The following is a 55,083-nucleotide window of genomic DNA, read 5'->3' as shown; positions in this document are numbered from 1 at the left end:
CGACCCAGAACTTGTCGCGGAAATGGTGAAACGAACGGATGCGGAATTTGGTAAAATTGATGCGTTAATTAACAATGCGGCTGGGAATTTTATTTGTCCAGCGGAAAAGCTGTCGATTAACGGTTGGAATAGCGTCATTAACATCGTCTTAAACGGAACGTTTTATTGCAGCCGCGAAGTCGGGAACTATTGGATTCAAAAAGGGCAAAAAGGTTCCATTATTAACATGGTCGCTACATATGCGTGGAACGCAGGAGCGGGTGTCATTCATTCGGCTTGCGCGAAAGCAGGTGTATTAGCGATGACGAGAACGCTGGCGGTCGAATGGGGCAAAAAGTACGGGTTTCGCGTGAACGCCATCGCCCCTGGCCCGATTGAACGAACCGGAGGGGCAGAGAAACTTTGGGAATCGGAAGAAGCAGCAAAGCGGACGTTGGCTAGTGTTCCGCTTGGCCGGCTCGGCACACCGGAAGAAATTGCGGCGCTCGCCTCGTTTTTACTTTCGGATGACGCCGCTTATATTAATGGTGAATGCATTACGATGGATGGCGGGCAATGGCTCAACCAACATCCGTTTTAGTAAGAAAAGCGAAGAACGATCCTTGGCTCAAGCCAAGAAAACATCCGACGGACGCACAAGCTTTCGACGAAGACGTGCGTGCACGTCGAACGGCGAAAGCAAAAGCGGAGGCGACTGATTAGCTCTCGAAGCGGAATGCGCGGTTTCAGTTATACGAAACCGCGCATTTTCTTATATGCCACCAATTTTTTGTTTATAAAGAAGGAGAATCGTATGGTATAATATGCAAAATGACGAGTGCAAAAAGAGGTGAGTACCGTGGATGCGTTAGATATTATAGCCAATTTACAACATGTCATTCCGTATTACCAAGCGATTTTCAGCGCCGATGAACATCGGGTGATCGGGTATGAAGTATTAGGAAGATATGAGTCAGGAGAGCATGTGGATAGCTTAGGACCGTTTTTTCATGACGAAACGATTCCGGAAGAATTTCGCCTAGAAGTAGATGAAACGGTAACGAAAAAAGCGCTCGATCATTTTCTTTCCAACGGCGACTCTAGGTTATTGATTTTCCTCAATCGCGATGCGAATTTATTAATGATCGATCGCGCCGAGTCTTTTTTAACCCTTTTATTTCAATACGAAGAGAAAGGATTGTCGCTTGACCGTATCGTGTTAGAAATTAATGAGCAGCATTTTAAAGGGGACTTCGATCAGCTGAGCCATTTGTTAACGTATATTCGTACATACGGCATTCGCGTTGCACTTGATAATATTGGGGAACATAGCAGCAACCTTGAACGAATTAGCTTACTGGCTCCTGATATTTTAAAAATCGATTTGCGTGAATTGCGGAAAACGTCAGCAAGCTATTCGTATCAAGACGTCCTTTATTCCATTTCGTTATTGGCGCGAAAAATTGGCGCGACGCTCTTGTACGAAGACATTGAAGCGTCTTTTCAGCTGCAATACGCGTGGCGAAACGGTGGCCGTTATTACCAAGGGTATTATTTAGCGGAGCCGAAACCGGAATTATTGCCTGCTGATTTTTTGAAAGAACGTTTGCGTGAAGAGTGCCATCGGTTTATTCAACAAGAAAAGAAAAAGCTGCAAACATTGTATAATATTTCGGAGCAATTTCAGCAGCGTATAACGGCATTATTAGCGAAATACAAAAAATCGGCTGATTTTAACGAATTGATTGTTGCGATCGCCACCGAATTAGGAGATGCTTGTTTTCGTATGTATGTGTGCGATGAAGACGGGTTTCAACGGTCAGCCAACATTTTTAAACGAAATGATACGTGGGAATTGCAGCCGGAGTATTACATGAAAAACTGGAGCTGGCGGCCTTATTTTTTAGAAAACATTATTCGTATGCGTTCGCGGAAGCGGGGCATTCTCTCTGATTTATACGCCGATATTGAAACGGGGGAAACGATTCGCACGTATTCGTATCCGATTGATGAGTGCCATTATTTGTTCATCGACTTATCTTACAGCTACTTATTTGAACACGACGCTCATTACTAATGAATAAAACGGAGCGTTTGTGGGAAAGTAAGCGTGAGGTGAAAAGACGATGGCACAACTTTCATTTATTTTGTCGATACTTGTACTGCTCATTGCGGTGATTGGCTTTATTTATACAATTGCGCTCGGCAGGCGGCAAAAATTGCAAGGGGAGTACGATGCTTCGGTGAACGAAAAAATTCAAGAGCATCCATATGCTCGCAACCCTGTTCTTTTAGCATACTTGCTCGCAGGATTGCTGGCGGCGGGATCGATTATTTATTTGGCGATCAATACGCAATGGTAACGTGCGTGATGGGCGGTCCTATGAAAGGGCTGCTCTTTTTGTTATAATGTGGTCGAGGGACAATAGCCAGATGGCAGTATAAACCGTTCGTTTTCGGAAAGAAAGGGGAAAAATGGATGTCTCAATTATTAGGAATTATTCAACGTTTAATGCAACTTCGCGAGCAAGAACCGAATGGGAGCGAAGCGCCGCAGCGCAATTTTGAAATCAACGGCGAAAAAAGATGCAGCGTGACGTATTTAGCGAAAACGGATACGTACATGTTGGAAGTGTATGAGAAAGGGAAAAAACCGAAGACGTATCAGTTCGATAACATTGATATGATTGCGATTGAAATTTTTGAATTGCTCGATGAGAAAAGTGAGGCGATTGGATGAAAAAACCGGTGGTTGTTTGTCCCGCCTGCCAGTTTATGTTGCGCAACATTTGTACAAGCAAAAGGTAAAAAGTCTTCCGTTGGTGAAGGCTTTTTATTTTTGGACTGTTTTCTTGCTCCGTTGAATATATAACTAGTGGATAGTTGTTAAGGAGGAGTGTCGATGAGAAAACGATGGGCAGAGCAGTTGTCTACAGATGAGCAGCAATTGTTATTGGAGGTGCTGTTCAGCCAGCAATACGCGCTTGAAATTATTAGCTCGGAACTTGCCGATATGGAAAGCGGGCAAAAGCAAACCGATGAAGCGCGCTATCAACATTTAGTAAAACTGTACGAGCGACTCCGGGAAGAACTATCGCTTTAAGGGCGGTAGTTATTTTTTTTGTAACGATGTTATGTATGGTAAACTAAAGAAGATGGGAAGTTTTTAATAGAAAGGCGGAAAGCGGGCATGATTAGTTTCGATAGTAAAGAATTTTTCCATCAGACGGTAGCGCAATTTTTAATTCCTTCGGACAAAGTGGCGCACGTACAAATCGGTAATTTTTTAGACCACGCGTTGCTCGTATTAACAAGGACAGGATATTCCGCAATCCCAGTGCTTGATACATCGTACAAACTTCATGGTCTAATTAGCATGACCGCCATTATGGATGCGATTTTAGGGTTGGAACGAATTGAGTTTGAACGGCTGGAAACGATGAAAGTCGAACAAGTAATGAACAAAGACATTCCAAGGTTAATGTTGAATGACCATGTTATCAAAGGCATTGAGTTAGTCGTTAACCACCCGTTTGTTTGCGTAGAAAATGATAACGGCTATTTTGAAGGGATTTTTACAAGGCGGGAAGTATTAAAGCGGTTGAACCGGCAGCTACGTCGGCTAAACGCGAAAGGATGAATTTATACTTGTCAGCGTGAACTTTGTTTTGTTAAAGTAAAAAAATAAGAGCAAAAAAGGAGGATACGATGATGAAAATGATGGATGCTAACGAAATTATTGCTTTTATTCAAAATAGCAAAAAAGCAACACCGGTCAAACTATACATAAAAGGGAGCCTTGACGGCATTGATTTTGGCGCCAATGCAAAAACATTTATTACAGGAAATACTGGTGTCGTATTTGGCGAATGGCAGGAAATTAAAGAAGCGTTGGAAGCGAACAAAGACCGTATTGAAGATTACGTTGTCGAAAACGACCGCCGCAATTCCGCTATTCCGCTTCTAGATTTAAAAGGAATTAAAGCACGGATCGAGCCAGGCGCCATCATTCGCGATCAAGTCGAAATTGGTGACAACGCAGTCATTATGATGGGGGCAGTCATTAATATCGGGGCTGTCATCGGCGAAGGAACGATGATTGATATGAACGCTGTGCTCGGCGGACGAGCGACTGTAGGTAAAAATTGCCATGTCGGAGCAGGCGCAGTGTTAGCGGGCGTTATTGAGCCGCCTTCTGCGAAACCGGTGATCGTAGAAGATGATGTTGTGATCGGAGCGAACGCGGTCATTTTAGAAGGCGTGACCGTCGGAAAAGGGGCCGTCGTTGCGGCAGGTGCGGTAGTTATTGAAGACGTTCCGCCTTATACGGTTGTGGCTGGTGTACCAGCTCGCGTCATTAAACAAATTGATGAAAAAACAAAAGCAAAAACAGAAATTAAACAAGAACTTCGACAATTATAAGCGTGGAGAAATTCCACGCTTTTTTGTAAAGGAGAGGGAAAATGAGCCAGTTTGTTGCGATTCGCCGTGATTTGCATAAAATTCCAGAACTAGGCTTCCAAGAGTTTAAAACGCAGCAATATTTATTAGACTATATCGCGACATTACCGCAGGAGAGACTTGAAATCAAAACATGGCGGACAGGCATTTTTGTTAAAGTCAACGGCCTTCAACCGACGAAAATGATCGCTTATCGCACGGATATCGATGGACTTCCGATTACTGAGGAAACAGAGCTGCCATATCGTTCCGAGCATGAAGGGAAAATGCACGCATGCGGCCACGATTTTCATATGAGCATTGCGCTTGGCGTGCTGACGCATTTTGTTCATCATCCGATTCGCGACGATTTACTTTTCATTTTTCAGCCAGCAGAAGAAGGGCCGGGGGGAGCATTGCCGATGCTAGAAAGCGAGGCCATGAAGCAATGGTTGCCTAATATGATCATTGCGTTGCACATCGCCCCTGAATATCCGGTCGGTACGATTGCGACGAAACCAGGGCTGCTCTTTGCGAATACATCGGAACTGTTTATTGATTTAAAAGGAAAAGGCGGCCATGCGGCATTTCCGCATTTGGCTAATGATATGGTCGTTGCGGCTTGCACGCTTGTGACGCAGCTGCAATCGATTGTTGCTCGCAACGTCGATCCGCTTGATAGCGCCGTCATCACGATCGGGAAAATTTCTGGGGGAACGGTCCAAAATGTCATTGCCGAACGCGCGCGTTTAGAAGGAACGATTCGCACGTTATCGGTTGAATCGATGCAAAAAGTAAAAGAGCGAATTGAAGCGATCGTAAAAGGGATCGAAATCGCTTATCAGTGCGAAGCGACGATTGACTACGGCTCCATGTATCATCAAGTCGATAACGATGAAGTGCTGACAACCGAATTCATTGAATTTGCGGAGCAACTTCCTAATATAAAAGTCGTTCGCTGCAAAGAAGCGATGACGGGGGAAGATTTTGGCTATATGCTTGCAAAAATTCCTGGGTTTATGTTTTGGCTCGGCGTTGATTCACCGTACGGCTTGCACCATGCGAAATTGACGCCGGACGAGCGCGCGATCGACAAAGCGATTTCGTTGTTGACAGCGTATCTTTCATGGAAAGGAAACAATTAACTTTGTATATTTCCACCTCTATTCAGACACATTATGTAACGGAGGAGGTGGATGGTGGTGGCAAAAATTGGTGTAGAACCATCATTAACGAATGTACAAATGGCATTAAAAGAAAGAGGACACGAAGTCGTTCCGCTTCGGCAAGAAAGCGATGCGAAAGGGTGTGACTGCTGCGTGGTGACCGGGCAAGACGTAAACGTTATGGGCATTCAAAACGCTGTCACCGCAGGCGCCGTGATCGAAGCGAGCGGATTAACGGCGGAAGAAATTTGCCAAAAAGTCGAAGAAAAAGTGCGCTAACCAAGAAAAGCGAAGGCGACTTGGTTGATATTCAGCAAAGAAGGTCTAACTGACGTTGATTCATTTTTGGTCCGTAAGCTGCCATCTTTGCAAAGAAGCGATGCCGCAAGTGAATGAGTTTCGCGATCGCTATCAACATGAATTGAACGTCGTCGCTGTGCATATGCCGCGTTCCGAGAAAGATTTAGATATCGAACTTGTGAAACAAACAGCGGAGGAACATGGGATCACGCAACCAATTTTAATCGATAACGAACATAAAATTACAGAAGCGTTCGAGAACCAATATGTTCCTGCGTACTATGTGTTTGACGCGGAAGGGAAACTTCGCCATTTCCAAGCAGGAGGAAGTGGCATGAAAATGCTCGAAAAACGCGTTACCCGTGTGTTGGAAGAAAATCAAAAAACGGAATAACGAGCAAAAGGAACTACGCCGTCTGGCTAGTTCTTTTTTGTTATAAGGAGTTGTACAATAAAATTTAATGGAAAATCATCACTTTTCTTGTTTGCGTTTTTAAAGAGGACGTATTACATTTGAAAGTATAGCAAACCTAATATTGGGGGAATTCATGTGAAAAAGAAGCAGTTTGCGGTTATTGGGCTCGGTCGTTTCGGCGGCAGCATTTGCCGCACATTAAGCGAGCAAGGCATGGAAGTGTTGGCAATTGACATTGATGAGGATCGCGTCAATGAATATGCGTCGATCGCTTCCCATGCCGTGGTAGGGGATTCAACCGATGAAGCCGTATTGAAAAGTTTAGGAATCCGCAATTTTGACCATGTGATTGTGGCGATTGGTGACAACATTCAAGCAAGTATTTTAACGACATTAATTTTAAAAGAACTTGGGGTGCAAAACATTACCGTAAAAGCGACAAACGATTACCATGAAAAAGTGTTAAAGAAAATCGGCGCCGACCAAGTCGTTCACCCAGAACGGGATATGGGAGAGCGGATTGCTCATAGCATTATTTCTAATAACGTTCTCGACTATTTAGAACTGTCGGATGTACATAGTATTGTAGAAATTGCCGCAAGCGACCGTTTGGACGGGCATTCGTTGTTAGAGCTCGATATTCGCGCTCGCTATGGCATTAACATCGTGGCGATTAAACGTGGCAATCAAGTCATTGTGTCGCCGCTTGCTTCGGAAATTATTCGCAAAGGCGATGTGCTCATTGTCATCGGCGCGGATGAAGATATCGACCGCTTCGAAGCGAAAGTCGTGAGCAACGAATAAGGAAAGCACTCAGATCTGAGGAGGCCACACAAGCCTTAGCCGCTTAAGAAAAAGACGGAGAGCATTAGCTGGCGCTTGGAACTAGACAGCAGCTCCATTTTATAGTAAAAAAACCGCTCATAACAGAGCGGTTTTTTTAAATTTCCATGATAATTGGCAAAATCATCGGTTTTCGTTTTGTTTTTTCATATAAAAACGGTGCGAGGGTGTCGGTAATTTCGTTTTTAATTTCGGACCATTGGTTCGTTTTGCGTTCAAGCACTTTTTCGAGATGTTTCGTAATGAGCGCTTGTGCGTCGTTAATTAAATCGCCGGATTCGCGCATATACACAAATCCACGGGAAATAATATCTGGACCGGCGGCGATTTTAAACTCTTTCATGTTAATGCTGACAACGACAATGACAAGCCCTTCTTCCGAAAGAATGCGGCGGTCGCGTAAGACGATATTGCCGATATCGCCGATGCCGCTGCCGTCAATATAGACAGAACCTGATGGCACTTTTCCAACGATGCCTGCTTCGTCTTCGCTTAATCCAAGCACTTCTCCGTTGTCCATAATAAAGCAGTTTTCTTCCGGCACGCCACAATCGACCGCGAGTTTGGCGTGCATTTTTTGCATCCGGTATTCTCCGTGAATCGGCATGAAATATTTCGGTTTCATCAGGCGGATCATCAATTTTTGTTCTTCTTGTCCGCCGTGGCCGGAGGTGTGGATGTCGCTTAACGGTCCGTGAATGACTTCTGCTCCCGCACGATACAGCATATTGATCGTTCGATTGACGCTCACCGTATTCCCTGGGATTGGAGAAGAAGAGAAGACGACCGTATCACCAGGGATGATTTGAATTTGGCGGTGTGTACCGTTGGCGATGCGCGATAGAGCGGCCATCGGTTCCCCTTGGCTTCCTGTGCATAAAATCGTAATGCGGTTGGCTGGAAGACGATTAATTTGTCCGGCGTCAATAAACGTATCTTTCGGACATTTAATATAGCCGAGCTGCTGTCCAATCTCAATCGCTGCTTCCATGCTGCGGCCGAATACGGCAATTTTGCGGTTGTTTAAAACCGCTGCTTCTGTCACTTGTTGCAAACGATGGATATTGGAAGCGAACGTTGCGAAAATGATCCGTCCTTGCACTTTCCGGAAAATATCATGAATGCTTTCGCCGACGCGGCGCTCCGACATCGTAAAATGCGGGATTTCGCTATTTGTGCTGTCGGACAATAGACATAACACGCCTTCTTTTCCGATCTCGGCCATTTTTGTTAAATTAGCCGGCTCACCGACAGGGGTAAAGTCAAATTTAAAATCCCCTGTATGTACGATTTGCCCCGCAGGAGTTTTCACGACGATGCCATAGCTGTCCGGTATGCTGTGGGTCGTCCGGAAAAACGTGACCGCTGTCTTTTGAAAGCGAATAGTATCGTCTTCTTTAATTTCGATCAATTTCGTTTGGCTTAACAGTCCGTGCTCTTCTAATTTGTTGCGAATGAGTCCTAAGGCAAGTTTACCTCCGTAAATCGGAACGTTCACTTGGCGAAGCAAATACGGAATGCCACCAATATGGTCTTCATGCCCGTGAGTAATAAATACCCCTTTTACTTTCTCCGCGTTTTTCACTAAATAGCTGTAATCTGGAATGACATAATCAATACCGAGCAATTCATCTTCTGGAAACTTAATACCAGCATCAATTACAATAATTTCATCTTGAAATTGTACGCCATATGTATTTTTTCCAATCTCGCCTAATCCGCCGAGAGCAAATACGCCAACTTGGTTTTCTTTTAAAAATTTCATCGTTTAAATCTCCAATACCGAAAAATTTGGGCTTTGTTTTTCATATTCTAAATGAGCACCTTTAAGCAGTTGAATGTACTCAATGTTGAGGTTCCGATCTTTTAATTTTTGGCGTACGTCGCGCTCTGATTCCGCTTCAATATACAACGTCCTCGTTTTTTCCCTCACAGGCACTTCATTCGGATTCTCCTGATAAAACACTTTAAAAATCATTGCAAAATCTCTCCTTACTGACCGATAATTTCCTTAACTTTTTTATTATATATAAAATGAAGATGTTTTTCATGTTTTTTATTTTCGGTATTTTATCCGTCCTTTGTTTGCGGGCGTTATCATCTTTGACGAAATGAGGCAGTTTCATTCATGGCATCGTTTTAAAAGAAAGCCCTTCTTCTTACAGAAGGGCTTATGACGCTAGGCGATGGATTTCTTTCGGAGCAAATCTTTCCATTGTTGGAGCAATTTTTTCTTGAGCTTTTTCAACATCTCACACCACTCCCTACTTCTTATTGTACTCATTTCTTGGAGAAAGTAAATGTCCTTGTCTTTAGTATATGAATATGAAGGCGTGTTTTTCATGGAGAAAGTTGGAACCTCGTTTTATTTGACACCGCTTATTTTTTCCATTAACGTAGTGATGAAACAAAGATTTTTATTGTATAGGTGAGAAATGATGGGAAAAAAAATTGTGTTTTTTGATATCGACGGAACGTTACTTGACGAAAAAAAAGAACTGCCGCGATCGACAGTCCAAGCGGTGCAGGCGTTAAGAGAAGTTGGTGTGTATGTCGCGATCGCCACTGGAAGAGCACCGTTTATGTTTGCAGATTTACGAAAGAAATTGGAGATTGATTCGTTTGTCAGTTTTAATGGTCAATATGTTGTGTTTGAAGGAAGTGTCATTTATAAAAACCCTTTGCAGCGCCATAAGCTGCATGAATTGAAGGAATCTGCCCACGAAAACGGGCATCCGCTTGTTTTTATGGACGCGGAAAACATGCGGGCGAGTGTGGAAAATCACCCATACATTCATGAAAGCATGGGCAGTTTAAAATTTTCTCATCCTCCGTTGGATGCCGCTTATTACGAAAACCGTGATATTTATCAGGCGCTATTGTTTTGCAAGCCGGAAGAAGAATATGCGTATGTGCAGGCCTATCCGGAGTTTCATTTTGTCCGCTGGCATAGTGTATCGACGGATGTGTTGCCGTTTGGCGGCTCAAAGGCGGAAGGCATTCGCAAACTAATTGAGCGAATCGGCATTCCAAAAGAAGACGTATACGCGTTTGGCGACGGACTGAACGATATGGAGATGTTACAGTTTGTTGGCACGGGAGTAGCGATGGGCAATGCAAAAGAAGAAGTAAAAAAGGTAGCGGACCTTGTAACGAAGCGGGTCGACGAAGAAGGAATTTTATACGGACTACAGCAGTTGGAGTTAATTAAATAAAGAAGGGCCGAGGTGCCCTTCTTTTTGCTCAGCGTTCGATAGGGATTGCATTTTCTGGAACTTTAAACGGGTTTTCTTGATCGATATGGTCGTAAAACATAATGCCGTTTAAATGGTCGATTTCATGTTGGAAAACAACGGCTAGCAATCCTTTTAAACGCAAAGTAACCGTTTCCCCTTCTAACGTCGTACCGGTCACCGTAATGCGGGCATAGCGCGGGACGTAGCCAGGGACGTCGCGGTCAACGGATAAGCATCCTTCCCCGCTTGTTAAATAGCACATTTGCACCGAATGGCTTGTAATTTTCGGATTAAATAACGCATAGCTATACAATGTCCCTTTTTCATCTTGCACGTGAACGGCAATCATTCGTTTCGATACATTAATTTGCGGCGCAGCTAATCCGATGCCTGGGCGTAGTCCGTATTTGGCTGCTAAATCAGGATCTTGGCTCATTTTTACATATTCTAATAAGCTTTGTAAAATCGCTTGATCTTCTTCGGACGCTGGAAGAGAGACCGGTTCCGCTATTTGCCTCAATGTTGGATGCCCTTCTTTAATAATATCTTTCATCGTAATCATCGCTGTTCACTCCTTTATAAATGTAAGTTTATCAAACATTTCCTTTTGACGTAAACAAAATAGCGAAAAGAAAGAAGGGAACAATTATTGAAAGCAACGAAATGTATACTATCCATGCTCATCGTTATTTTACTACAAGCTTGCAATATGTGGGCATCTGAAAAAGAAATGGTCAACCTATTTGAGCAAGTAGCGAAATATCAACGATGCGTATCAAAAAATGTTCGATGCTAACGAGCAATTTAACGAATATACAAAGCAGTACAATCAAGAAAAGAAACAATTACACGATGAACTTCAATAGCTGTCGACACGACAGCTTTTTACATAAAATTGGATGATATGATATAGTACAGAATATAATACAGATTTAGATATATACTATAACAGATCTTTTTTATTTAAAAAACATACCAATAGTGTAATTTAGTAAGATCAAAGTAATTGACGTCTGAAATAAGAAGGTGTAAACTAAAAAATACAAGTGAGTATTGTATTAATTTTTATTGAATAATCATTAATACAGTTTTGGTGTTTTTTATTTATTTCCACTAATTATAGCAAGGTCGATGAACGTTGTCTGTTTATCGCGAAATTTGGGCACATTAAGGCTAGAGGAAAACTGGTGAAATTACATTTTATTTTTTATAGAAGAAAGGTAGAGGTGAAAGGAATGGGTGCAAAAACATCCGTATTTAATGTAAAAGAACAACTAGAAAAAGTTGCTGAGCAGTTTCCGACATTTCAAATTTTAAATGAAGAAGGCGAAATCGTAAATGAAGCAGCGATGCCGAATTTAAGCGATGAGCAGTTAAAAGAATTAATGCGCCGCATGGTGTATACGCGCGTGCTCGACCAACGCTCCATTTCGTTAAACCGCCAAGGCCGTTTAGGGTTTTATGCGCCGACAGCAGGACAAGAAGCAAGCCAGCTAGCAAGCCAGTTTGCCCTTGAAAAAGAAGATTTCATTTTGCCGGGATATCGTGATGTTCCGCAAATGATTTGGCACGGGCTTCCGCTTTATCAAGCGTTTTTGTTCTCGCGCGGCCATTTCCATGGAAACCAAATTCCTGAAGGTGTGAACGTATTGCCGCCGCAAATTATTATTGGGGCGCAAATCATTCAAGCAGCCGGGGTTGCGTTAGGTATGAAAAAACGCGGCAAAAAAGCAGTCGCGATCACGTACACTGGTGACGGCGGTGCGTCACAAGGCGATTTTTATGAAGGAATTAACTTTGCCGGTGCGTTTAAAGCGCCAGCGATTTTCGTTGTGCAAAACAACCGTTTTGCGATTTCGACGCCGGTCGAAAAGCAATCCGCAGCGAAAACAATTGCCCAAAAAGCAGTAGCAGCAGGAATCCCTGGCATTCAAGTAGACGGTATGGATCCGTTAGCTGTATACGTCGCGGTGCGTGAAGCGCGCGAGCGAGCGATTAATGGCGAAGGGCCGACGCTCATTGAAACGTTATGCTTCCGCTATGGTCCGCATACGATGGCGGGAGACGACCCAACTCGTTATCGCACGAAAGAATTGGAAAACGAATGGGAGAAAAAAGATCCACTCGTCCGCTTCCGCAAATTCTTAGAGAAAAAAGGATTATGGAGCGAGGAAGAAGAAAATCGCGTCATCGAGCAAGCGAAAGAAGACATTAAAGAAGCGATTAAGAAAGCCGATGAAACACCAAAACAAAAAGTGACGGATTTAATGAGCATCATGTACGAAGAGATGCCGTTCAACTTAAAAGAACAATATGAAATTTATAAAGAGAAGGAGTCGAAATAAGCATGGCGCAAATGACAATGATTCAAGCGATCACGGATGCGTTGCGCATCGAAATGAAAAACGATCCAAACGTGTTAGTGTTCGGGGAAGACGTTGGAGTAAACGGTGGCGTATTCCGTGCAACGGAAGGGTTACAAGCGGAATTTGGCGAAGAGCGCGTATTTGACACACCGCTTGCGGAGTCAGGGATCGGCGGTTTGGCGATCGGTCTAGCGCTACAAGGGTTCCGTCCAGTTCCGGAAATTCAATTTTTCGGGTTCGTGTATGAAGTAATGGATTCGATCTCCGGACAAATGGCGCGCATGCGTTATCGCTCAGGTGGGCGTTTCCACGCACCGATTACGATTCGTTCGCCATTTGGTGGCGGTGTTCATACGCCGGAATTGCATGCGGATAGCTTAGAAGGACTTGTTGCGCAACAGCCTGGTTTAAAAGTAGTCATTCCTTCCACGCCGTACGATGCAAAAGGATTGCTCATTTCGGCGATTCGTGACAACGATCCGGTCATCTTTTTAGAGCACATGAAATTGTATCGTTCATTCCGTCAAGAAGTGCCGGAAGGGGAATATACGATTCCGATCGGCAAAGCCGACATTAAGCGCGAAGGAAAAGACGTTTCAATTATTACGTATGGTGCGATGGTACACGAGTCGTTAAAAGCGGCATCGGAGCTTGAAAAAGAAGGCATTTCGGCAGAAGTTGTGGATTTACGCACTGTTCAGCCGCTCGACGTTGAAACGATTATTGCGTCTGTTGAAAAAACAGGCCGCGCCATTGTTGTACAAGAAGCGCAAAAGCAAGCAGGTATTGCGGCAAACGTCGTAGCAGAAATTAATGAACGAGCGATTCTCAGCCTTGAAGCACCAGTGTTGCGCGTAGCTGCACCAGATACCGTTTATCCGTTCTCGCAAGCAGAACCAGTTTGGTTACCGAACTTTAAAGATGTGATCGAAGCAGCGAAAAAAGTCATGAGTTTCTAAAAAAGGGGAAGGAGGAAGGGATCTTCCTCCTCCATAGCATTCGTGAAAAATAGGAGGTCGACAAACAGTGGCGTTTGAATTTAAACTACCAGATATCGGTGAAGGAATTCACGAAGGTGAAATTGTCAAGTGGTTCATAAAGCCTGGGGATGAAGTAAACGAAGATGACGTGCTATGCGAAGTGCAAAACGATAAAGCAGTCGTCGAAATCCCTTCTCCTGTCAAAGGGAAAGTGTTAGAAATTTTAGTAAATGAAGGAACGGTTGCAACCGTCGGACAAACGCTCGTGACATTTGATGCCCCTGGATATGAAAACTTAAAATTCAAAGGGCAAGATCACGATGAACCGAAAGCAGAAGAAAGAAAAGAAGAAGCTTCGCAAACACAGCAACCAGCAGCACCGGCAACGGAAGTAGATCCGAACCGCCGCGTGATTGCGATGCCTTCCGTGCGCAAATATGCACGTGAAAAAGGGGTAGATATTCGCCTCGTGCAAGGAACAGGAAAAAATGGACGTGTGTTAAAGAGCGATATTGATGCATACTTAGCAGGCGGTACAGGAGCGGCAGCGCCAGCAGAACCAGCTGCACAAGTGGAACAACGGGTGGAAGAAAAAGCAGCGCCGAAAGCGGAAGCGAAACCTGCTGCTGCGCCAGTTGTGCTTGAAGGCGAATTCCCAGAAACGCGCGAGAAAATGAGCGGTATCCGCCGTGCGATCGCAAAAGCGATGGTCAACTCGAAACATACTGCACCGCACGTTACGTTGATGGACGAAGTAGACGTGACAAAGCTTGTCGCGCATCGGAAAAAGTTCAAAGAGGTGGCAGCACAAAAAGGCATCAAACTTACGTTCTTGCCATATGTCGTCAAAGCGTTGACGTCGGCATTACGTGAATTCCCGGCATTAAATACGTCGATTGACGATGCAAGGGAAGAAATCATTCATAAACATTATTACAACATCGGCATTGCAGCGGACACAGACAAAGGGTTGCTCGTTCCGGTCGTGAAACATGCTGATCGGAAGTCCATTTTTACGCTTGCGAAAGAAATTAATGAGCTTGCGACAAAAGCGCGCGAAGGCAAACTTCTCCCGCAAGAAATGAAAGGTGCATCGTGCACGATCACGAATATCGGTTCTGCGGGCGGACAATGGTTCACGCCGGTCATTAACCATCCGGAAGTAGCGATTCTTGGCATTGGTCGCATTTCGGAAAAGCCGGTTGTGCGTGACGGTGAAATCGTGATTGCGCCGGTATTAGCGTTATCGTTAAGCTTTGACCATCGCATGATCGACGGAGCAACGGCACAAAATGCCTTGAACCATATTAAGCGTTTATTAAACGATCCTGAATTATTATTAATGGAGGCGTAAAACAATGGTAGTCGGCGATTTTGCAATTGAAACGGAAACACTTGTCGTTGGTGCCGGTCCTGGCGGATATGTTGCCGCGATCCGCGCCGCCCAATTAGGCCAAAAAGTAACAATTGTGGAAAAAGGCAATCTTGGCGGCGTTTGTTTAAACGTTGGCTGCATCCCATCGAAAGCGTTAATTTCGGCGGGGCATCGCTATGAAGTGGCAACACATTCTGAAGAGATGGGCATTAAAGCAGAAAACGTGACGGTTGATTTTGCCAAAGTGCAAGAGTGGAAAGCGAGCGTCGTGAAAAAATTAACAGGCGGCGTAGAAGGACTGTTAAAAGGAAATAAAGTCGAGATCGTCCGCGGGGAAGCGTATTTTGTCGATGCGAATACGGTGCGTGTCATGACGGAAAATAGCGCGCAAACGTACAAATTCAAAAACGCAATTATCGCGACTGGTTCTCGCCCGATTGAACTGCCAGCGTTTAAGTTCTCGAAACGCGTACTTGATTCCACAGGTGCGTTAAACTTGCCGGAAATTCCGAAATCGATGGTAGTCATCGGCGGCGGCTATATCGGTACAGAACTTGGCACTGCATATGCAAACTTTGGTACAAAAGTAACGATTCTTGAAGGTGCTGACGAAATTCTTTCTGGCTTTGAAAAGCAGATGACGGCAGTTGTGAAGCGCCGCTTAAAGAACAAAGGCGTCGACGTATTTACAAACGCGATCGCCAAAGGTGTTGAAGAGCGTGAAGATGGTGTAACGGTTACATTTGAAGTGAAAGGCGAGACAAAAACCGTTGATGCTGACTATGTGCTTGTGACAGTCGGTCGCCGTCCAAACACAGATGAACTAGGACTCGAACAAGTGGGCATTAAAATGACGGAGCGTGGATTAATCGAAATCGACAAACAATGCCGTACGAGCGTACCGAATATTTATGCGATTGGTGATATTGTTGCTGGTCCGCCTCTAGCACATAAAGCGTCTTACGAAGGAAAAATCGCTGCGGAAGCGATTGCCGGCCATCCGTCAGAAATTGATTATTTGGCGATTCCTGCTGTTGTCTTCTCTGATCCAGAATGCGCTTCTGTCGGCTATTTCGAAAAACAAGCCAAAGACGAAGGCATTGAAGTAATAACAGCGAAATTCCCGTTTGCAGCAAACGGTCGCGCATTAGCGTTGAACGATGCCGAAGGCTTTATGAAGCTCGTCGTGCGTAAAGATGATGGTGTCATCATTGGTGCACAAATTGTTGGTCCGAACGCGTCAGATATGATTGCAGAGCTTGGCCTTGCGATTGAAGCAGGCATGACGGCGGAAGATATTGCGATGACGATCCATGCGCACCCGACTTTAGGGGAGATTGCGATGGAAACAGCCGAGGTCATTCTCGGCAGCCCGATTCATATTATTAAATAAAGAAACAAAAGGATGTCCCGGTGTGGGATGTCCTTTTTTTATGACTATTTTATCTAGAGAGTTCATATCGTTATGGTAAAAGGAAAAAAGGGGATCGTCCGATGAAAGAGTATGTCGTTTTTTTGCTGCAAATGATGATTTGGAGTAGTTTTTCGCTCGTCGAATGGCTGTCTGGTCGCGATCGCCCGCTATTTCGCGGGATGTTGCTTTGCATGTTTTTATATTTGGCGTTTTTGCTTGCGCGGAAAGTAGGTATGCGAACGAAAAAAGCGCTGTGGACGACATGCTTTACAGCCATCATTTATTTTAGTTGCCAACATTTCGTGTGGGAATTTATATAAAAAACGATAGCTTTGGGCTATCGTTTATAATAATACATGACTCTGCCATTAAATAAATGCAATTCTCCTTCTAATTGTTTCGCGAGAAATTTGCAAAATTCGTTCGCTTTCCCTTTGTCTCCGTGCGTAGCGCTGTTTGGGAGCGTCACTTGAATAAATGGTGTTTCTTCTTCTTGACCGACACCAATAATAATCGAATGGTAACGGTCGGTCGTTCCTTTCAAATAAAACCATTGTTCGTTTCCGTCTGCTTCTACGATTTGATAAGGAAACGAGGCGTTTTCAAATCCCCACCCGAGCTGCTCGCCTGTTTTTTTCATCATTGCCTGATATGTGTGAAACAGCTCTTTTACGTCTTCAAGTGTAATCGTTTTCTTTTTCGATGCCGGTACAAGCTTTATGTATGCATGCGTAGACATGGTCTATCACCCCCGGATTTATTGTAACATTATTGAAAAATTTTTTCTATTGATTATAAAAGATATTTGAATTATAATAAAATTCAGTATATTTAAAGGAGGGGTGTTTATGAATTTGTTTGAAAAGTTGTATGATGAGTATGAAAAAGTAAAAGTGCGGTTCGTTGGCTTTACGACAAAGGATACGCGGTACGATTTTGGAATCGTGTATACGAACATGTTTTTTGGTAAACCTCTGGTGATTTGTATGCAAACAGGCCGCTCGACCCTCCTCGATCCAAAAGATGTTGAAAACCACGAGTATTTGCAGCGAATTTTCCGAATTGATACAGCCGAGCAGGCGGCGGATTTAGCCGAATTTTTCTCTGATGTCATCCCGGCAACAGCATTGCATCCAGAATACGATTATTAATATACGACAAAAGGCGGGCATTATGCCCGCTTTTTGTCATGCTCTAAAATAAATGTGACATACAAATTAGATGTTGACAAACAAAATATGATATATTATTATGAAATTAGCCAATCATTAAATCATCATAAAGGGGTTATGGGGATGGGCACAATCGTTTGTCAAACATGCAATTCAACGATCGGGCATTTTGAGGACGAAAAAGTAACGACGCTTTACGGAAAATGCACAGAATGTGGCTATGAAGAAGTAGACGAACAAGAGTAAAACGGTGTAGAAACAATGGGGGAAAGGTTTAAATAAATGAAAGCGCATGCAGAACGGGAGAGGCATGTGCTTTTTTTGTTTACATTTAAAAAAGAAGGGTACCTATGCGGACACCCTTCTTTTTCGCTTACCTAATCGGCTTATGTTCTTTAATAACGCGTAGTGTTTGTAGCGTATCGTCCTCTGGTCCTTGCACCGGCAACCCAACTTCGAGATTTTTCTTAATGTAGGCTAAGTTTTCGTCCGTAATAATTTCGCCAGGAATGAAAATCGGGATCCCCGGTGGGTAGACCATGACAAATTCGGCGATGATTCGTCCGGCGGATTGTTCAAACGGCACGACTTCTGTTTCCGAATAAAACGCATCGCGCGGCGTTAACGCAAGCGCCGGAATGTCTGGCAGTAACACTTTCGGTTTTACACCTGCATCCGCTTGATGGCGATATTGTTCCGATAAATGGCGCAGCGCCTTCACTAGTACGTCCGTTTCCTTTTCTGTATCGCCTGGTGTAATAATACATAAAATATTGTATAAATCGGACAGCTCGACTTCGATATGGTACATTTCCCGCAACCATTTTTCGACGTCATACCCCGTTAAGCCAAGTTCCTTTACGGAAATGATCAGTTTCGTCGGATCGTAATTGTACGTTGCTTTCGTTCCTAAAATTTCTTTACCAACACAATACAAATGCGGAATTTCATTAATTTTTTCGCGCGTTGCTTCCGCCAGCTGAATCGCTTTTTCAGCGAGCGCTCGGCCTTCTGTCGCTAACCGCTTGCGGGCGACATCGAGGGAAGCGAGCAACAAATACGACGTCGATGTCGTCGTTAACATGCTTAAAATCGCTTGGACGCGCTTGGCAGAAACGAGTCCTTCGCGCACGTTCAAAATCGAACTTTGTGTCATCGACCCGCCGAGCTTATGAACGCTCGTTGCTGCCATATCTGCTCCTGCTTGCATCGCAGAAAGCGGCAGTTTTTCATGAAAGTGAATATGCACGCCGTGCGCTTCGTCGACAAGAACAGGCACACCATGCGCATGGGCGATTTCGACAATTTTTTTCAAATCGCCGGCAATGCCAAAATACGTCGGATTAATGACGAGCACCCCTTTGGCGTCAGGATGCTGCGTTAACGCTTTATCCACTGCTTCCGGCGTAATGCCATGCGAAATGCCAAGCTCTTTATCCACTTCTGGATGAATAAAAATCGGGGTCGCGCCGGAAAACACGATGGCGGACATGACCGATTTATGCACGTTGCGCGGCACGATAATTTTATCGCCAGGACCAGCGACGGACATGACCATTGTCATGATTGCCCCGCTCGTTCCTTGTACGGAAAAAAACGTATAATCGGCGCCAAACGCTTCAGCCGCTAGCTCTTGCGCGCGTTTAATCATCCCTTTTGGCTGATGCAAATCATCCAAAGGACCGATGTTAATTAAATCGATGGCTAATGCATTTTCACCGATGAATTCACGAAATTGCGGATCCATTCCCGCCCCTTTTTTATGGCCAGGAATGTGAAACTGAATCGGATCTCTTTTCATATGTTCTAGCAGTCCGGTAAATAACGGTGTCTCAAACTGTGACAATGCTCCCTCACACCTCTTTTTGCATAAAAATAAAACAAATGCATTATAGCACTTATTTCACCGTTTGCAAAGAATCATTTTTGCATCATTTCTTCCCATATGGTGAAGGCGTTGCGCACCAACGCGTAGCGGTTATAGCGACATATAAAAAAGTTGGCCAATCAACACGCAGGAAATGAGGCAAGCATTCTCGAAACATATTATACTTATACATAGGAGGTGGAATAAATGGAATGGAAAACGAGAGTGACAGAGTTATTGGCGATTGAATACCCGATCATTCAAGGAGGGCTTGCGTATTTAGCGTACGCGGATTTGGCAGCGGCCGTTTCCAACGCTGGTGGATTAGGACAAATTACCGCGATGTCGTTGCCAACACCGGAGGCATTGCGCGAGGAAATTCGAAAAGTAAGGGAAAAAACCGACCGACCATTCGGCGTGAACTTTGCGATCGGACAGCACGGCCGACCGTTTTCGCATATGCTTGAAGTGGCGATCGAAGAGGAAGTGCCAGTCGTATCGGTTACGGGAGGAAACCCTGCCCCGTTTTTTGATCAATTAAAAGGTGTGGACGTAAAGAAACTAGTACTTGTCGCAGCCGTCCGCCAAGCGGTGAAAGCCGAAGAGCTAGGGGCTGATGCGGTAATGGTCGTAGGTCAAGAAGGAGGCGGCCATTTAGGAAAATACGATATTGGGACGTTTGTGCTTATTCCGAAAGTCGTGGATTCCGTGTCGATCCCGGTCATTGCTTCTGGTGGCATCGGAGACGGAAGAGGGTTAATGGCAGCGCTGGCGCTTGGAGCGGAAGGAATTGAAATGGGAACGCGGTTTATTGCGACGCAAGAATGCGTTCACGCCCATCCGCTATATAAGGAGTTGCTTGTGAAAGGCTCTGAAAACGATACAGTTGTCATTAAGCGAAGTTTAGGAGCGCCGGGAAGGGCGATTGCGAACGAGTGGACCGAAAAAATTTTACAAATCGAACAACAAGGCGGAACGTATGAGCAGCTAAAAGAATACATAAGTGGGGAAGCGAACCGCCGGTTTATTTACGATGGAGAAACGAAAGAAGGGTTTGCTTGGGCCGGACAAGTGATGGGATTGATCCATGATGTGCCGACGGTTGCGGAATTATTCGCTCGCATGATTCGTGAAGCGGAACAAATTCGCCATCGCTGGGCAAACTAACAGCGGAGGTGAACATGTTGAGTTATTCGTACCCGTTTTCTTATGATTGGACAACGCAAGAAATTATCGATGTCATTAAATTTTTTGAAGCGGTCGAAACCGTCTATGAACAAGGAATGGAACGGGAACAGTTAATGAGCATATATCGCCGTTTTAAAGAAATTGTTCCGAGCAAAAGCGAAGAGAAAAAATGGTGTGATGAGTTTGAAAAAACGAGCGGCTATTCTTCTTACCGCGTCATGAAAAAAGCGAAAGAGTCAAAAAGTGGCGACTGGATTCACATGACCGAAAAAAATTAGACGAATACACAAATTTGTTGCATAGCCCCCTTTCCTTACATAATATATATAAACAATCACTATCAGAAAATTTTGTGATTTCAAAGGCAACGACAAGAAGGAAAGGGGTGCTTATATTGATGAAAAAAACAGTCAATTCGGTAAAACGAACGGATGGAGAAAAACGGATGGCGGTCCTTAAGCTTGAATTGGATTATGAGTTAGCAACCCTTTACGAAGCGATGATGGAAAATGATGAAGAGAAGAAAAAAGAATGCAAACGAAAGTTGGAAAAATTACGTCAAGAACTTATGCGTCTTCAACTATAAAGACAGATCGATGGCGAACCATGGTTATACGGTTCGTTTTTTCTTGCAGAATGTGCCAACTTGCACTATTCTAATGTATATTCGTACATAAAAATTTATGATGATTTTTTTCGATAGGAGTTGGAAAAAATGAATTGGGAACACATCGATGAATGTGCCCGAAAATGGCTGAAGGAAGCCGGTGTCCGCATTCGTGAAACGTTTGAGCAACAATTGACGGTACAAATGAAATCGAATCGAAAAGATTTAGTAACAAATGTGGACAAAGAAACGGAGCAGTTTTTTATTGAACGGATTAAAGAAACGTTTCCGGAGCATCGCGTGCTTGGCGAAGAAGGGTTTGGCGATGATGTAGGAGCGTTAGATGGTGTCGTCTGGATCATCGACCCGATTGACGGAACAATGAATTTTATCCATCAACAGCGAAATTTTGCTATTTCCATTGGTGTTTTTCACGACGGGATCGGTCAGCTTGGCTATATTTACGATGTTGTGCACGATGAATTATATTATGCCCAAAAAGGGAAAGGAGCGTTTTTAAATGGCCGGCCGCTTCCGCGTCTGCAGCCGGTAGAGATTTCGGAAGCGATTATTTCGCTGAATACGACGTGGGTGATTGAAAATGCACGCATCGATCCGTCTGTATTAGCACCGCTTGTCAAAGCAGTGCGTGGGACGCGGTCATACGGTTCTGCTGCGTTAGAAATGGCGTATGTCGCAACCGGAAGATTGGATGCGTACATCACGATGCGGTTGTCACCGTGGGATTTTGCGGGCGGACTTGTGATTGTCGAAGAAGTTGGCGGGATCGTGACGAATGTATACGGAGAACCGCTCCAACTTCTTGGCCAAAACTCTGTATTGGTGGCCAAACCAGGGCTCCATGAACAAATTGTAACGAAGTATATTCGCAAATAAAATCGGGACAAGCGTTTTGTTGTCCCGATTATAATGTGCCTTTTTCGCGCATCCGCTTTTTAGTGGCAAACCCGATTCCCATAACGATAACAAAGACAACAATGGAAATAACAACGCCGATCGTGCTTTGTTCCGCAATAAAAATGCCGATCGCCATAATTGACGAGGCAGCTAAAATCGCAAACAATAAAAAGACCGGTTGAAACGGTTTCATGAAAATCCCCTTTCTTGCCTTTCGTTCCCTTCTTTTTAAGTCTACACGAAAACATTCCGCTTTTCTATCCTCTTTATGATATAATAAACGAGCAATTTACACATAGGAGTGAACAAAGTGAAACGGCGAGAAGATCTTCGAAATATTGCAATTATCGCCCATGTCGATCATGGAAAAACAACGTTAGTAGATCAGCTATTGCGCCAATCCGGCACGTTCCGCGCGAACGAGCAGGTGCAAGAACGGGCGCTTGACCGCAATGACTTGGAAAGAGAACGTGGAATTACGATTTTAGCGAAAAATACAGCCATTCATTATAAAAATGCGCGCATCAACATTTTAGACACGCCGGGACATGCCGATTTTGGCGGGGAAGTAGAGCGAATTATGCGCATGGTCGACGGCGTGTTGCTCGTCGTCGATGCTTACGAAGGCTGCATGCCGCAGACGCGCTTTGTTTTGAAAAAAGCGTTAGAGCAACATTTGACGCCGATTGTCGTCGTCAATAAAATTGACCGCGAATTTGCTCGTCCGGAAGAAGTCGTCGATGAAGTGATTGATTTGTTTATTGAATTAGGAGCGTCGGAAGAACAACTAGAGTTTCCAGTCGTTTACGCTTCCGCGTTAAACGGAACTGCGAGCTTGGACCCACATACGCAAGAAAGCGATATGACGGTGCTGTTTGAAACGATTATGGCACATATTCCCGCTCCTGTCGACAATCGAGTCGAGCCGCTTCAATTTCAAGTGGCGCTTCTCGACTATAACGACTATGTCGGCCGAATCGGGATCGGGCGTGTGTTTCGCGGCACGATCAAAGTCGGGCAGCAAGTTGCCTTAATGAAATTAGATGGATCGGTCAAGACGTTCCGCGTGACGAAGCTATTTGGCTTTATCGGGTTAAAGCGAATCGAAATTATGGAAGCGGAAGCGGGCGATATTATTGCGGTTTCTGGAATGGAAGATATTAACGTTGGCGAAACGGTATGCCCGATTGAGCATCAAGAAGCGTTGCCAGCATTGCGTATTGATGAACCGACGTTAAAAATGACGTTTTTAGTCAATAATAGCCCATTTGCTGGGCGGGAAGGAAAGTATGTTACTGCCCGCAAAATCGAAGAGCGTCTTCATACGCAGCTCGAAACGGATGTGAGCTTGCGCGTCGAGCCGACTGATTCGCCTGATGCATGGATCGTTTCCGGCCGCGGTGAATTGCATTTATCGATTTTAATTGAAAATATGCGGCGCGAAGGGTTTGAACTACAAGTATCGAAACCGGAAGTCATTATGAAAGAAATCGATGGTGTGCTTTGTGAGCCGATCGAGCGCGTGCAAATCGACATTCCGGAAGAATATACCGGCGCGATTATGGAATCGCTCGGCGTGCGCAAAGGAGAAATGGTCGATATGATTCATCAGGAAAATGGACAAGTCCGCCTCATTTTCATGGTGCCAGCGCGCGGATTAATTGGTTACCGTACAGAATTTATGTCATTGACGCGTGGATACGGAATTTTAAACCATTCATTCGACCATTATGCCCCGGCGCAAAAGGGACTTGTTGGTGGACGGCGCCAAGGTGTGCTCATTTCAATGGAAACAGGAAAAGCGACGGCTTACGGCATTATGCAAGTCGAGGACCGCGGCACGATCTTTGTCGAGCCAGGAACGGAAGTGTATGAAGGAATGATTGTCGGTGAGCATACGCGCGAAAACGATTTAGTCGTTAACATTTGCAAAGTGAAACATGCGACGAATATTCGTTCCGCCACGAAAGAACAGACGGTGACGATGAAGAAGCCGCGGCTAATGACGCTCGAGGAAGCGCTTGAATATTTGAACGACGATGAGTATTGTGAAGTAACACCGCAGTCGATTCGCTTGCGCAAGAAAATTTTAGACAAAAATGAGCGCGAGAAGCTAGCGAAGAAAAAGAAAGCGGCCGAGCAGGCAAAATAAAGGGGGCAGGAACAATGAGTGTGATGGAGCGGCTTTCCTTTTTTGCGTCGCTATATGGAGTGCATACGAATCCGAAGCAAGGAATGTGGCTTCTTTATATTACAGTATTAATTTTATCCGCTATTGTGTACCGGCTTGGGTTTGCGAAAAAGTTACCGCTGTTAAAAAATGTGGTTATTTACATTTTGCTTGCCTTAGGATGCACCATTTTAACGTTTTTTGCTGTCTTTTTACCGGTTGCCGAAGGGTTAGTTGTCGCAGCGCTCATTTTAATCATTTATAAAATTCGGCTACATCAAGCGAAAAAGCAAGAAGAAAGTTCGACAAGGCGGTGACGAGATGAAGTCATTGCAAGATGCCCTTTATAATTGGCTAACGATTCAAGTCGTTGCGGATGCGCGGCCAAACGATACTGCCGCACAAGAAACCGCCGCCTTTTTCCGGACGATTTTACAAAATGATTTTCAGATTACAAAGGTTAACGTGAAAAAAGATGAAATGATGTATATCATCCATTATGAAAAGGAACAGCAATCGAAAACAGCACGCTTTCCGGTGGAACTGATTGAAGCCATGCTTGAGCAAATCGAACGCGAGCCCGAGAAATATATCAACTATCCAACCGAACAAAAGCACCGTGCATAGCGCGCGGTGCTTCTACCATTCATCGTGCGGCGTGTTGGAACGGTAAATGCGAAATTTCCCGGTCGCAAGCCGCATCTTTGTTTTTTCGGCAATGCGTTCATAGCATGATTCGCACATATACGTATGGATCGGACGGTTGCGCAACCGCTTTGCCAACAATGATTCATCATCAATTACGTTAATTTGATCGCAAAGAACACATTTCACTCTCATCGTACACCTCGTAGTTAACACCATTTGTTTTGATTATACCATTTTCCTTTGCAACTTTGGAGAAAATAGGTATGATAAAATTATCACTATCCGGGAGGTGTTTTTGATGGCTAATGAAGTAGAACAAAAACTGATCGAGCCTCTTTTCCAAGCGTTGCAAAAAGAGCGATTCGTAACGGTCGCGACGATTGACCATGAAACCGGCGGCCCGAATGTCAGCGCCATTTCATGGGTGTATGCACCGAGTGAAGACCGCCTTTATTTTGCGGTCGATAACCGCTCGCGTATTGTGCAAAACATTCAAAAAAATCCGTTTGTCGTCATCACGTTAATTGCCAACGAATCGACGTATTCGATTAGCGGCAAAGCGCACGTCAAAATCGAGAAAATGGACGGAGTTCCGCTCAAATTAGCGCTTGTAGAAATCGTGATTACGGAAGTGCGCGATGTCATGTTTTACGGAGCAAAAATTTCCGTTGAGCCGAAATACGAAAAAACGTACGATGCCCAAGCAGCGGCAAAATTAGATCATCAAGTGATGAGTGCACTAAGAAATGCGTAACGAAAAAGAGCTTAGCGGATGGCTAGGCTCTTACTCATTTAAATAGTGATTCGATTGTTTGTCTTGACGGTTATTCAGCTGTTTTTCCTCTTTTTTGTTCAGCTCCGCATTGTTTTCTTTTGTTGGCGCTGGATTTTTTGTTTGCAGTAAATCGCTTGGAATTTCCGGCATGACGCGACCGACGATATCAGCCACTTCGTTCATAAATGCCTGCACAGGTCGGCCGTTATCCACTTGGCGGACAATGTTTTGCAGTCGCGTATATAAGTCAGGATCAGCGATAATGATCGCGTTCGCTCCGTATGGATCTTTTTGCAAGCTTTCGGCGACGGAATATTTCACTGTTCCGACGCGGGAACGATCTAACTTATCGTTTACGTCAATGCCAACGATCGCATATTTCCCAACAACAAGGACAGTGGCATCTTCGACGTTAGGCACGCGGTTTGCTAAATCTGCTAAATGGTGGGCAATCTGTTGGCCTGATTTATTTTGCACATTCTCGCTTACCGTATTTTTCACTCGGACGAGAGATTCGTTAGGCGTATCTTGCCGATTTCCGATATTGCAGCCTGTTAAAATGAAAAAGAGACTAGTCGCAACAAGAGCAGAGTAACGATTCATTATTTGCACCTCGGTCTGTTTTTAACTTTATTTTGTGACCAACCTTCTATCTTTATACATTTCCTCATACTATATAACAACAATCCCGTCCAAAGAAAGCGAACATACTAAACGAAATGGGGGCGTGGGAATTTGGGAAATAAAATATACGTGCTCGATACAAACGTGCTCCTGCAAGACCCGTATTCCATTTTTTCCTTTGAAGATAACGAAGTGGTCATCCCTGCTGTCGTATTAGAAGAAGTGGATTCAAAAAAGCGGTATATGGATGAGGTTGGAAGAAATGCGCGGCAAGTGTCAAAATTGATTGACCGCCTCCGTGAAAACGGAAAACTGCATGAAAAAATTTTGCTCGATAACGGAGGCGTGCTCCGAATTGAGTTAAATCACCGCTCGTTTCAGCAACTGCAAGACATTTTTGTGGAAAAGACGAACGATAATCGCATTTTAGCGGTTGCCAAAAATTTAGCGCTTGAGGAACAGGAAAAAGAGGATGGCCGCTCAGTCATTTTAGTGAGCAAAGATGCACTCGTTCGCGTCAAAGCGGATGCGATTGGCTTGCAAGCAGAAGACTTTTTAAACGACCGCGTTGTTGATATTGAGCATATTTACACAGGATTTTTAGAGCTGTACATAAATGCGGAGCATTTAAGTCGTTTTTATGAAAAAGGGGAGCTTGTTCTTTCGGAAATTGCTAATCATCCGTTTTATCCGAATCAATTCATCATCATGAAAGATGCGCTCGGTAGCTCAGCATCTGCGGTCGGTATGGTTGATCACGCCGGGAAAAAAGTAAAAAAATTGACGTTTCACCATGAACACGTTTGGGGGATTCGCCCGCGCAACGTTCAGCAGACGATGGCGTTTGAGTTGCTGATGCGTGAAGACCTTCCGCTTGTAACGCTTATCGGCAAGGCGGGAACAGGAAAAACACTTTTGGCGCTTGCTGCGGGGCTCATGCAAACAGAAGATCTCGGGAGGTATAAAAAACTGCTGGTGGCTCGACCGATCGTGCCCGTCGGTAAAGATATCGGGTTTTTGCCAGGTGAAAAACAGGAAAAATTGCGCCCGTGGATGCAACCGATCTTCGATAACTTAGAATATTTATTTAACACGAAAAAACCAGGAGAACTCGATGCGATTTTAGCGGGGATGAGTTCCATCGAAGTAGAGGCGCTTACTTATATACGCGGTCGCAGTTTACCGGAGCAGTTTATTATTATTGACGAAGCGCAAAATTTAACGAAACACGAAGTAAAGACGATTTTAACGCGCGTCGGTGAAAAAAGTAAAATTATTTTAATGGGGGATCCTGAACAAATTGATCATCCGTATTTAGATGAATACAACAACGGGTTAACGTATGTCGTTGAAAAATTTAAAGAGCAAAAAATTTCCGGGCATGTCCGGCTCATTAAAGGTGAGCGCTCGGGATTGGCGCAGTTGGCCGCAGATTTGCTATAAAAGGCTGTCCGATGCGGACAGCCTCGTTGTCCGCGCTAGCGAACGATGAATTGGCGGACGTGCGTAATCGGATTGTGCCGGTTAGAGCCGTCGCCGAAATATACGTGAACCGGTCCGTCCTCTTTTAACGGCTTTCCATCTTTTGAAAAACAAAGAATGACATCATATGCTTGCTCAAGCGGAATAGCTACTTCTCCACTCTCGGTGACGACAACAAACGTCGTTGCTTCTGGAAGCGCTTCAGCGTTGCGCAAAAACGGCGCAAGCGGCATTGCAAAAGTTCCGGTAATAAGCTTTTCTTTGGCGAATGTTTTCTCTGTTTTCAATGTCGGTGGAAAGACGGCCCCTTCTTGAATTTCACGATCCCAGTAAGCGGAAATCTTTTGAATCTCATCTTCTTCCTGTGGTTGTTCCTCTTTTTGGCCAGAAAAATAAGTCTCCAGTTCGACTTTGCGGTCATCGAAAATCCATACGCCAGGGTCTAGCGTAATCGAAAATTTCACTTTTCCTGTAATTGGAATAATGCGATCCATAGCTGTCCTCTCCTCTCCTGTCATTTACTGTATTCAGTATAATGATAAATAAACGTTTTGTCATGTCCGATCATTTGTGACAAGTCTTTCATCTTGCAAAATTTTTCGATTCACGTTAAGATTTAAAGAAGGATTAGGGGAGAACGGAGGGATCAATGTGACCGACGAAACGATTAATTATCGTGAAAAAGCGTACGCGCTCTTAAAGACAGATGCGGATAAAATTGTTAAGCTCATTCAAGTGCAAATGGACAACTTAACGATGCCTCAGTGCCCTCTTTATGAAGAAGTGCTCGATACGCAAATGTTTGGCTTGTCTCGGGAAATCGACTTTGCGATCCGGCTAGGCCTTGTCGATGAAAAAGACGGCAAAACACTTCTTGATACGTTAGAGCGGGAGTTGTCCATACTTCACGAAGCTTCCACGAAAAAACGCGTACGATAACGATAAACGTTAACTCAAACGGTTGAAAGCAGCGCCAATCGTTTGAGTTTTTGTGTTTTTAGAAGGAAAACGAAAGCGGATTACGAAATACTATAGTACAACATCGGTAAGGAAGAGGGAAGATGGATAAACAGCTTATTCGAAACATCATGAAATCATATGACTATCCGCTCATCATTTCGGTTTGGATGCTAGCGATTTTCGGGCTAATTATGGTCTACAGCTCAAGTATGGTGTCGGCTGTGACGCGATTTGGTGTGTCGAGCGATTATTTTTATGAAAAACAAAAAATGTGGTTGATCGCGTCCGCTGTTTGCTTTTTTTTCGCAGCCATCGTTCCTTATAAAATATTGGCGGGAAAAAAAATCGTGAAAGGAATTTTTATTGCTTCTTCAGTCGTATTGCTTGCCGTCGCTTTCATCGGTCATACAGCTAACAACGCCACTAGCTGGTTTAAGTTTGGCTTTTTTAGTGTGCAGCCAGCGGAGCTTGTGAAATTCGGCTTAATTGTCTACTTAGCAGCGGCATTTGCCAATAAACAAAAACGAATGGCTCAACCTGTAAAAGGACAACTATTTCCGATTTACTATACGTTATGGATTTGTTTTTTGATTGCGATCCAACCCGATTTTGGAACAGCGATGATCGTGTTTCTTATTGCGTCGTGCATTATTTTATCATCAGGATTAAGCTTCCGATTGCTTTTCAAGCAGCTGCTATTTTTCGGAATGGTGTTTACGGTATTCGCTCCGTTTATCCTTCCTTTTATTTGGGATAAAATCTTTTCGAAAGAAAGAATTTCGCGTATTTACGGATTTTTAGATCCGTTTAAATACGTCGACGACGCTGGGTTTCAGCTAGTCAATTCGTATTTAGCCATTGGTCTCGGAGGATTAAAAGGAGTCGGGTTAGGGAAAAGTATTCAAAAATACGGCTATTTACCGGAATCTCATACGGACTTTATTATGGCGGTTATTGCGGAAGAGTTAGGGTTGTTTGGGGTGGCGTTTGTGCTATTGCTATTGGCGTTTATTGTTTTGCGCGGGCTTTATATCGCACGGAAATGCGATGATGTGTTTGGGAGTTTGCTCGCAATCGGAATTTCTTCGATGATCGGCATTCAAACGTTCATTAACGTCGGCGGGGTGACAGGGTTGATTCCGATCACTGGCGTTCCGCTTCCTCTTGTCAGTTACGGCGGTTCGGCGCTCGTCTTATTTATGACATCGCTTGGTGTATTAGTGAATATATCCATGTTTGCTAAATATGAAGCGAAATATAAACATAAAACGTACGCAGGGAAAGTAGCGAAAAAACAATCAGAAAAAGGTTTGATTTTTTAGAAAACATATTTACAAATTAGCCAAACCGTTATAGTTTTATTAGAAAGGAGGAGAGGACAAGCAAATGAATACACAAAAAATTCAGAAAGTTTTAGTAGCAAACCGTGGCGAAATTGCGATTCGTGTATTTCGCGCCTGCAACGAACTTGGTATCCGCACTGTTGCCATTTATTCGAAAGAAGATGCAGGCTCGTATCACCGTTATAAAGCGGACGAAGCGTATTTAGTCGGTGAAGGGAAAAAGCCGATTGAAGCGTACTTAGACATTGAAGGGATCATTGAAATCGCGAAGGCGCATGATGTTGATGCGATTCATCCTGGATATGGGTTTCTTTCCGAAAACATTCAGTTTGCGAAACGTTGTGTCGAAGAAGGCATTATTTTTATTGGACCGAAGGAAGAGCATTTAGATATGTTCGGCGATAAAGTGAAAGCTCGGCATCAAGCGGAGTTAGCAGGGATTCCCGTCATTCCGGGAAGCGACGGTCCGGTACATAGCTTAGAAGAAGTGATCAGGTTTGGTGAAAAATACGGCTACCCGATCATCATTAAAGCAGCATTAGGCGGTGGCGGCCGCGGCATGCGCATCGTTCGATCGAAAGCAGAAGTGAAAGAAGCGTACGAACGCGCCAAATCGGAAGCGAAAGCGGCCTTTGGAAGCGATGACGTGTACGTCGAAAAGTTGATCGAACGGCCGAAACATATCGAAGTGCAAATTTTAGGCGATTATGAAGGCAATATCGTTCATCTTTATGATCGTGATTGTTCGGTGCAGCGCCGCCATCAAAAAGTTGTGGAAATCGCTCCGAGCGTTTCGCTGTCAGACAAGCTTCGCGACGACATTTGTGAAGCGGCTGTGAAGCTTATGAAAAATGTCGGCTATGTCAATGCGGGAACGGTAGAGTTTCTCGTTTCTGGCGACGAATTTTATTTCATTGAAGTGAATCCGCGCATTCAAGTTGAGCATACGATCACCGAAATGATTACCGGTATCGATATTGTTCAATCGCAAATTTTAATTGCGGAGGGGCACTCGCTTCATAGCGAACAAGTTGGTATTCCGAAACAAGAGGATATTCGAATTAACGGGTATGCGATTCAATCGCGGGTAACGACAGAAGACCCGCTCAACAACTTCATGCCGGATACAGGAAAAATTATGGCGTATCGTTCCGGCGGTGGCTTCGGCGTGCGGTTAGATGCCGGAAACGGCTTCCAAGGCGCGGTCATTACGCCGTATTATGATTCGTTGCTTGTGAAATTGTCGACATGGGCGCTGACATTTGAACAGGCGGCACGAAAAATGTTGCGCAACTTGCGGGAATTCCGGATTCGCGGCATTAAAACGAACATTCCGTTTTTAGAAAATGTCGTACAGCATCCGAAGTTTTTATCGGGAGAGTACGATACGTCGTTTATTGACACGACGCCAGAATTGTTTGTATTCCCGAAACGGAAAGACCGCGGTACGAAAATGTTAACATATATCGGCAATGTGACGGTCAATGGTTTTCCAGGTATCGGCAAGAAAAAGAAGCCGGTGTTCGAAAAACCGCGCATTCCGAAAGTCAACCATTTGTTGCCGATCGAAAACGGCACGAAGCAAATTCTTGATGAGCGGGGGGCAGAAGGACTTGTCACGTGGATTAAAGAGCAAAACCGCGTGCTATTAACTGATACAACCTTCCGTGATGCCCATCAATCACTGTTGGCAACTCGTGTTCGGACAACGGACTTAGTGCATATTGCCGAGCCGACGGCAAGGTTGTTGCCAAATTTGTTCTCGCTCGAAATGTGGGGCGGAGCAACGTTCGATGTCGCCTACCGATTTTTGAAAGAAGATCCGTGGGATCGCCTGTTGAAATTACGTGAACGCATTCCAAACGTGCTCTTTCAAATGTTGCTGCGTTCGGCGAATGCGGTCGGTTATAAAAACTACCCGGACAACGTCATTCGTGAGTTTGTAGAAAAATCCGCATATGCGGGCATTGACGTCTTCCGTATTTTCGATAGCTTAAACTGGGTGAAAGGAATGACGATTGCGATTGATGCAGTCCGACAAACAGGAAAAATTGCGGAGGCCGCGATTTGTTATACAGGAGATATTTTAGATCCGTCCCGTCCGAAATATAATTTAGACTATTACAAAGCGTTGGCGAAAGAGTTAGAAGCCGCAGGCGCCCATATTTTAGCGATTAAAGATATGGCCGGCTTGTTAAAGCCGCAAGCAGCCTATGTGCTTATTTCGACTTTAAAAGAAACGGTTGATATTCCGATTCACCTTCATACGCATGACACGAGCGGCAACGGCATTTACATGTATGCAAAAGCGATTGAAGCTGGTGTCGATATTGTCGACGTAGCGGTCAGCTCGATGGCGGGTTTAACGTCACAGCCGAGCGCGAATACGCTTTATTATGCGCTAGAAGGGACGGAACGTGCACCGGAAGTCAATATTGATGGGCTTGAGCAGCTTGCCCGTTATTGGGAAGATGTGCGCAAATATTATCAAGAATTTGAAAGCGGCATGAACGCGCCGCATACGGAAGTGTATCGCCACGAAATGCCAGGCGGACAATATAGCAACTTGCAGCAACAAGCAAAAGCAGTAGGGCTTGGCGACCGTTGGGACGAAGTAAAAGAAATGTACCGCCGCGTCAACGATATGTTCGGTGATATTGTGAAAGTGACACCGTCTTCGAAAGTAGTCGGTGATATGGCGCTTTATATGGTACAAAATAATTTGACGGAAAAAGATATTTTTGAGCGCGGCGAAACGCTTGACTTCCCAGATTCAGTTGTCGAGTTGTTTGAAGGGTATTTAGGACAAATGCCAGGCGGTTTTCCGCAAGAGTTGCAGCGCATTATTTTAAAAGGGCGCGAGCCGATTACCGTCAGACCAGGAGAACTGTTGGAGCCTGTCGATTTTGATAAATTGAAAGAAGAATTGTTCCACAAGCTTGATCGGCAAGTTACCGATTTTGATGCGCTTGCCTATGCGCTTTATCCGAAAGTGTTTCTTGAATATACGGAAACAGTGGAAAAATTCGGCGATATTTCCGTTCTCGATACGCCGACATTCCTTTATGGCATGAGACTTGGAGAAGAAATTGAAGTCGAGATCGAAAAAGGAAAAACGCTGATTGTGAAATTAGTGGCGATCGGTCAGCCGCAAGCGGATGGCACGCGCATTGTCTACTTTGAATTAAACGGCCAGCCACGCGAAATCGTTATTCGCGATGAAAGCATTAAGGCGGCAGTGGCGGAACGAATTAAAGCCGATAAAAACAATCCGAACCATATTGCTGCCACGATGCCGGGTACGGTTGTGAAAGTGCTCGTGGAGTCAGGGGAAAAAGTCAACAAAGGCGACCACTTAATGATCACAGAAGCGATGAAAATGGAAACAACGGTACAAGCTCCGTTCTCCGGAATCGTGAAAGATATTTACGTGAAAAACGGAGATGCGATTCAGGCGGGAGATTTACTAATTGAGTTAACGAAATAAGAAAAGGCGCTAGGAACCCCTAGCGCTTTTATTGTGCACTGCTGAAAGACGTTCGGTGCTCTGATGTCGACAGTTGTTGTTCGTTTCGTTTGCTGCGGATGGCAAGAAGCAGCAAATAGCTTAATATGCCAAATAAACACGAAATGAAAAAGGCATGGGCAAGTGCAACGTATAAATTTAATTCTGTAAAGACGATCAATGCTCCGGTTGCCATTTGCAGCAAAACAAGAATAAGAGCGGTAATCCAGCCCCAATAAATGACGCGCTGGTGTTTATGGTATTTGATCGCACGAATAGTGGCTAATAAAATCCATACAATAATGAGGCCAGCTGCTAACCGATGGCCCATTTGCACCCATTCGTGAAGCTGAACAGGAAAAGGACGAGAGTTGGAACAGAGCGGCCAGCTCGGACACGCTAAGCTTGCCTGTTTATGCCGCACAAGCGCTCCCGTATAGACGACGATGTAACAATAAGCAATCACTCCGTAAATGTGTTGTTTCATTTTGGCGTCGAGGACTAATGATTCAGCGTCAAACTTTTTGTCGACTTCAAAAATTAATAACGTTAACAAAAAGACAGAAGCAAAAGAAATGAGCGAAATGCCAAAATGCAAAGCAAGCACAAAATCAGACTGTCCCCAGACGACCGCGGCTGCCCCGATCAACCCTTGAAGCACAAGAAACACGAACGAAACGGTCGCTAAAAACTTCGTTTCCCGAATGTGGCCGATCGCCCGCCATGACCAAATCGATAAAACGAGCACTAAAAAGCCGGCGAGGCCGGACACAAGCCGATGACTAAGCTCAATGACCAACTCGGGAGTGATATTGGAAGGAATGAGTTCACCGTCGCAAAGCGGCCAAGATCGCCCACATCCCATCCCTGAACCAGTCTTTGTGACGAGTGCACCGCCAATCAACACAAACAACATTGCGATCGTTGTCACTACAGCAAACCATTTTAACGTGCGTTGCAAAATTCTTCACCTACTTGTGTTGGAAAATATTTATTTTGGCAATAATCTAGTAAAGTATACGTTTATCTTACACGAAACACGCGCTAAGGGCAATTTCGACAATAAACAACATCATTCTACAACACAACGGACGTAAAAAACAAATAAACGTTTATTATCGTAAAAAATATTGAATCTTACTCGGGAGTTTGCTAGAAATATTAATGGGTACATGAAGATGGTGACAATCTAGTCATTTTTTTGACACAAATTGTTCAAAAAAAGTTCACATTTCGACAAAGAAATGTGATTTAATATATAGAGAAAGGAACTTTATGACTTATATTAACCATAAAAAATGTGTTAAAATACATTAGAATTCATTTAATGGTTGTAAACGTATTCATGTTATCTTCCGTTTCGGGTAGGAAACGGAGGAAGGAGGAAGAAAAGATGGCAAACGAAACGGCTTCGCCAATTGGCGAAAAAACGCAGAAATTGTCAGTAACGATCGTTTGGAAAGACGTTCTTTCTGTTGTAAAAATCGGCATTGTCAATTCAAACTTAATTACGACGTTCACTGGATTATGGTTAGCTTTTTATTACATGGGGGAAGGTTTTTTAGAAAATCTTCAAACCGTCTTTTTTACGCTGTTTGGCTCCGCGCTTATTATTGCTGGGGCGTGCAGCTTAAACAACTTTATTGATCGCGATATCGATCATTTGATGGAGAGAACGAAAACGCGACCGACCGTCAAAGGAACGATGGAGCCGAAACGGGTGTTATGGTTCGGTGTTTTGTTGACTGTCGTGGGGACATTGAGTTTGTTAATGACGACGGTTACAGCAGCTATTGTAGGGTTAATCGGGGTTGTCACTTATGTGTTTTTGTATACGATGTGGTCGAAGCGGAATAATACGTTAAATACAGTCATCGGTAGCATTTCCGGCGCGGTGCCGCCGGTGATCGGATGGACGGCTGTTGACCCGCATTTTCACGTTGTTCCGCTCGTGTTGTTTTTGTTGATGTTTTTATGGCAGCCGCCGCACTTTTTGGCGCTCGCCATGAAGCGATGCGAGGAATATCGCAAAGCAGGAATCCCGATGTTGCCGGTCGTTCACGGCTTTGCGATCACGAAACGACAAATTGTCGTATGGGTGGCCTGCTTGCTGCCGCTTCCGTTTTATTTATTCCCGCTTGGAGTCCCATTTCTCGTCATTGCGACGCTTTTAAATATCGGCTGGCTCGCATTAGGGCTATACGGATTTAAAATGAAAGACGATTTGAAATGGGCAAAATGGATGTTTGTGTATTCTTTAAATTATTTAACGATTTTATTTGTCACAATGGTGATTGCGGCCATTGATTAATGCGTTTATAATTCTTTCACTTCTTTAGAGAAAGAATTGATATATTTATTTAAATTGAAAGAGGGGTTTGATTAGGCTATGAAGAAATGGCTACTCAATTGGCGCTTATTTTCTCTTTTTAGTGTAATGGCGCTTCTGTTAGCTGGTTGCGGCAAGCCGTTTTTGTCCACGCTTCAGCCGGCCGGCGAAGTAGCAGATATGCAGTATTCACTCATGCTGCTTAGCACAGCCATTATGGTTCTCGTTATTATTGTCGTAACGATCATCTTCGTGTATGTTGTCGTCCGTTTCCGGCAACGTAAAGGCGAAGAAAAGAAAATTCCAAAGCAAGTGGAAGGAAGTCATAAGCTTGAAATTATTTGGACTGTCATTCCGATTTTGCTGCTGATCATTTTGGCAGTTCCGACTGTTTCAGCAACGTTTAAGCTTGCAGATGTAAAGCCAATGAATAAAGAAAAGCGCAATAAAGACATAGTTGTTGTCAACGTACGTGCCAATCTTTACTGGTGGGAATTCGAATATCCTGACTATGGCATTATTACAAGCCAAGATTTAGTCGTTCCGACAAATGAACGAGTATATTTTAACTTAAAAGCTTCTGATGTGAAGCACTCATTCTGGATTCCTGCTGTCGGTGGGAAAATGGATACGAACGTTGATAACAAAAATCAGTTTTGGCTAGAGTTTGATCAAAAGGCAACAGACAAGGCCGGCGGTATTTTCTATGGAAAATGCGCAGAGCTTTGCGGTCCGTCCCATGCGTTAATGGACTTCAAAGTAAAACCGCTTCCTAGAGAAGAGTTCGATCAATGGGTAGAAAAAATGAAAAATGCGAAACCAGTTGTAACGGACTCCGTTGCAAAGGAAGGCGAAGCGATCTTTAACAAAAGCTGTATCGGTTGCCATGCGGTTAGTCCGGTTGATAAACGTCCAGAGCAAGCTCGTACAGCACCAAACTTAGCGAACTTCGGCGATCGTACGCGCATTGCTGGAATTTTAGAACATAATGAAGAAAACTTAAAGAAATGGTTGAAAGATCCTAACAGTGTGAAGCCTGGCAACAAAATGGCAGGTACATACGGAAACTTAACAGACGCTCAAATTAACGCATTAACGAAATATTTAATGAGCTTAAAGGTAGAGTAATTTAAAGGGGATTTATATCAGAAAGGGAGGTAACATTGTGAGTACAGTAGCTCGTAAGAAGAGCCTAATATGGGACTACCTTACAACGGTCGACCATAAGAAAATCGCCATTCTTTATTTAATTGCTGGCGGCTTTTTCTTCCTCGTTGGTGGTCTTGAAGCTCTATTTATCCGGATTCAACTTGCGAAGCCGAACAACGACTTTTTAGTTGGCGGTCTATATAACCAAGTGTTGACGATGCACGGTACAACGATGATTTTCTTGGCAGCGATGCCGCTTGTGTTTGCAATGATGAACGCTGTTGTGCCGATTCAAATTGGTGCGCGTGACGTTGCATTTCCGTTTTTAAACGCGTTAGGTTTCTGGTTATTCTTTTTCGGAGGAGTATTCCTCAACTTGTCATGGTTTTTAGGGGGAGCGCCTGATGCAGGATGGACTTCTTATGCATCGTTGTCGCTCGAATCACCGGGACATGGTATTGACTTTTATGTGCTCGGTTTGCAAATTTCCGGTTTTGGTACGTTAATAGGAGGAATTAACTTCCTTGTTACGATTATTAACATGCGTGCACCTGGAATGACGTATATGCGCATGCCGATGTTCACATGGGCAACATTTGTTACATCTGCGCTCATTTTATTTGCGTTTCCTCCGCTTACGGTCGGTTTAATTTTCATGATGATGGACCGGTTATTTGGCGGAAACTTCTATAACCCTGCCGGAGGCGGAAACACGATTATTTGGGAGCATTTATTCTGGATTTTCGGTCACCCAGAAGTATATATTTTAGTGTTGCCGGCATTCGGTATTTTCTCGGAAATTTTTGCGACATTCTCGAAAAAACGTTTATTCGGATATTCTTCGATGGTGTTCGCGACAGTATTAATTGGATTTTTAGGTTTCATGGTGTGGGCGCACCATATGTTTACAGTTGGTATGGGTCCAATTGCGAATGCGATTTTTGCCGTTGCGACAATGGCGATTGCGGTTCCAACTGGTATTAAAATTTTCAACTGGCTCTTTACGATGTGGGGCGGAAACATTCGTTTCACAACACCAATGTTGTATGCGGTTGCGTTTATCCCATCGTTCGTTATGGGAGGCGTCACAGGTGTCATGAACGCAGCAGCAGCGGCGGACTACCAATATCATGATAGCTATTTCGTTGTTGCGCACTTCCACTACGTTATCGTTGGTGGGGTTGTATTCGCGCTCTTAGCAGGGGCTCATTACTGGTGGCCAAAAATGTTCGGTAAAATGTTGAACGAGACGCTTGGAAAAATTACGTTCTGGTTGTTCTTTACCGGATTCCATTTAACGTTCTTTATCCAACATTTCCTTGGTTTAATGGGAATGCCACGCCGCGTCTTTACGTATTTGCCAGGCCAAGGATTTGAAACAGGTAACTTGATCAGTACAGTTGGTGCCTTTTTCATGGCAGCTGCAACGATCGTTCTTTTAGTAAACGTTGTGATTACAACAGCAAAAGGACAAAAAGCGGAAGCGGATGCATGGGGAGATGGACGTACGCTTGAATGGGCGGTTGCTTCTCCGCCACCGGAATATAACTTTGCACAAACGCCACTTGTACGTGGATTAGATGCGTTTTGGATTGAAAAAATGGAAGGCAAAAAAGGATTGACACCAGCAGAACCGCTCGGTGATATTCACATGCCTAATTCTTCAATTTTACCGTTTGTTATTTCGCTCGGATTGTTTATTGCGGCATTCGGCTTTATGTATCGCACAGAACATTCTTGGGGCTTAGCTGTCGGAATTATCGGATTGCTAATTACGCTTGGCTCGATGTTCTTGCGCTCGGTCATCGATGACCACGGCTTCCACATTCATAAAGAAGAAGTTCTTGAAGCGGAAAAGGGGGTTAAGGCATAATGCACGTTGAAGAAAAATTGACAGCAGAAACGTTCCCTGCGTCGCCTGAAAAAGCCACCCTCGAAGGGAAAAATAAATTTTTAGGTTTCTGGTTATTCTTAGGGGGAGAGACGGTTCTCTTCGCCTCTCTCTTCGCTACGTATTTAGCGTTACGGGATAAAACGGCAGGCGGGCCTTCCGCAGAAGAATTGTTCCGGATGCCGCTCGTCTTTGTAGCAACGATGCTCCTACTAACGAGCAGCTTAACGAGTGTGTATGCGATTTACCACATGAAAAACTTTGATTTTAAGAAAATGCAGCTTTGGTTTGGGGTTACAGTGTTGTTAGGGGCTGGCTTCTTAGGCCTTGAGATTTTTGAGTTTAATGAATACGTCCGTGAAGGACACGTGTTTACAAAAAGTGCCTTTGCATCTTCGTTTTACACGCTAGTTGGTACGCACGGTGCCCACGTGGCGTTCGGTTTGCTTTGGATTGTTACACTAATGATTCGTAACGCGAAACGTGGGTTAAACTTATATAATGCACCGAAGTTTTACGTCGCAAGCTTATATTGGCACTTTATCGACGTCGTTTGGGTGTTCATTTTTACCGTTGTATATTTAATGGGAATGGTGGGGTGATCGTATGGCGAATCAGACGAATACAGGAAACCCGAATGTTGATTTAGCGTACCGCCGCAAAAAAAATGCGGAAGAAATGAAACATCAAGTGATTTCGTTTGTGTTAATGATTGCGTTGACGCTCGTCGCTTTCTTTGCGGTCGGTTATGACCAGTTTTCACATTGGTTTTCTGTTCCGTTCATTTTGCTTCTTGCCGTTGTGCAAGTTGCGTTCCAATTGTATTACTTTATGCATATGAGCCATAAAGGTCATGAACTTCCGTCGCTCTTTCTTTATGGTGGTGTGCTTGTTGCGTTTTTAACGGTTTGGGCGTTTATGACCGTTGTTTGGTGGTAATTGGACGAAAGGAAATCGGCGTATGCTGATTTCCTTTTTCGCATCATGGATGTTCTCTAATGGACAAACGCTCGGTGTATAGTATAATGAAGAAGAGAGGTGAAAACATGCTTACATCATTACAAATGTTTGGTTTTATGGCGTTATGGAGCCCGTTTTTTCTAGGAACGTTATTGCTCGTCGCACTGTTTTATTTATTGGCGGTCGGGCCGTGGCGCGAGAAATTTACGACAGAAGGGCCACCGCCGACGAAACAAAAAGCATATTTTTTCGTAGGGCTTTTCTTGCTTTATGTGATCAAAGGATCGCCGATTGATTTGCTTGGTCATTTAATGTTTAGCGTGCATATGACGCAAATGGCGATTTTATATTTAATTATTCCGCAATGTTTCATTTTAGGAATTCCGAATTGGATGTATGAAAAGCTGTTTCGCATTCGAGCGATTAAGCAGTTGTTTTCGTTGTTTACAAAGCCGCTTATTTCTCTTTTGCTATTTAACGGGTTGTTTTCGTTTTACCATGTCCCGTTTATTTTTGACGTCATTAAAACGAATATGATTTATCATGCGGTCGTTACGACTATTATTTTCATTGCCGCCTGGTTTATGTGGTGGCCGGTCGTCAACAAACTGCCGGAGTGGCAAACGCTTTCAGGTATTAAAAAAGTTGGATATATTTTTGCTAACGGCGTGTTGCTAACCCCTGCATGTACCCTTATTATTTTTGCGGATGCGCCTCTGTATAAAACATTTTCTGATCCACAAGCGTGGTTAAACGCCCTTCAGCTATGCGTGCCAAAAGGGACGTTAGCTTCTTTGCATTTAACGGGACCGGAAATGTTTTTATCGATGTCGCTCCTTCATGATCAACAACTCGGTGGCGTGTTAATGAAAATTATTCAAGAAATTGTGTATGGAACGATGTTGTTCTTTATTTTCATTGAATGGTATCAAAAAGAGAGAGAAAAGGAGCGGTTAGAAACGATTGCATCACCGCATCCTTCCGAATCATAATTATAAATAAAGCGAGGACGAAGGTATGGAATATTCATTGCCGATTTTACCAACGATTAGTACAAGCTGCATTGTTATTAGCGCCGCGCTTGTAGCGTACGGCTGGTCGCTCATTCGAAAGCGAAAAATAGAAGCCCATAAAAAAGTGATGCTATGGGCGGCCGCTTTTGCGCTGCTGTTCTTTTTAATTTACTTATCGCGAACGGTATTCATCGGGAATACAAGCTTTGGCGGTCCTGACAATGTGAAAGTATACTATACGATTTTCTTAATATTTCACATCGTTTTAGCAACGGTCGGAGCAGTGTTTGGGGTCGTCACGCTGTTAACTGCTTTCCAAAACAATTTGGTCAAACATAAAAAGCTTGGACCGATCACGAGTGTCATTTGGTTTTTTACGGCTATGACCGGCGTTGTCGTTTATTTGTTGCTTTATGTGTTTTATCGTGGTGGCGAAACAACATCAATGATCAAAGCGATTTTAGGCTTTTAACACCCGACGTTTTTGTCGGGTTTTTTCGTATCGTAAAAACGACGGAAGAATATATATAAATATGGCTCTTGTACGGGAGGCGAGAAATTGTGGCGGTCAAGTGCAGCGTACGTAACAGTCGTAACGGTCGTGATGATGTGTTTAAAGGAACGAGCAGAAATTGTGGCGGAAGAATCGAATGTCGATGTGCAGTTTGACGAACATGACCGTTGTACGATTACGATTGCCGTTGTGATGAAGTTTGGAGCAAAAGTGGTTTCTGTATGCAAAAACATCCAAGAAGAAATCGTGAATGAAATTAGCATGATGACCCCGTTCGCAGTCAAACAAGTTCATTTGATTGTAAAAAAGATCGTTTTCGAAAAAAACAACGCATGAGGGAGCCTCATGCGTTGATTTTCGCTAATCCTTCTTTTACTTGCGCTAAAATGCTTTGGCATTGGCTGACTAATGAAGATGGGAAATTTTCCCCTTCTCCATACTCGACACCGTGTGGATAGTAGTGTTTTCCAAGCAGCGGTGTGAGCAGTTTAATGACGGCGTAGCGTGTGTCTACTTCTCCTTCAATCGCGTAACCTTGCACACGAAGATAGTATACGTCGCCTTTCACTTCAAATTTCCGATCGTATGTAACCCGTTCATAATCCCATTGCCCTGCACGTACGAATCCTAAGCTTGTCATTAATTCATCTAGGCGGGACAATTCTGCCGTTTGATTTTCAATGCCCGTGTTTTCAAATTTCATTTCGTATTCCCTCCTAATAAAAAACGCTCCTTTATTAATAATATTATTAAAGTGTTCAACTTTCAATCAATACTTCGTATTTGAGCGGAGAATGAGAAAAAAATTTTACAACCTTCGTCATTTTTTTGCGATTTTGGTGAAACTAAAAGGCGAAAGGAGGAGGGAATGGTGAAGAAATGTTTATTGCCCATATGGTTGAGTGCGGTTTTGCTCGTTGTAAGCGTTCCGCATCATACGTATGGACAAGGTACGACGACGTATGTTGTTCAGCCGGGAGATAGCCTATGGAAAATCGCGGTTCGTTACCAAGTAGGGCTGTCTGAAATTATTGCGGCGAATCCGCAATTTACGAACCCGCATTTAATTTATCCGGGACAAAAAGTGTATGTTCCAGTGCTAGATAATGTGAAAGCAATCGAAAACGAAGTTGTTCGTCTGACGAATCAACAGCGTGCTAAATACGGATTACCACCGTTGCAATTGGATTGGCAACTAGCACGTGTTGCTCGGTATAAATCAGCGGATATGCGCGATAAAAACTATTTTTCCCATCAATCGCCAACGTACGGTTCTCCATTTACAATGATCAAAAATTTCGGCATTAGCTACCGTACCGCAGGAGAAAATATTGCCGCTGGCCAGCAGACACCACAAGAAGTGGTCAATGATTGGATGAACAGCCCTGGACATCGGGCGAATATCTTAAATAAGTCGTTTACTCACATTGGTGTTGGATATGCGAAAGGCGGTTCATATGGCCATTATTGGACACAAATGTTTATCGGAAAATAATAGATGAAAGGAGCCATCCTATGAAAACAGTACGAGAAGTGATGACAACCGATGTTGATTATTGCACACCGCTTGATAATGTGTTTGAAGCAGCGGTCAAAATGCGCGATTTAAATGTCGGGGCGATTCCGGTGGTCGAAGACGGACGATTGATCGGAATGATTACCGACCGCGATTTAGTCGTTCGTGGAATTGCGGAAAAACGGCCTGGTTCTAGTCAAGTGACGGAAGTGATGACAAAAGACGTGATCACCGTATCACCAAATACATCGGTACAAGAAGCAGCGCAGCGAATGGCTGAGCATCAAATTCGCCGTCTGCCGGTTGTGGAAAATGGCCGCCTTGTCGGCATCGTGTCGCTCGGGGATTTAGCTACATATCGTTACTCCGACGAAAGCGCCGGCCGCGCGTTGAGCGCCATTTCAGAACAACATTTTCTTCATTAAAAACGCAATCCCCTTTAGGGGGTTCGTTTTTTTTATGGACGAAACAAGATATAATAACAATAAGAGATTTCGTGAAAGTGGGGTTGCCTAGTGAAATGGTTTTTTCTATTTTTTCTCTTATTAATAAGCTTGCTTTATTTTTTTCCTAACCAACTTCCCACGTCAAGCCCTCCACAGCTATTAAATGAGCAGGATCATGCTAAAACAACGACCCCTGTAACAACGGGAGTTAAGTCATTGATCGGAAAAACGGAAGAAGAAATAAAAAAGCGGTTCGGACAGCCGACACGCGTCGATGCTTCTAGTTATGACTATAAATGGTGGATTTATAACGAAAATCCAACCATGTATTTACAAATCGGTATGTTCAATGGCCGATCGGTTACTGCGTTTATTGGCGGAGAACAAGTCGATGTCACTCCATTTCGCATCGGCCAGCCACTTCAAGAAGTGTATAATCTTATCTCGTTATCTTCAACGATTGAAGTAACGCTGCCTACTGGGACGTATCGGTTTGAACTGTCCGAACAAGATACTTCTATGCAGCCGATTGTCAAGATGGATGATTTATACGTGCAGCTTTATATCGATCATTTTACCGGGACAATTGCTGGAATTCGACTGATGAACGGTGAGACGCTCGTGAAGATACGCCCGTATGAATTGATGTACCGCGGTGCGTTGCTCTCTGCACAGCCGCTATCGCTCGAGCAACAAAAGCAAGTCGAGCAGGCGAATGCACGGCAAATTTTCGATATTACAAACGTTATTCGCAAGCGATATCATGTTCCGGTGCTCCATTGGCACGAAAAGGCGGCCGAAGTAGCATATGCTCATAGTAAAGAGATGAGCGATCGCCATTATTTTTCCCATGTATCACCGGAACATGGGGACTTAAAAGCGCGGTTGCTATCCGCTCGCATTCCGTTTCAATTAGCTGGCGAAAACATTGCGGCACAATACGTCGACGGCATTGCTGCAGTAGAAGGATGGCTAAATAGTAAAAGACATCGCGACACATTGTTAAACCCACAGTTTACTCACCTTGGTGTAGGTGTCGCTGATCTATATTATACGCAAGATTTTTTGAAGCCGTGGAAGTTGTCTGATAAGTAGCGAACAGAAACAACTGATTGCGCCACTGGCCATAGCAAATGATGGTATCGCCGATTTGAAAAGTTGGTTTTTGCAGTGATTCCGTCAACGGAAATTGAATGCGTGCGATGATTTTTTCCTTTCCATGCTCGAGCCATAAGTCGATCACTGAGATGAGATAATGGCCGTAATATCGTTCTGTTTTTTCTTGGACGGCGACGATCGTTCCTTTGATAACCGATTCTGCGGCAACGTTTCCGACTTGTAGCCATTCGTGATAAAATCGTTTTCGCTCTTTCCGCGTCACATAATAAAAGTAAAGAAATAATAAAGGAATGGCAATGGCAGTAACCAACGTTTATTCCTCCTTTTCCTCATTCATTGTATCAAAAAAATGGGCGCACGCCATATCCGTTTGTTCGATAGTATATGGTAGATGAACAAAGGGGAGGTAGAGGAGGAGTATGGAAAAGCATCTACATCCTTCTGTAGAGCAGTTTAAACAATTTGTGAAAAAGCATCCGAAAATCATTCAAGAAGTGCGCAAAGGAAAGAAAACATGGAAACAATTTTATGAAGATTGGTATTTATTTGGAGAAGAAGATGAAATATGGAACGAATATAAAGAAGAGAAAGAAAAGCAAGCAACGGACAGCCCTCCGTTGATAGCAAAAATTTTATCAGCGCTTAAAAACATGGATCCGAATGAAATGCAACAACACATTGCGAGCGTTCAAGAAGCGATTACAGCGATTCAAAATGTCATTGAACAGCTTCAAGGAATGAAGCAATCGCCCCCTGTTCAGCGAGAACATCATCCGTTTTCCTTTCGGAAAGATTAGAGGTCAGTTTCATGAGAAAAGAAGTGATTCACTACATCCGATCGAAAAAAATGTTGCAAAAATTTATCCGTGAACAACCGCGATGGTATCGCACACTTGCCCGCGAACCGCATAAACTTCATGAATTTGAAAGAGCGGCGCTTCATTATTACGAACAAACGATTCCGCACAAAGTAGAAAAAATCGCCAATTCATTAGAAATGGCATCTCTCATGCTTCATATGTTCCGAACGATGCGCGATTAATTTTTTTGAAACGGTAAAGACTACTCCATAAGGGAGTGATGTCTTTTGGGAAAAAAAATAATGGTTAGCGTCTTTTTGTTATGGCTATTGGCAGCGTGGACAAACGGGAAAACATCTCCACCAGTCCCCGTTGTTGCCGCGCCTGTTGCTCAAACGCTGCACGTAAAGCACGAGGTACGTGGAAAAGATATATTTGTTGAATGCGTTGTCGACCACTTTTCTTTTAAAAAGGGCGTACACGATAAAAAAGAAGGGGAAGGACATATTGACGTTTATGTAAATGGTCAAAAAGTAAATGAAGTATTTACGGCTGCTTTTGTTGTTAGAGGATTGCCGTCAGGGAAGCATATAGTGCGTCTTGAACTCGTTCATAACGATTCAACGAAGTATGGCGTAGCGCATGAGTTTGAAGTCAATATTCCGTAAGAAAGTCTGGCGTTTAAGCCAGACTTCTTTTCTTCTATACGGTTGTCATGATATGATGAAAATGGAGGTGCATGCCGTGATTGTTGCCACGCTCGAACGGCTCGAGATTTTAAATAAAGCCGAGTTGTTAGGGAAAATGATTGGAGAGTCGGAAGTGGCGGAGCATTACCGACATTGCTGGAAGAAGTTGAAACGTGATGATACCGCTCAAAAATTAATCGCGCAGTTTACAAAGGCGAAAGAGCGCTATGAGGAAGTGCAGCGTTTTGGTAAATATCATCCAGATTATCATACGATTATGAAAGAAACGCGTGAAATTAAACGGCAGCTTGATTTTCACGAAACGATAGCGGCGTTTAAAAAAGCGGAAAAAGAAATGCAACGGCTGTTAGATGAAATTAGTGTATTGATCGGCAAAGCGGTATCCGAGCAAGTAAAAGTGCCGACAGGAAATCCGTATTTTGCGTCGTTGTCCGGTTGCTCCGGAGGATGTGGTACAGGGGGAAGCTGTGGGTGTCGAACGTAATTTGGTAAAAGGGGAAAGAAAGGTATGTTTCCGAGACGTCAAGGAATGATTGTTTGGTTATATTCATTAAAGCATAGCAAACATTTGCGCAAATTCGGTAACATTCATTATGTGTCGAAACGTTTGAAGTACGTCGTGCTTTATTGCAATATGGATGAGGTCGATAATTTGATGCGAAAAATTGCCTCATTGCCGTTTGTAAAAAAAGTAGAACCTTCGTATCGTCCGTTTTTAAAAATGGATTTTGAATCGAAAGGCGAGAAAGAAAAAGAACAGAAATATTTAGGCTATTCTATGGAATAAGGCTGACTTTCGGAGCAAAGTCAGCCTTATTTTTATTGCAATGGCGGGATAAAGCGGTTCATGCGCATAATGCCGATTAAATGTTGGTAATATAAATCGATTTCAGCGAAAAATGTCGATGGTTTCACTTCCATATGAATAATTTCCATCCCTAGTTCGTTTGCCAATTGTGCAAATAGTTCAAAGCGCTTGTTCGGTTTGACGTAAGGGTTTGGAATGCCTTCACGGCAAATATATAAAGGCTGAAAATCCCCGGGATCTGTAGGGTGAAGAACAACGGCACAAGAAGTGACCGCTTGCCCGTTTTTGACTGTATGGAGAGCGAATAGTCCAGATAAGCGATGGCGGTTTGCCTTTGCCAATTCAATTAATTCGTAAATATCCGAATATCCTTCTCCTAACTCGATAAACCGTTGGATCATGTACCCCTCTCCTTTCCTGCTTCTCTCACTACTTTATCATTGTTTTGGGAAAAGATAAACAAAATTCGACGTTTTTATACAAACGATGATTATTTTTTGGTATCTTTATTGATAAGAAACGAATTGAGTGAGGGATTGCATCATGATGCGGACGGCTATTTTGATGATTGTGCTATTTTTAGGCATTAGCGGCGGCGCGATGTATATGCAATGGCAGGATTACCAACAGGAGAACAATCAAGCGAATGGTACGCCGGTAGTTCATGTAATTGATATCCAACGATCAAAAAATAAACTAGAAATTACACAAACTGTCACAGGACTCACAGCTTCATCGTATGAAATTCGCGTACCAAATGGCGTGAAACAAATCGTATATACGGTTGGCAGCAAACAAAAGCCGCTTGCATATGACCGAAACGGGAAGTCGTCCGTGCAAATGAATGGGAATAATCAGCTCGTTTTTCATTATGTGATTTCGTTGCCATCGTCAAAAACGATTTGGCTTGAACGCTGGTCGGTTGTGATTTTTTCTAAGCAATTACAACAATTTTACGTTCAGCTTACAGACTACGTAAAAAACGGAATGTGGCTGGCTGGTGCGCCGCTTGATGGAAGAATGAAAAAAGAAGCGTTCATTCTTTATTCATGGTCACAGAAGCAAGTCACTTCGTTTCCCCTCTATTTTCAGCCGGCAGAGCTACTACGAAAAGCATACGGAAATGTAGAAATATATAGGGAAAAGAAAATGAAGGAAAAAGTGACAAAATGGGCGGACGTTCCTTCTTTTACGCTTGTCTGGTCACCGTGGGGTGATCGGTATTTGTCGCCAACGTTAGCGGTTGTGCCAGAAGCAGCTTCGCTTTCATCGATTCAAGAGGCGTATATGCGCGCTTATTACGCGGCGTATTTTTTACCGAGCGGTGAAATGAATAGCTTGGTAGCAGATTTGTTGACGGCATTTATGTTGCAAAAGCAGCCGATTACTCCGCAAGCGCAAGCCGTATGGCAACAAATACAACAAAAGTTGACGAAAGACGAACAAAAAACGTTTTTTGCCTCTGTTTTAAAGCATCGTGGAGAAGTGTTGACGCCATCTATGCTTGACCAAGCTTTATCGGCTTCTCGCACCGGAGCGACTACATATTTTACAGATTGGCTAAAAAACGGACGTTCGCTATCGCTTGTTTTTACGAATGAAGGTTATGTCTATGTGAACGATGTCCCGCTGAAAGGCGCAAAAGCGGTGTTGCAAAATGAAACGATGCTTCTGCCGTTTCCGGAAGTGATGAGCCAATTAGGCTATCATGTAAGACGCTCAGGAGATGCGGTATTTATTGAAAAGGACAATAACCGTTGGCGCTTTTTCGTCAACTCTTCCATCTATATGAAGGGAAATGATCGGTTTGGTGCTCCTGCGATTATTATTTACGACATAAATGGCGCTCTTTACATGAGTCCAGATATGATTCAGCATTGGTTTCCTGTCCAAGTATGGACGACTGAACGAGATATTTACGTCAAAGCGGCTCCATAAAGAAAAGAGGAGGCAACTGCCCAGCTCTCGAAGCCAAACGCTCTTCTGACGAGAAGCGCTTTTTGCTTCGACGGAGGAAGGTTGTTTGGCACAAGAGGGCTAGGAGCCGAAGCTAGACAACAATTTGGAAAAATTTATACTTTCCTATCGAAAAAAAATCCCTGCAGATTTCTGCAGGGACCTTTGATGCTTATTTGTTCCCGCGCATCAAAAAGGAACGCATAAGCCAAAGGAAAAGGGAGAGGAGAAACCGGAGGAAGAACTTATGGGGAACGTAAGTCTTCTCCGCGGTTGGCAACAACATCCATACGGACGTTGTCATTACTCATTATGACCAACGAAGCGATTTGTATACATCCACTTGCAAAAAAATGACAAAGTGGTATTATTCAAAAGTTTATGATAGGATAAGGATGGCAAATCGTTTGAAAACGTGGTGAAAGATGATGAGAGTCATTTCAGGAAGTTGCAAAGGAAGACCGTTGCAAGCGGTTCCGGGAATGTCGACAAGGCCAACGACGGATAAAGTGAAAGAAGCGATTTTTAATATGATTGGTCCTTATTTTTCAGGAGGAATCGTGCTTGATCTATTTGGGGGAAGCGGCGGTCTTGGTATTGAAGCATTAAGCCGCGGGATGGAGCGCGCGATTTTTGTCGATCATGACATGAAAGCGGTGCAAACGATCCGAAAAAATATCGAAACATGCGGACTAACAGAACGAGCGGAAATTTACCGAAATGATGCGGAGCGCGCCTTGAAAGCAATCGTTAAGCGCCAGCTTCGGTTCCATCTTATTTTTCTTGATCCGCCTTATAAAAAACAAAAGCTACAAGCGCTTATTTCGTTCATTGACGAGCATGGTCTCCTCGAACGAACGGGCTATGTTGTGGCGGAACATTCGCATGACGTCGAGCTACCTGCACAAATCAGGAAATTAACGAAAATCAAACATGAGGTTTACGGCATTACAGCTGTTTCTATTTACGCCTGTGCTGAGAAAGGGGAATCGATTTAATGGCGAGTATTGCGGTTTGTCCGGGAAGCTTTGACCCGGTCACATATGGACATCTAGATATTATCCGCCGTGGGGCGAAAATATTTGATCGAGTATATGTGGCGGTTTTAAAAAATTCTTCGAAAAAACCGCTGTTTTCCGTCGAAGAAAGAATGGAGTTATTAAAAGAAGTAGTTAAACCGTTTCCAAACGTAACCGTTGAATCGTTTAACGGTCTTTTAGTCGACTATGCTCGCAGTAAAAACGCTACTACCATTTTAAGGGGTTTGCGGGCCGTATCTGATTTTGAATACGAAATGCAAATTACATCAATGAACCGTGTGTTGGATGAAAATATCGAAACGTTTTTTATGATGACAAATAGCCAGTATGCCTTTTTAAGCTCGAGCATTGTCAAAGAAGTCGCCAAATATAACGGAAACATTTCCGATCTCGTGCCGCCTGTTGTCGAAGAGGCGCTCCGTAAAAAATTTGCACCTTTAATCGAACCATAAGAAAAGCGAAGAACGGTCCTTGGCGCAGCCAGGGAAACATCCGACGGAAACAAAAGCTTTCGATGAAGACGTGCGTACACATCGAACAGAGAAAGCGGAGCGGAGGAGGATGTTAGTTCGCAGCTAGACATCGATTCAGAAAAATTTCCTATCGTATAAAGAAAAGCTGACTGGAAAGAGTTATTGTTTTTTCCAGTCAGCCTCTTTGTTAAGTAAGAGCAACACATACATACATAGCGATAGCAACGTCACCAGCGGACCGTATTCCGTTAAAAATCGCCAACATTCATGAAGCCATAAAGGGGCTTGTTTGGCTAAAAAGACTGGAACAGCTCCTTTTGTTTCGTCCACTGGATGCGAGCGCACATAAAGCGGTGTCCATAAAACGTATGTAAAAAATGCAGCAAACACGCCGTGAAAAATACGCGCCACAAAAAAAGGTTGAAAACGAATGTTTGCTTCGGAAAGAATGCTTGCGACTTGTGCTTGCACCGAAAAGCCGCCGAACGAGAGAATGAAGCTAGTGACGATCGCTTTTTCCAATAGGCTTGCCTGATCGACTTGGCTGATCATTTGGCTACCAAGCGTGATCTCAAAAATTCCGGAAATGAACGGAATGCTTAACTCTTTCGGGAGTTGAAACAAGTGAAACGCATATTGGAACAGCCGGGCGATATGTTCGGTGGCATGAATCATATATAGCAGTTTATTGATGACGGAAAAAAGAATAATGAATCCACCGATCATCAATAGCGTCTGAACAGACGAACGGACAGCTTCTCCGAGCAATTTTCCGAGCGGCTGTTTATTTTTTAGCCGCGCTTCATGTAATGTGCGAAAGGCGGAACGGACGGAAAAAGAGTAAGGTTTTGCTCGCGGGATTCGCTGTTCCTTGCTTTTTCCGTAAAAACGCATGATCAGACCGACTAGCACATTACCGATATAATGTGACAGAGCAAAAATAATCCCGAGGTGCGGGTTATGAAAAAAGCCGACAGATACCGCCCCAAAAATAAATAAAGGATTCGATGAATTAGTGAAAGAGGAAAGTCGTTCTGCTTCAATTAACGAAAGTTGCTTTTCCTGATACAGGCGGGCAGTTAGTTTCGCTCCTGATGGGTAACCGGAAGCCATGCCCATCGCCCAAACGAACCCACCGACGCCAGGAACGTTAAAAAGTGGTCGCATGAACGGTTCTAATAATACGCCAAGTAAATGAACGACCCCAAAGCCGATTAATAGCTCGGAAACGATAAAAAAAGGCAATAGTGACGGGAAAACGACTTCCCACCACATATTTAAACCGCGAATCGACGCTTCTAACGACTGTTGCGGATAGCGAATAAGCGAAAAGGCAAGGACGGTGACACATATTGCTAAAAGAATGGTGTGGAGCTTGGCCCTCATATTAGTTTTGCCCCCTGACTGCGACATTTTTTCTCCCCTTTCTTTTCTTCGTCGGTGTACAACCTCATATAGTTTAATATACGAGTATAACCAGCGATTTTAGACCATCAGATTGAAAGGGAGGGAAGCGGATGAAGCCGAAAATTGGATTAGCGCTAGGATCTGGAGGAGCAAGAGGTTTTGCCCATTTAGGGGTAATCAAAGTGTTGGAAGAAGAAGGGGTTCCGATTGATTATATAGCGGGAAGTAGCATGGGCGCTCTCGTTGCAGCGTTGTATGCAAGTGGATTAGGAATCGATCGCCTTTACAAATTAGCAAAAGCGTTTCGGAGAAATGATTTTATCGATCTCACCATTCCGAAAATGGGGCTAGTCGCCGGCAAACGAATTAAAGAATTTATTCGTTTAGTAACAAAAGGGAAACAAATAGAAGAGCTGGCCATTCCGATTGCGATTGTGGCGACCGATATTCAAAAAGGGGAAAAAGTCGTTTTTCGAAATGGCGATATTGCTACAGCTGTAAGGGCGAGCATTTCGATTCCAGGCATTTTCGTTCCAGAAGTCGTTAACGGTCGGATGCTCGTGGATGGTGGGGTAATTGACCGCATCCCTGTTTCAGTGGCGCGGGAGATGGGTGCGGATCTCGTCATTGGCGTCGATGTTTCGCATGTAAAAGCCGACGGAAACATTACGTCGATTTTTGATGTCATTTTGCAAAGCATTGATATTTTACAGGATGAGCTCGTCCGCCATCGTGAATACGCTTCGGATGTGATGATTCGCCCGCATGTGGAACAGTACAGCTCGCGTGCGTTTACACATACGGAAGAAATTATTAAGATAGGGGAAGAAGAAGCGCGAAAACAAATGAGCACCATTCATTACGCCATTCAAAAATGGAAGGAGTCACACCATTTATGAAAAAAAGAACGTATATTATCACGTTTTTGCTTGGGGTTGTTATTAGCCTGCTTGTTGTTTTTGTCCAACTTCCGTATTATGTAACGATGCCGGGGGCAGCACAAGCGCTAGAGCCACTCGTTCATGTCGAAAATGGTGATAGAGACAAGGGGAGGCTTATGTTGACAACGGTAAGGATGGGGCGGGCCAATATTGCTGCTTATTTGCTCGCCCATATCCGTCCGTACTACGAGCTTTACCCACTGAAGGCGATTAAGCAAGAGGGAGAGACAGACGAGGAATATACGCTTCGTCAGTTGCAACTCATGGAAGAATCAAAAGAAGCGGCCATTGTGGTGGCGTATCAACACGCCCATAAACCCGTTACTTATCAGCCGCGCGGTGTATATGTCATGAGTATTGTCCCTGGCATGCCGGCAGATCACGTTTTGCAAGTGGGGGATCGCATTGTTCGCATCGATGGAAAACCGGTCAGCACTTCCAAACAGTTGATCGAATACGTCCGACAAAAGAAAAAAGGCGACCGTGTCACGATTACATGGAAGCGGGACGGAAAAGAGCAGACGGCGACGCTTGCGCTTGCACCGTTTCCGCAAGCGTCAAAGCAAGTTGGGCTAGGTCTTTCGCCAATGACCGACTATGACGTGGTAACACAGCCACCCGTGCAGATTGACTCGGAAAAAATAGGAGGTCCTTCTGCCGGGCTGATGTTTTCTCTGGAAATTTATAACCAATTAGTCGAAGAAGATATTACAAAAGGCCATAAAATTGCGGGAACAGGAACGATCAGCATGAGCGGAGAAGTCGGGCCGATTGGCGGAATTTCGCAAAAAGTCGTGGCCGCTGACGAAGCAGGTGCAGACATTTTCTTTGCGCCGAACGAAAAAGGAGCGAAAAACTCCAACTATCGTGAAGCGGTGAAAACCGCAAAAAAAATCGGAACAAAAATGAAAATTGTTCCGGTAGATACGTTCGCTGATGCGCTCCGCTATTTACAAACTCTCCAATAAAGCGGCGTCGTCGCATATTCTTCTTTCGTTGCTTTCGTGCGGAGCGGTTCAGGGAAAATAGCGGTATAGGCGGCGACCGCTTTTTTTTCTTGTGCATATACATAATCATCGTGCAAACGCGAAATGTTTGTGACTAACGGCAGCGAAAGCGTCTTTTTTACTGTTTGTAAATAGCGGCGTCCATTGTCACTCATGCCGAGCAAGCGAATATACGTCGGCTTTTGGATGACGTCTGCTTGTTCTTTCGTAAAATTGGTTAAAATATGGGCGCACGTTCGCTGCAATCGTGTCCACGTATATCGTTTCGTTTTAACAGACTGAAGGAATTGCGAAAAGCTTTCCGCTTCGGCAATCACTTCCTTTAGGCGGTATTCTAGTCCTTCCTCTACAGTTGCTATTCGTCGCAACTCGCTTGTATCAGCTGTCATAAGGCGATATTTCAACAGGGGAAAGTAGCGTTCCCATTCATGAAATATGCCATAAGTCAAATGGTATTGCTTCAGCGCCTGCTCTGTATAGGAAGGGATGTACGGCGAAATGTTTTCAAGTTGTTCCGACGAACCGCCTAATGCTTTTCGTAAGCTTGTCGCGCTGGCGATCGACGGATGGGCAAACGTTTCATCGTGATATCCGGAAGCGATTCGCTGAATCGTTTGCGGAACGATATTGCTTTTTTGCTCAAAGATCGCTGTCACGTAGGAAAAACCGAGAATATTATTCGGCTTCGTTAAATCAATGCCGGCGATCCCGAACTGCTTCCACGCTTCGCTTAATGCTTGTGGATAACTAAGTCCCTTTTTTAGCGCTTGACGAACGTACATGTCGTATTCGTGTTTTCGATTTTGCAAAGCATGGACGGTTTCGATAAACGGTGCGATTTCGCCGTGTTCGCTTCCAAAGCAAATTTCGCTGCAATGTAACGCATCAAGCAAAGCGACTGCACCGCTTGCGAATCGCTCGGCTGCTTGTACGGCAAAAGGGTAAGGAAGCTCAATGACGATATCGACTCCTGCGGACAACGCCATCATCGTTCGCACCCATTTGTTGACGAGCGCTGGTTCGCCACGCTGCAAAAAATTTCCGCTCATCACAGCGATGATGCAATCGGCGCCTGTTTTTTGTTTCGTTTGTTCGAGATGATACAAATGTCCGTTATGAAACGGATTATATTCAACGACAATTCCGACCGCTTTCATTTTTTCTCCCCATTTTGTATTTTGGTTGGAAACATGGTAAATTGTATGTAAGCTGAGAATCATTATACTGTAAA

General features: G+C 44.0%; 68 protein-coding genes and 1 pseudogene (1 of these 69 only partly in view). 54 read left to right on the top strand and 15 right to left on the bottom strand.

Annotated elements, in window-relative coordinates; all coding sequences use genetic code 11:
* The 12 genes and pseudogenes from fadH to M4I42_RS01565 form a co-directional block, all read left to right on the top strand.
* Nucleotides 1–580: the 3' portion of a 2,4-dienoyl-CoA reductase gene (fadH, locus tag M4I42_RS01620; protein WP_268850517.1), read on the top strand. 188 nt of this gene lie to the left of the window's left edge; only the last 580 of its 768 coding nucleotides appear in the window; its start codon lies beyond the left edge, outside the window; the stop codon is at nt 578–580.
* The gene (locus M4I42_RS01615) at nt 556–702 is read left to right on the top strand and encodes a hypothetical protein (protein WP_268850516.1); all 147 of its coding nucleotides are present in this window, start codon (nt 556–558) and stop codon (nt 700–702) included. Before fadH ends, M4I42_RS01615 begins: the two co-directional genes overlap by 25 nt.
* Before the next feature lie 136 nt (nt 703–838).
* Complete coding sequence (locus M4I42_RS01610; protein ID WP_268850515.1) at nt 839–2,056, top strand: EAL domain-containing protein; 1,218 nt, start codon at nt 839–841, stop codon at nt 2,054–2,056.
* Between the two features lie 49 nt (nt 2,057–2,105).
* Complete coding sequence (locus M4I42_RS01605; protein WP_268850514.1) at nt 2,106–2,342, top strand: hypothetical protein; 237 nt, start codon at nt 2,106–2,108, stop codon at nt 2,340–2,342.
* A 116-nt stretch (nt 2,343–2,458) separates the two neighbouring features.
* Nucleotides 2,459–2,719 carry a YkuJ family protein gene (locus M4I42_RS01600; protein WP_268850513.1) on the top strand — a complete coding sequence of 87 codons (261 nt, stop codon included), beginning with the start codon at nt 2,459–2,461 and terminating at the stop codon, nt 2,717–2,719.
* Between the two features lie 162 nt (nt 2,720–2,881).
* Nucleotides 2,882–3,082 carry an antirepressor AbbA gene (abbA, locus tag M4I42_RS01595; protein WP_268850512.1) on the top strand — a complete coding sequence of 67 codons (201 nt, stop codon included), beginning with the start codon at nt 2,882–2,884 and terminating at the stop codon, nt 3,080–3,082.
* 87 nt (nt 3,083–3,169) lie between these two features.
* Nucleotides 3,170–3,619 (top strand): cyclic-di-AMP-binding protein CbpB, encoded by a 450-nt coding sequence (gene cbpB, locus M4I42_RS01590; RefSeq protein ID WP_268850511.1) that lies wholly within the window; start codon nt 3,170–3,172, stop codon nt 3,617–3,619.
* A 71-nt stretch (nt 3,620–3,690) separates the two neighbouring features.
* Nucleotides 3,691–4,401, top strand: a complete 711-nt coding sequence (dapD, locus tag M4I42_RS01585; RefSeq protein WP_268850553.1) for a 2,3,4,5-tetrahydropyridine-2,6-dicarboxylate N-acetyltransferase — start codon at nt 3,691–3,693, stop codon at nt 4,399–4,401.
* Between the two features lie 41 nt (nt 4,402–4,442).
* On the top strand, nt 4,443–5,564 hold the full coding sequence (locus M4I42_RS01580; RefSeq protein ID WP_268850510.1) for an N-acetyldiaminopimelate deacetylase: 1,122 nt from the start codon (nt 4,443–4,445) through the stop codon (nt 5,562–5,564).
* Between the two features lie 57 nt (nt 5,565–5,621).
* On the top strand, nt 5,622–5,864 hold the full coding sequence (locus M4I42_RS01575; RefSeq protein ID WP_268850509.1) for a YkuS family protein: 243 nt from the start codon (nt 5,622–5,624) through the stop codon (nt 5,862–5,864).
* A 52-nt stretch (nt 5,865–5,916) separates the two neighbouring features.
* Nucleotides 5,917–6,279 (top strand): annotated as a pseudogene (locus M4I42_RS01570) (TlpA disulfide reductase family protein); the annotation flags it as partial.
* Nucleotides 6,280–6,435: 156 nt separating this feature from the next.
* Nucleotides 6,436–7,104, top strand: a complete 669-nt coding sequence (locus tag M4I42_RS01565; protein WP_268850508.1) for a potassium channel family protein — start codon at nt 6,436–6,438, stop codon at nt 7,102–7,104.
* Between the two features lie 136 nt (nt 7,105–7,240).
* Here the strand turns inward: M4I42_RS01565 and rnjA are convergent, their stop codons facing one another.
* Nucleotides 7,241–8,908: a ribonuclease J1 gene (rnjA, locus tag M4I42_RS01560; RefSeq protein WP_268850507.1), complete on the bottom strand. Its 1,668-nt coding sequence runs from the start codon at nt 8,906–8,908 to the stop codon at nt 7,241–7,243.
* 3 nt (nt 8,909–8,911) lie between these two features.
* Nucleotides 8,912–9,121, bottom strand: a complete 210-nt coding sequence (locus tag M4I42_RS01555) for a DNA-dependent RNA polymerase subunit epsilon (protein WP_268850506.1) — start codon at nt 9,119–9,121, stop codon at nt 8,912–8,914.
* 460 nt (nt 9,122–9,581) lie between these two features.
* Between M4I42_RS01555 and M4I42_RS01550 the strand changes: the two genes are divergently transcribed.
* Nucleotides 9,582–10,358 carry a Cof-type HAD-IIB family hydrolase gene (locus M4I42_RS01550; RefSeq protein ID WP_268850505.1) on the top strand — a complete coding sequence of 259 codons (777 nt, stop codon included), beginning with the start codon at nt 9,582–9,584 and terminating at the stop codon, nt 10,356–10,358.
* A 28-nt stretch (nt 10,359–10,386) separates the two neighbouring features.
* Here the strand turns inward: M4I42_RS01550 and def are convergent, their stop codons facing one another.
* The gene (gene def / locus M4I42_RS01545; RefSeq protein ID WP_268850504.1) at nt 10,387–10,941 is read right to left on the bottom strand and encodes a peptide deformylase; all 555 of its coding nucleotides are present in this window, start codon (nt 10,939–10,941) and stop codon (nt 10,387–10,389) included.
* Between the two features lie 199 nt (nt 10,942–11,140).
* Here def and M4I42_RS17140 point away from each other — a divergent pair, with 199 nt between their 5' ends.
* From M4I42_RS17140 to M4I42_RS01520, 6 genes are all read left to right on the top strand, one after another.
* The gene (locus tag M4I42_RS17140; protein ID WP_442864061.1) at nt 11,141–11,245 is read left to right on the top strand and encodes a YkyA family protein; all 105 of its coding nucleotides are present in this window, start codon (nt 11,141–11,143) and stop codon (nt 11,243–11,245) included.
* 369 nt (nt 11,246–11,614) lie between these two features.
* Entirely contained in the window at nt 11,615–12,724 is a 1,110-nt protein-coding gene (gene pdhA, locus M4I42_RS01540; RefSeq protein WP_268850503.1) for a pyruvate dehydrogenase (acetyl-transferring) E1 component subunit alpha, read from the top strand.
* A 2-nt stretch (nt 12,725–12,726) separates the two neighbouring features.
* Nucleotides 12,727–13,704, top strand: a complete 978-nt coding sequence (locus M4I42_RS01535; RefSeq protein ID WP_268850502.1) for an alpha-ketoacid dehydrogenase subunit beta — start codon at nt 12,727–12,729, stop codon at nt 13,702–13,704.
* Nucleotides 13,705–13,771: 67 nt separating this feature from the next.
* The gene (locus M4I42_RS01530) at nt 13,772–15,079 is read left to right on the top strand and encodes a dihydrolipoamide acetyltransferase family protein (RefSeq protein ID WP_268850501.1); all 1,308 of its coding nucleotides are present in this window, start codon (nt 13,772–13,774) and stop codon (nt 15,077–15,079) included.
* Between the two features lie 4 nt (nt 15,080–15,083).
* Nucleotides 15,084–16,493, top strand: a complete 1,410-nt coding sequence (lpdA, locus tag M4I42_RS01525) for a dihydrolipoyl dehydrogenase (protein ID WP_268850500.1) — start codon at nt 15,084–15,086, stop codon at nt 16,491–16,493.
* A 101-nt stretch (nt 16,494–16,594) separates the two neighbouring features.
* Nucleotides 16,595–16,834, top strand: coding sequence for a hypothetical protein (locus tag M4I42_RS01520; protein WP_268850499.1), 240 nt, complete (start codon nt 16,595–16,597; stop codon nt 16,832–16,834).
* A 17-nt stretch (nt 16,835–16,851) separates the two neighbouring features.
* On the opposite strand, the gene M4I42_RS01515 is transcribed toward M4I42_RS01520, so the two are convergent.
* A complete protein-coding gene (locus tag M4I42_RS01515) occupies nt 16,852–17,253 on the bottom strand; it encodes a DUF1885 family protein (protein ID WP_268850498.1) in 402 nt (133 codons plus the stop codon).
* Between the two features lie 109 nt (nt 17,254–17,362).
* Between M4I42_RS01515 and M4I42_RS01510 the strand changes: the two genes are divergently transcribed.
* The gene (locus M4I42_RS01510) at nt 17,363–17,665 is read left to right on the top strand and encodes a DUF3055 domain-containing protein (protein WP_268850497.1); all 303 of its coding nucleotides are present in this window, start codon (nt 17,363–17,365) and stop codon (nt 17,663–17,665) included.
* A 144-nt stretch (nt 17,666–17,809) separates the two neighbouring features.
* Nucleotides 17,810–17,932 carry a GapA-binding peptide SR1P gene (locus M4I42_RS01505; protein ID WP_268850496.1) on the top strand — a complete coding sequence of 41 codons (123 nt, stop codon included), beginning with the start codon at nt 17,810–17,812 and terminating at the stop codon, nt 17,930–17,932.
* A 127-nt stretch (nt 17,933–18,059) separates the two neighbouring features.
* Here the strand turns inward: M4I42_RS01505 and M4I42_RS01500 are convergent, their stop codons facing one another.
* Nucleotides 18,060–19,532 carry an aminotransferase class I/II-fold pyridoxal phosphate-dependent enzyme gene (locus M4I42_RS01500; protein ID WP_268850495.1) on the bottom strand — a complete coding sequence of 491 codons (1,473 nt, stop codon included), beginning with the start codon at nt 19,530–19,532 and terminating at the stop codon, nt 18,060–18,062.
* Between the two features lie 228 nt (nt 19,533–19,760).
* Here M4I42_RS01500 and M4I42_RS01495 point away from each other — a divergent pair, with 228 nt between their 5' ends.
* The 4 genes from M4I42_RS01495 (at nt 19,761) to M4I42_RS01480 (ending at nt 22,245) form a co-directional block, all read left to right on the top strand.
* The gene (locus M4I42_RS01495; RefSeq protein WP_268850494.1) at nt 19,761–20,720 is read left to right on the top strand and encodes an NAD(P)H-dependent flavin oxidoreductase; all 960 of its coding nucleotides are present in this window, start codon (nt 19,761–19,763) and stop codon (nt 20,718–20,720) included.
* A gap of 17 nt (nt 20,721–20,737) precedes the next feature.
* Entirely contained in the window at nt 20,738–21,019 is a 282-nt protein-coding gene (locus tag M4I42_RS01490) for a UPF0223 family protein (RefSeq protein ID WP_268850552.1), read from the top strand.
* Between the two features lie 119 nt (nt 21,020–21,138).
* Nucleotides 21,139–21,327: a hypothetical protein gene (locus M4I42_RS01485; RefSeq protein ID WP_268850551.1), complete on the top strand. Its 189-nt coding sequence runs from the start codon at nt 21,139–21,141 to the stop codon at nt 21,325–21,327.
* Nucleotides 21,328–21,456: 129 nt separating this feature from the next.
* Nucleotides 21,457–22,245, top strand: a complete 789-nt coding sequence (locus M4I42_RS01480; RefSeq protein WP_268850493.1) for an inositol monophosphatase family protein — start codon at nt 21,457–21,459, stop codon at nt 22,243–22,245.
* 28 nt (nt 22,246–22,273) lie between these two features.
* Here the strand turns inward: M4I42_RS01480 and M4I42_RS01475 are convergent, their stop codons facing one another.
* Nucleotides 22,274–22,459 carry a YlaF family protein gene (locus M4I42_RS01475; RefSeq protein ID WP_268850492.1) on the bottom strand — a complete coding sequence of 62 codons (186 nt, stop codon included), beginning with the start codon at nt 22,457–22,459 and terminating at the stop codon, nt 22,274–22,276.
* 117 nt (nt 22,460–22,576) lie between these two features.
* Between M4I42_RS01475 and typA the strand changes: the two genes are divergently transcribed.
* Genes typA through M4I42_RS01460 form a run of 3 tightly spaced genes read left to right on the top strand, consistent with a single transcriptional unit; the run spans nt 22,577 to nt 25,063 of the window.
* Entirely contained in the window at nt 22,577–24,418 is a 1,842-nt protein-coding gene (typA, locus tag M4I42_RS01470) for a translational GTPase TypA (protein ID WP_268850491.1), read from the top strand.
* Nucleotides 24,419–24,432: 14 nt separating this feature from the next.
* On the top strand, nt 24,433–24,753 hold the full coding sequence (locus M4I42_RS01465; RefSeq protein ID WP_268850490.1) for a YlaH-like family protein: 321 nt from the start codon (nt 24,433–24,435) through the stop codon (nt 24,751–24,753).
* Nucleotides 24,754–24,757: 4 nt separating this feature from the next.
* Nucleotides 24,758–25,063: a hypothetical protein gene (locus tag M4I42_RS01460; protein ID WP_268850489.1), complete on the top strand. Its 306-nt coding sequence runs from the start codon at nt 24,758–24,760 to the stop codon at nt 25,061–25,063.
* A 12-nt stretch (nt 25,064–25,075) separates the two neighbouring features.
* On the opposite strand, the gene M4I42_RS01455 is transcribed toward M4I42_RS01460, so the two are convergent.
* The gene (locus M4I42_RS01455; protein ID WP_268850488.1) at nt 25,076–25,276 is read right to left on the bottom strand and encodes a YlaI family protein; all 201 of its coding nucleotides are present in this window, start codon (nt 25,274–25,276) and stop codon (nt 25,076–25,078) included.
* Nucleotides 25,277–25,382: 106 nt separating this feature from the next.
* Here M4I42_RS01455 and M4I42_RS01450 point away from each other — a divergent pair, with 106 nt between their 5' ends.
* Entirely contained in the window at nt 25,383–25,838 is a 456-nt protein-coding gene (locus M4I42_RS01450; RefSeq protein WP_268850487.1) for a pyridoxamine 5'-phosphate oxidase family protein, read from the top strand.
* Nucleotides 25,839–25,868: 30 nt separating this feature from the next.
* On the opposite strand, the gene M4I42_RS01445 is transcribed toward M4I42_RS01450, so the two are convergent.
* Nucleotides 25,869–26,462 (bottom strand): YhcN/YlaJ family sporulation lipoprotein, encoded by a 594-nt coding sequence (locus M4I42_RS01445; protein ID WP_268850486.1) that lies wholly within the window; start codon nt 26,460–26,462, stop codon nt 25,869–25,871.
* Between the two features lie 132 nt (nt 26,463–26,594).
* On the opposite strand from M4I42_RS01445, the gene M4I42_RS01440 reads away from it, so the two are divergent.
* Complete coding sequence (locus tag M4I42_RS01440; RefSeq protein ID WP_268850485.1) at nt 26,595–27,926, top strand: PhoH family protein; 1,332 nt, start codon at nt 26,595–26,597, stop codon at nt 27,924–27,926.
* 35 nt (nt 27,927–27,961) lie between these two features.
* On the opposite strand, the gene M4I42_RS01435 is transcribed toward M4I42_RS01440, so the two are convergent.
* Nucleotides 27,962–28,459 carry a peptidyl-prolyl cis-trans isomerase gene (locus M4I42_RS01435; RefSeq protein ID WP_268850484.1) on the bottom strand — a complete coding sequence of 166 codons (498 nt, stop codon included), beginning with the start codon at nt 28,457–28,459 and terminating at the stop codon, nt 27,962–27,964.
* 157 nt (nt 28,460–28,616) lie between these two features.
* Between M4I42_RS01435 and M4I42_RS01430 the strand changes: the two genes are divergently transcribed.
* The 3 genes from M4I42_RS01430 to pyc all read left to right on the top strand — a co-directional run bounded on the left by M4I42_RS01430 (nt 28,617) and on the right by pyc (nt 33,755).
* On the top strand, nt 28,617–28,904 hold the full coding sequence (locus M4I42_RS01430; RefSeq protein WP_268850483.1) for a YlaN family protein: 288 nt from the start codon (nt 28,617–28,619) through the stop codon (nt 28,902–28,904).
* 122 nt (nt 28,905–29,026) lie between these two features.
* Nucleotides 29,027–30,247: an FtsW/RodA/SpoVE family cell cycle protein gene (locus tag M4I42_RS01425; RefSeq protein WP_268850482.1), complete on the top strand. Its 1,221-nt coding sequence runs from the start codon at nt 29,027–29,029 to the stop codon at nt 30,245–30,247.
* A gap of 64 nt (nt 30,248–30,311) precedes the next feature.
* Nucleotides 30,312–33,755 carry a pyruvate carboxylase gene (gene pyc, locus M4I42_RS01420; RefSeq protein WP_268850481.1) on the top strand — a complete coding sequence of 1,148 codons (3,444 nt, stop codon included), beginning with the start codon at nt 30,312–30,314 and terminating at the stop codon, nt 33,753–33,755.
* Nucleotides 33,756–33,783: 28 nt separating this feature from the next.
* On the opposite strand, the gene M4I42_RS01415 is transcribed toward pyc, so the two are convergent.
* Nucleotides 33,784–34,734, bottom strand: coding sequence for a COX15/CtaA family protein (locus M4I42_RS01415; RefSeq protein WP_268850480.1), 951 nt, complete (start codon nt 34,732–34,734; stop codon nt 33,784–33,786).
* A 432-nt stretch (nt 34,735–35,166) separates the two neighbouring features.
* Here M4I42_RS01415 and cyoE point away from each other — a divergent pair, with 432 nt between their 5' ends.
* The 8 genes from cyoE to M4I42_RS01375 all read left to right on the top strand — a co-directional run bounded on the left by cyoE (nt 35,167) and on the right by M4I42_RS01375 (nt 41,965).
* Complete coding sequence (cyoE, locus tag M4I42_RS01410) at nt 35,167–36,084, top strand: heme o synthase (RefSeq protein ID WP_268850479.1); 918 nt, start codon at nt 35,167–35,169, stop codon at nt 36,082–36,084.
* A 78-nt stretch (nt 36,085–36,162) separates the two neighbouring features.
* Nucleotides 36,163–37,230, top strand: coding sequence for a cytochrome c oxidase subunit II (gene coxB, locus M4I42_RS01405; RefSeq protein WP_268850478.1), 1,068 nt, complete (start codon nt 36,163–36,165; stop codon nt 37,228–37,230).
* A 37-nt stretch (nt 37,231–37,267) separates the two neighbouring features.
* The gene (gene ctaD / locus M4I42_RS01400) at nt 37,268–39,124 is read left to right on the top strand and encodes a cytochrome c oxidase subunit I (protein ID WP_268850477.1); all 1,857 of its coding nucleotides are present in this window, start codon (nt 37,268–37,270) and stop codon (nt 39,122–39,124) included.
* The gene (gene ctaE / locus M4I42_RS01395) at nt 39,124–39,744 is read left to right on the top strand and encodes a cytochrome c oxidase subunit III (RefSeq protein ID WP_268850476.1); all 621 of its coding nucleotides are present in this window, start codon (nt 39,124–39,126) and stop codon (nt 39,742–39,744) included. The genes ctaD and ctaE overlap by 1 nt, the downstream gene beginning before the upstream one ends.
* Before the next feature lie 4 nt (nt 39,745–39,748).
* Nucleotides 39,749–40,081, top strand: coding sequence for a cytochrome c oxidase subunit IVB (gene ctaF / locus M4I42_RS01390; RefSeq protein WP_268850475.1), 333 nt, complete (start codon nt 39,749–39,751; stop codon nt 40,079–40,081).
* A gap of 107 nt (nt 40,082–40,188) precedes the next feature.
* Nucleotides 40,189–41,094, top strand: coding sequence for a cytochrome c oxidase assembly factor CtaG (gene ctaG / locus M4I42_RS01385; protein ID WP_268850474.1), 906 nt, complete (start codon nt 40,189–40,191; stop codon nt 41,092–41,094).
* 25 nt (nt 41,095–41,119) lie between these two features.
* On the top strand, nt 41,120–41,587 hold the full coding sequence (locus tag M4I42_RS01380) for a DUF420 domain-containing protein (RefSeq protein ID WP_268850473.1): 468 nt from the start codon (nt 41,120–41,122) through the stop codon (nt 41,585–41,587).
* 87 nt (nt 41,588–41,674) lie between these two features.
* Nucleotides 41,675–41,965, top strand: coding sequence for an Asp23/Gls24 family envelope stress response protein (locus M4I42_RS01375; protein ID WP_268850472.1), 291 nt, complete (start codon nt 41,675–41,677; stop codon nt 41,963–41,965).
* A 7-nt stretch (nt 41,966–41,972) separates the two neighbouring features.
* On the opposite strand, the gene M4I42_RS01370 is transcribed toward M4I42_RS01375, so the two are convergent.
* Nucleotides 41,973–42,332 carry a YugN family protein gene (locus M4I42_RS01370; protein ID WP_268850471.1) on the bottom strand — a complete coding sequence of 120 codons (360 nt, stop codon included), beginning with the start codon at nt 42,330–42,332 and terminating at the stop codon, nt 41,973–41,975.
* A gap of 165 nt (nt 42,333–42,497) precedes the next feature.
* Here M4I42_RS01370 and safA point away from each other — a divergent pair, with 165 nt between their 5' ends.
* The 3 genes from safA (at nt 42,498) to M4I42_RS01355 (ending at nt 44,686) form a co-directional block, all read left to right on the top strand.
* Complete coding sequence (gene safA, locus M4I42_RS01365; protein ID WP_268850470.1) at nt 42,498–43,124, top strand: SafA/ExsA family spore coat assembly protein; 627 nt, start codon at nt 42,498–42,500, stop codon at nt 43,122–43,124.
* A gap of 20 nt (nt 43,125–43,144) precedes the next feature.
* On the top strand, nt 43,145–43,570 hold the full coding sequence (locus tag M4I42_RS01360; protein ID WP_268850469.1) for a CBS domain-containing protein: 426 nt from the start codon (nt 43,145–43,147) through the stop codon (nt 43,568–43,570).
* A 90-nt stretch (nt 43,571–43,660) separates the two neighbouring features.
* A complete protein-coding gene (locus M4I42_RS01355) occupies nt 43,661–44,686 on the top strand; it encodes a CAP domain-containing protein (RefSeq protein ID WP_442864059.1) in 1,026 nt (341 codons plus the stop codon).
* Here the strand turns inward: M4I42_RS01355 and M4I42_RS01350 are convergent.
* A complete protein-coding gene (locus M4I42_RS01350; RefSeq protein WP_268850467.1) occupies nt 44,607–45,020 on the bottom strand; it encodes a hypothetical protein in 414 nt (137 codons plus the stop codon). The two genes, M4I42_RS01355 and M4I42_RS01350, sit on opposite strands and share 80 nt — an antisense overlap.
* A 109-nt stretch (nt 45,021–45,129) precedes the next feature.
* Here M4I42_RS01350 and M4I42_RS01345 point away from each other — a divergent pair, with 109 nt between their 5' ends.
* From M4I42_RS01345 to M4I42_RS01325, 5 genes are all read left to right on the top strand, one after another.
* Entirely contained in the window at nt 45,130–45,507 is a 378-nt protein-coding gene (locus M4I42_RS01345) for a YlbD family protein (RefSeq protein WP_268850466.1), read from the top strand.
* Nucleotides 45,508–45,518: 11 nt separating this feature from the next.
* A complete protein-coding gene (locus M4I42_RS01340) occupies nt 45,519–45,752 on the top strand; it encodes a YlbE-like family protein (protein WP_268850465.1) in 234 nt (77 codons plus the stop codon).
* Between the two features lie 60 nt (nt 45,753–45,812).
* Entirely contained in the window at nt 45,813–46,178 is a 366-nt protein-coding gene (locus tag M4I42_RS01335) for a hypothetical protein (RefSeq protein WP_442864060.1), read from the top strand.
* A gap of 76 nt (nt 46,179–46,254) precedes the next feature.
* Complete coding sequence (locus M4I42_RS01330; RefSeq protein ID WP_328284576.1) at nt 46,255–46,704, top strand: YlbF family regulator; 450 nt, start codon at nt 46,255–46,257, stop codon at nt 46,702–46,704.
* 24 nt (nt 46,705–46,728) lie between these two features.
* Nucleotides 46,729–47,007: a YlbG family protein gene (locus M4I42_RS01325; protein WP_268850463.1), complete on the top strand. Its 279-nt coding sequence runs from the start codon at nt 46,729–46,731 to the stop codon at nt 47,005–47,007.
* A 32-nt stretch (nt 47,008–47,039) separates the two neighbouring features.
* Here the strand turns inward: M4I42_RS01325 and M4I42_RS01320 are convergent, their stop codons facing one another.
* Complete coding sequence (locus M4I42_RS01320; RefSeq protein WP_268850462.1) at nt 47,040–47,429, bottom strand: DUF7147 family protein; 390 nt, start codon at nt 47,427–47,429, stop codon at nt 47,040–47,042.
* Between the two features lie 142 nt (nt 47,430–47,571).
* On the opposite strand from M4I42_RS01320, the gene M4I42_RS01315 reads away from it, so the two are divergent.
* The 3 genes from M4I42_RS01315 (at nt 47,572) to coaD (ending at nt 50,476) form a co-directional block, all read left to right on the top strand.
* Nucleotides 47,572–48,966 carry a hypothetical protein gene (locus M4I42_RS01315; RefSeq protein WP_268850461.1) on the top strand — a complete coding sequence of 465 codons (1,395 nt, stop codon included), beginning with the start codon at nt 47,572–47,574 and terminating at the stop codon, nt 48,964–48,966.
* A 446-nt stretch (nt 48,967–49,412) separates the two neighbouring features.
* Nucleotides 49,413–49,982 (top strand): 16S rRNA (guanine(966)-N(2))-methyltransferase RsmD, encoded by a 570-nt coding sequence (gene rsmD / locus M4I42_RS01310; protein ID WP_268850549.1) that lies wholly within the window; start codon nt 49,413–49,415, stop codon nt 49,980–49,982.
* Nucleotides 49,982–50,476, top strand: a complete 495-nt coding sequence (coaD, locus tag M4I42_RS01305; protein ID WP_268850460.1) for a pantetheine-phosphate adenylyltransferase — start codon at nt 49,982–49,984, stop codon at nt 50,474–50,476. The genes rsmD and coaD overlap by 1 nt, the downstream gene beginning before the upstream one ends.
* A 180-nt stretch (nt 50,477–50,656) precedes the next feature.
* Here coaD and ylbJ read toward each other — a convergent pair whose 3' ends face one another.
* Nucleotides 50,657–51,883 carry a sporulation integral membrane protein YlbJ gene (ylbJ, locus tag M4I42_RS01300; RefSeq protein WP_268850459.1) on the bottom strand — a complete coding sequence of 409 codons (1,227 nt, stop codon included), beginning with the start codon at nt 51,881–51,883 and terminating at the stop codon, nt 50,657–50,659.
* Between the two features lie 131 nt (nt 51,884–52,014).
* Between ylbJ and M4I42_RS01295 the strand changes: the two genes are divergently transcribed.
* Both M4I42_RS01295 and M4I42_RS01290 read left to right on the top strand, forming a co-directional pair.
* The gene (locus M4I42_RS01295; RefSeq protein WP_268850458.1) at nt 52,015–52,803 is read left to right on the top strand and encodes a patatin-like phospholipase family protein; all 789 of its coding nucleotides are present in this window, start codon (nt 52,015–52,017) and stop codon (nt 52,801–52,803) included.
* Entirely contained in the window at nt 52,800–53,813 is a 1,014-nt protein-coding gene (locus M4I42_RS01290) for a SepM family pheromone-processing serine protease (RefSeq protein ID WP_268850457.1), read from the top strand. Before M4I42_RS01295 ends, M4I42_RS01290 begins: the two co-directional genes overlap by 4 nt.
* Here the strand turns inward: M4I42_RS01290 and M4I42_RS01285 are convergent.
* Nucleotides 53,792–55,009, bottom strand: a complete 1,218-nt coding sequence (locus tag M4I42_RS01285) for a nucleotidyltransferase (protein ID WP_268850548.1) — start codon at nt 55,007–55,009, stop codon at nt 53,792–53,794. The two genes, M4I42_RS01290 and M4I42_RS01285, sit on opposite strands and share 22 nt — an antisense overlap.
* Nucleotides 55,010–55,083 lie beyond the last annotated feature (74 nt).

The organism is Anoxybacillus sp. J5B_2022, from assembly GCF_026847645.1.
In the GTDB taxonomy this organism is placed as follows: Bacteria; Bacillota; Bacilli; order Bacillales; family Anoxybacillaceae; genus Anoxybacteroides.
The sequence above is the reverse complement of the archived record's forward strand: the minus strand, read 5'-3'. Positions and strand labels throughout refer to the sequence as shown.

Bases quoted from the DNA above. Each gene is read 5' to 3' on its own strand.
- M4I42_RS01615 (WP_268850516.1), top strand. From the start codon at position 556: ATGGCTCAACCAACATCCGTTTTAGTAAGAAAAGCGAAGAACGATCCT.
- M4I42_RS01605 (WP_268850514.1), top strand. From the start codon at position 2,106: ATGGCACAACTTTCATTTATTTTGTCGATACTTGTACTGCTCATTGCG.
- M4I42_RS01600 (WP_268850513.1), top strand. From the start codon at position 2,459: ATGTCTCAATTATTAGGAATTATTCAACGTTTAATGCAACTTCGCGAG.
- abbA (WP_268850512.1), top strand. From the start codon at position 2,882: ATGAGAAAACGATGGGCAGAGCAGTTGTCTACAGATGAGCAGCAATTG.
- cbpB (WP_268850511.1), top strand. From the start codon at position 3,170: ATGATTAGTTTCGATAGTAAAGAATTTTTCCATCAGACGGTAGCGCAA.
- dapD (WP_268850553.1), top strand. From the start codon at position 3,691: ATGAAAATGATGGATGCTAACGAAATTATTGCTTTTATTCAAAATAGC.
- M4I42_RS01580 (WP_268850510.1), top strand. From the start codon at position 4,443: ATGAGCCAGTTTGTTGCGATTCGCCGTGATTTGCATAAAATTCCAGAA.
- rnjA (WP_268850507.1), bottom strand. From the start codon at position 8,908: ATGAAATTTTTAAAAGAAAACCAAGTTGGCGTATTTGCTCTCGGCGGA.
- M4I42_RS01555 (WP_268850506.1), bottom strand. From the start codon at position 9,121: ATGATTTTTAAAGTGTTTTATCAGGAGAATCCGAATGAAGTGCCTGTG.
- M4I42_RS01550 (WP_268850505.1), top strand. From the start codon at position 9,582: ATGGGAAAAAAAATTGTGTTTTTTGATATCGACGGAACGTTACTTGAC.
- def (WP_268850504.1), bottom strand. From the start codon at position 10,941: ATGATTACGATGAAAGATATTATTAAAGAAGGGCATCCAACATTGAGG.
- pdhA (WP_268850503.1), top strand. From the start codon at position 11,615: ATGGGTGCAAAAACATCCGTATTTAATGTAAAAGAACAACTAGAAAAA.
- M4I42_RS01535 (WP_268850502.1), top strand. From the start codon at position 12,727: ATGGCGCAAATGACAATGATTCAAGCGATCACGGATGCGTTGCGCATC.
- lpdA (WP_268850500.1), top strand. From the start codon at position 15,084: ATGGTAGTCGGCGATTTTGCAATTGAAACGGAAACACTTGTCGTTGGT.
- M4I42_RS01520 (WP_268850499.1), top strand. From the start codon at position 16,595: ATGAAAGAGTATGTCGTTTTTTTGCTGCAAATGATGATTTGGAGTAGT.
- M4I42_RS01515 (WP_268850498.1), bottom strand. From the start codon at position 17,253: ATGTCTACGCATGCATACATAAAGCTTGTACCGGCATCGAAAAAGAAA.
- M4I42_RS01510 (WP_268850497.1), top strand. From the start codon at position 17,363: ATGAATTTGTTTGAAAAGTTGTATGATGAGTATGAAAAAGTAAAAGTG.
- M4I42_RS01505 (WP_268850496.1), top strand. From the start codon at position 17,810: ATGGGCACAATCGTTTGTCAAACATGCAATTCAACGATCGGGCATTTT.
- M4I42_RS01495 (WP_268850494.1), top strand. From the start codon at position 19,761: ATGGAATGGAAAACGAGAGTGACAGAGTTATTGGCGATTGAATACCCG.
- M4I42_RS01485 (WP_268850551.1), top strand. From the start codon at position 21,139: ATGAAAAAAACAGTCAATTCGGTAAAACGAACGGATGGAGAAAAACGG.
- M4I42_RS01480 (WP_268850493.1), top strand. From the start codon at position 21,457: ATGAATTGGGAACACATCGATGAATGTGCCCGAAAATGGCTGAAGGAA.
- M4I42_RS01475 (WP_268850492.1), bottom strand. From the start codon at position 22,459: ATGAAACCGTTTCAACCGGTCTTTTTATTGTTTGCGATTTTAGCTGCC.
- M4I42_RS01465 (WP_268850490.1), top strand. From the start codon at position 24,433: ATGAGTGTGATGGAGCGGCTTTCCTTTTTTGCGTCGCTATATGGAGTG.
- M4I42_RS01460 (WP_268850489.1), top strand. From the start codon at position 24,758: ATGAAGTCATTGCAAGATGCCCTTTATAATTGGCTAACGATTCAAGTC.
- M4I42_RS01455 (WP_268850488.1), bottom strand. From the start codon at position 25,276: ATGAGAGTGAAATGTGTTCTTTGCGATCAAATTAACGTAATTGATGAT.
- M4I42_RS01450 (WP_268850487.1), top strand. From the start codon at position 25,383: ATGGCTAATGAAGTAGAACAAAAACTGATCGAGCCTCTTTTCCAAGCG.
- M4I42_RS01445 (WP_268850486.1), bottom strand. From the start codon at position 26,462: ATGAATCGTTACTCTGCTCTTGTTGCGACTAGTCTCTTTTTCATTTTA.
- M4I42_RS01435 (WP_268850484.1), bottom strand. From the start codon at position 28,459: ATGGATCGCATTATTCCAATTACAGGAAAAGTGAAATTTTCGATTACG.
- M4I42_RS01425 (WP_268850482.1), top strand. From the start codon at position 29,027: ATGGATAAACAGCTTATTCGAAACATCATGAAATCATATGACTATCCG.
- pyc (WP_268850481.1), top strand. From the start codon at position 30,312: ATGAATACACAAAAAATTCAGAAAGTTTTAGTAGCAAACCGTGGCGAA.
- cyoE (WP_268850479.1), top strand. From the start codon at position 35,167: ATGGCAAACGAAACGGCTTCGCCAATTGGCGAAAAAACGCAGAAATTG.
- coxB (WP_268850478.1), top strand. From the start codon at position 36,163: ATGAAGAAATGGCTACTCAATTGGCGCTTATTTTCTCTTTTTAGTGTA.
- ctaE (WP_268850476.1), top strand. From the start codon at position 39,124: ATGCACGTTGAAGAAAAATTGACAGCAGAAACGTTCCCTGCGTCGCCT.
- ctaF (WP_268850475.1), top strand. From the start codon at position 39,749: ATGGCGAATCAGACGAATACAGGAAACCCGAATGTTGATTTAGCGTAC.
- ctaG (WP_268850474.1), top strand. From the start codon at position 40,189: ATGCTTACATCATTACAAATGTTTGGTTTTATGGCGTTATGGAGCCCG.
- M4I42_RS01380 (WP_268850473.1), top strand. From the start codon at position 41,120: ATGGAATATTCATTGCCGATTTTACCAACGATTAGTACAAGCTGCATT.
- M4I42_RS01370 (WP_268850471.1), bottom strand. From the start codon at position 42,332: ATGAAATTTGAAAACACGGGCATTGAAAATCAAACGGCAGAATTGTCC.
- safA (WP_268850470.1), top strand. From the start codon at position 42,498: ATGGTGAAGAAATGTTTATTGCCCATATGGTTGAGTGCGGTTTTGCTC.
- M4I42_RS01360 (WP_268850469.1), top strand. From the start codon at position 43,145: ATGAAAACAGTACGAGAAGTGATGACAACCGATGTTGATTATTGCACA.
- M4I42_RS01345 (WP_268850466.1), top strand. From the start codon at position 45,130: ATGGAAAAGCATCTACATCCTTCTGTAGAGCAGTTTAAACAATTTGTG.
- M4I42_RS01340 (WP_268850465.1), top strand. From the start codon at position 45,519: ATGAGAAAAGAAGTGATTCACTACATCCGATCGAAAAAAATGTTGCAA.
- M4I42_RS01335 (WP_442864060.1), top strand. From the start codon at position 45,813: ATGGTTAGCGTCTTTTTGTTATGGCTATTGGCAGCGTGGACAAACGGG.
- M4I42_RS01325 (WP_268850463.1), top strand. From the start codon at position 46,729: ATGTTTCCGAGACGTCAAGGAATGATTGTTTGGTTATATTCATTAAAG.
- M4I42_RS01320 (WP_268850462.1), bottom strand. From the start codon at position 47,429: ATGATCCAACGGTTTATCGAGTTAGGAGAAGGATATTCGGATATTTAC.
- M4I42_RS01315 (WP_268850461.1), top strand. From the start codon at position 47,572: ATGATGCGGACGGCTATTTTGATGATTGTGCTATTTTTAGGCATTAGC.
- rsmD (WP_268850549.1), top strand. From the start codon at position 49,413: ATGAGAGTCATTTCAGGAAGTTGCAAAGGAAGACCGTTGCAAGCGGTT.
- coaD (WP_268850460.1), top strand. From the start codon at position 49,982: ATGGCGAGTATTGCGGTTTGTCCGGGAAGCTTTGACCCGGTCACATAT.
- ylbJ (WP_268850459.1), bottom strand. From the start codon at position 51,883: ATGAGGGCCAAGCTCCACACCATTCTTTTAGCAATATGTGTCACCGTC.
- M4I42_RS01295 (WP_268850458.1), top strand. From the start codon at position 52,015: ATGAAGCCGAAAATTGGATTAGCGCTAGGATCTGGAGGAGCAAGAGGT.
- M4I42_RS01290 (WP_268850457.1), top strand. From the start codon at position 52,800: ATGAAAAAAAGAACGTATATTATCACGTTTTTGCTTGGGGTTGTTATT.
- M4I42_RS01285 (WP_268850548.1), bottom strand. From the start codon at position 55,009: ATGAAAGCGGTCGGAATTGTCGTTGAATATAATCCGTTTCATAACGGA.